Raw genomic sequence first — 57,671 nt, 5'->3', positions numbered from 1 at the left:
TTTTTGCCAAGCAGGCGGTATTCACGCTGCCGGGCGCCGAGGACGGCAGCCGTGAGGAGACGCAGATCACGCTGCTGGACACGCCGGGCCATGTGGATTTTTCGGCCGAGGCGGAGCGCACGCTGCAGGTGCTGGACTATGCGATCCTTGTCATCTCGGGCACCGACGGCGTGCAGAGTCACACCGCCACGCTGTGGCGGCTGCTGGCGCGGTACCATGTTCCGACCTTTCTGTTTGTCAACAAGATGGATCTTCCGGGAGCGGACCCGGCGCTGCGGCTGCGCGAGCTGCGGGGGCGGTTCGGGGACGGCTGTGTGGATTTTTCCCACTTTACCGCACCGTCCGACCGGGCCGAGGCGCTGGCACTGTGCAGCGAACCGCTGATGGAATCGGTGCTGGCGTGCGGCGAGCCCGCCCGGGAGGATCTGGTGACGGCCATTGCCCGGCGTCAGGTCTTTCCCTGCTATTTCGGGGCGGCGCTGCGGCTGGACGGCATTGACGAATTGCTGACCGGACTGCAGCGGGACACCCGGATGCCCCCGGCGGCCCCGGCGTTCGGCGCCCAGGTGTTCAAGATCGGTTCGGATGAACAGGGTGCCCGGCTGACCTATCTGAAGGTGACGGGCGGGGTGCTGAAAGTCAAGGACCCGCTGTGTTCGCGGCCGGATGCCCGGGTCAGTTTTGAAGAAAAGGCGGACCAGTTGCGGCTGTATTCGGGCAGCAAGTTCCGGCTGATCAGCGAGGCGCCGGCCGGGACGGTCTGTGCCGTGACGGGGCTGACCCGGACCTATCCCGGGGAAGGGCTGGGGGCGCAGCCCGACGCGGTGCTGCCCATTCTGGAACCGGTCCTGCATTACCGGGTGGAGCTTCCCGAGGGAGCCGATCCCCACCAGGCACTGCGGGCGCTGCGCACCCTGGAGGACGAGGACCCGCAGCTGCATGTGGTGTGGAACGATGCGCTGGCCGAGATCCATCTGCAGCTGATGGGGGAAGTCCAGCTGGAGATTCTGCAGAGCGTCCTGCACGACCGGTTCGGGCTGGATGTCCGGTTCGGCGAGGGCGGCATCCTCTACAAGGAGACCCTCTCGGGTGCCGTGGAGGGCGTGGGGCACTACGAGCCGCTGCGCCACTATGCCGAGGTGCACCTGCTGCTTGAGCCGGGAGCCCGGGGCAGCGGTCTGCAGTTCGAGAGCATCTGCCGCACCGACGCGCTGGACCTGAACTGGCAGCGGCTGATCCTGACCCATCTGGCCGAGCGGAGTCATCCCGGCGTCCTGGCGGGGGCCCCGCTGACCGATGTGAAAATCACGCTGACGGCGGGCAAGGCCCACCTCAAGCACACCGAGGGCGGAGACTTCCGGCAGGCCACCTACCGCGCCGTGCGGCAGGGGCTGCGGACGGCCGCGGCCCAGGGAAAGATGGTTCTGCTGGAGCCGTGGTATGATTTCCGGCTGGAGGTGCCGCAGGACTGTGTGGGCAAGGCCATGGCCGATTTGCAGCGCCGCTGCGCGACCTTCTCGACCCCCGGCGAGGACAGCGGGATGGCGGTGCTGACCGGAGAGGCGCCGGTGTCCGAGATGCGGGGCTGTGCGCGGGAGGTGACCGCCTACACCCGCGGCGCCGGACGGCTGAGCTGTATTCCCAAGGGATACGCGCCCTGCCACAACACCGAGGCCGTGCTGGCCGCCATCGGGTACGATGCCGACGCCGACGTGGAGAACCCCGCCGACTCGGTGTTCTGCAGCCACGGGGCCGGGTACCTGGTCAGATGGGACGAGGTGCCCGCCCACGCCCACATTTCGGGCGGGCTGGGCCGCCGGGCCCCCGGCGCGCAGGATGAGGCCGACCCCGAGGAGAGCGAAGCGCCGTCCGCCTCGGCCCGCCGCCGGGCGGACGCCTACCGCGGCACGCTGGAGCAGGACAAGGAGCTGCTGGCCATCTTTGAACGCACCTACGGTCCGATCCGCCGCCGCGGCGAACAGGCCGGAAAAGCCGGCGACCTGGCGGTGCGCCGGGCATTCCGGTCCGCGGCCGCCCCGGCGCCGTCCAAACCCGCCGAGCCGGTGCCCTCCGGCCCGGAATACCTGTTGGTGGACGGATACAACGTGATCTTTGCATGGGAGGACCTGCGCCGCATTGCCGCCGACAACCTGGACGCGGCACGGCGGCGGCTGATGGATATTCTGTGCAACTATGCCGGGTACCGCAAATGCGTGCCGATCCTGGTCTTTGACGCCTACCGGGTCAAGGGCGGGGTGCGGGCCGTCGAGACCTGGCACAACCTGCACGTCATCTACACCCGGGAGGCCGAGACCGCCGACATGTTCATCGAGCGTGCCACCCACGAGCTGGCACGCAAGCACCGGGTGCGGGTGGTGAGTTCGGACGGTGCCGAACAGATCATCATTCTGGGCAACGGTGCCCTGCGCGTCTCGGCCCACGCCTTTGAGAAGGAAGTGCAGGCCGTGGATGCCGAGATCCGGGAATTCCTGCAGGAATCCCGGTGATATTCTGAAGGAAAAGGAACGCTTCGTTTATGGATTTTATGTTGAGCCGGTCCACGATCGTCCGTGCCCAGTGGGCAGGGTCCGCCGTACAGCGGGCCGTGGACCGCTTTTGCCGTGATCTGGCCATGACGCTCTCCCCCACCGACATTGCGCCGGTCAACCGCATCATGATCTGTCTGGCTCCGACGCTGCCCGCCGAGAGCTACACCATGGACGTGACCGAGGATCTGCTGACGCTGTGCGCCGCCGATGATCTGGGTGCGGTGTACGCGCTGCTGGATCTGAGCCGGGAATATCTGGGCATTCATCCGTTCTGGTACTGGAATGACCAGCGGTTTGAACCGCGGCCCTTTGCGATGGTGCCGGCCATGCGCACCGCGGGCCAGACCGACGGGGTGGCGCTGCGGGGCTGGGACCTGTCCGACGCACCGCTGCTGTCGGCCTGGGCCAACGAGACCAACCAGGGCTGGGAGATGGCCTTTGAAGCGCTGCTGCGCTGCCACGGAAACGTCGTGCGGACCCGGTGCTGTGCCGAGCTGGCCGCCGCGATGGGTCTGCGGCTGATGCAGGACCCCGAGGCCCCGCTGAACGCCCCCATGCAGCCGGTGGAGACGCAGGACCCCGCGGCACGCCGCGCCCTGTGGGAGCAGGCAGTGCGCGACCAGAAATCGCTGCCCCGTGTCTGGACGCTGGGCTGCGGGCCGGTGACCCGCAGCACCGATCCGCAGGCGCTGAGCGAGGCCATCGGTCAGCAGTATGACGCGATCCGCGCCGCCGTGCCGGGGGCGCCGGTCTGTCTGCCGCTTGAGGGGGAGGCCGCCGCGCTGTACCAGGAGGGCCTGCTGACGCTGCCCGCCGACCTGGTGCCGGTGCTGACCGCCCGGGGCAGCGACAGCGATGCCGGCGGGCCGGGACCAGCCGACCGGCACGGGCTGCGCCTTTCGCTGTGCAGCCGCGATCCGCTGACCGGCAACCCGCTGACCCCGCTGCCCGGCGGTGACCAGCGTCTCTGCCGTGCCCTGCAGAGTGCCTGGCGCGGCGGGGTGCGGGCGCTCTGGATGCTGGGCGTCGGCGATCTGCGGCCCCATCTGCAGGCGCTGGACCTGGCGGGCGCACTGTGGCGCCGCCCCGACACCGACCCCGATGCCCGCCGGGCCGCCTACCTGCGGGCCACCTTCCGGGCGCCGGACGGCTGGGCGCTGACCGACAGTGCCCTGTCCGACATGGCGCTGTGTCTGCGCGTCTGGGCCGAGAGCACCGTCTGCTGCGGCGACCCGCCGCAGCCGGTGGGCGAAAACTATCTGAGCCGGTGCACCCGGATTCTGGCCTGTGCCTGGCTGTGCGGCCAGACCGACCGCGAGGCGCAGGCCGCCGCGCCGGTGCTGGGCAGCTGGCCCTTTGGGGAGCAGCTGGCCGAGTTCCGCGAGACCTGCGAAAAATCGCTGGAAAGCTTTGAAACGCTGCTGTCCGGCTGCTCCTACGCGGGGCGCGGCACCACCGCCGTGTGGGGCGAGCAGGTGCTGTTCGGCGTCCGGCTGACCGTCTATTCCCTGCGGGGTGCGGTGCGGTTCTGCCGTGCCTACGAGCAGTTCTGTGACGGGGATTACCGCGGCTGCTTTGTCACGCTGGGGCGCAGTGCCGATGATTTCGGCGCTGCGGCGGCGCTGACCCAGGGCGGCGACGGACGCTGGGCCGGCTTTTATGCGGGCGGCAGCGTCGGGATTGCCGCCACCGCCCGGCTGCTGGCCACCCTGCTGGCCGTGCCCCGGGCCGCCGGGGATGGTCCCGACTATACCGAATGGCAGAAATCGGTGCCCGGTGCCGGCGAGGCGCCGCTGGCCGACTTTGCCCTGTACCGGATGATGATCCGCACCGGACAGGAATCCTGACTCTGCACGGCGCCGTTGGAAGTTCCGACGGCGCCGCGTTGTGTTATCTGCGGCGCGGCAAAGCGGCCGCACCGGCGTAGACCGCCGCGGCGCCGAGTTCCTGCTCGATGCGCAGCAGCCGGTTGTATTTGGCCACCCGCTCGCTGCGGCAGGGGGCGCCGGTCTTGATCTGGCAGGTGTTGAGCGCCACGGCCAGGTCGGCGATGGTGGTATCCTCGGTCTCGCCGGAACGGTGGGAGACCACCGCCGTGTAGCCGTTGCGCTGGGCCAGCCGGATGGCGTCCAGCGTCTCGGTCACGGTGCCGATCTGGTTGAGTTTGATGAGGATGGAGTTGCCGCAGCCGCGGGCGATGCCCTCGGCCAGGCGCTGGGTGTTGGTCACAAACAGGTCATCCCCCACCAGCTGCACCCGGTCCCCCAGCGTCCGGGTCAGCTGCTGCCAGCCTTCCCAGTCCTCCTCGTCCAGCGGGTCCTCGATGGAGCGGATGGGGTACCGCTCGGCCAGCTGCTGCCAGTGCCCGATGAGTTCCGCCCCCGTGCAGCACCGCCCGCTCTTGGGCAGACGGTACTGGCCGGGGCGCTCACCCTTCCACTCGCTGGCCGCCGCGTCGATGGCCAGCACAAAGTCCCGCCCCGGCGTGTAGCCCGCCGCCCGGATGGCGTCGAGGATGCACTCGACGGCCGCCTCGTCGCCGTCCAGGTCGGGCGCAAAACCGCCCTCATCCCCGACGGCGGTGCTCAGGCCGCGGCTGCGCAGCAATTCGGCCAGCGCGTGGTAGACCTCGGTGCACCAGCGCAGCGCCTCGCGGAAACTGGGCGCCCCGACCGGCATGATCATGAATTCCTGGGTGTCCACCGTGTTGGCCGCATGGACCCCGCCGTTGAGAATGTTCATCATCGGCACCGGCAGGCAGCAGGCGGACGCCCCGCCCAGGAACCGGTAGAGCGGCAGACGCAGCGCCGCACTGGCCGCCCGCGCCGCCGCGATGGAGACCGCCAGCATGGCGTTGGCGCCCAGCACCGATTTGTCGCGGCTGCCGTCGGCGCGCAGCATTGCCCCGTCCACGGCATAGAGGTCGGCGGCATTGCGGCCGGCCAGCGCCTTGTCGATGACGGTATGGACGCCCGCAACGGCCTTGAGGACGCCCTTGCCGCCATACCGCGTCATATCGCCGTCGCGGAGTTCCAGCGCCTCAAATTCCCCCGTCGAGGCGCCCGACGGTGCGGCGCCCCGGCCCACCGTCCCGTCGGCCAGCCGGACGGCGGCCTCGACGGTGGGGTTCCCGCGGGAATCCAGGATCTCCCGCGCAGTCACCTGTTCAATTTCCAAGTACGGCATTGTATTTCCTTCCTTTCGCTCGTCCTGGGCTTAGTCTGCCCCGCCGGGCGCCGTCCTACACCTGCCCTGTTCATTCTGCCGAAACGCCCGGGGCGAAATTGAGCAGCCTGACGAAAATTCTGTCGCTTCTGCGGGAATGATTGACTTTCCCATCCTGTCGTGCTATGATTTTGCCAGATAAAGTTTCGATGCCTCAATGGCATGCGTTGGATTGTTACCGGTGATGCGGGCTAGACCAACTCCGTCGTACTTTCTGCTTGAAGCAGCGTGTCTGATGGGGCTGGCTATTTTTTTTCACGTTGCGCACGATGGAGGCGAACTGGGTGCGAATCAAAAAGGTCATCAACAACAACGTCCTGTGCGTCATTGACGAAAAAGGAAGCGAGATGATCGTAACCGGCCGCGGCCTGGGATTCGGGCGCAAGACCGGGCAGTTCGTGGACCCCGGCGCCGTCGAAAAGGTGTACCGCATGGAGGACAAGGCCGGGCAGCGGCGGCTGCGGGAACTGGTCGAACAGATCCCGCTGGAGCATCTGCGCCTGACCGAGGAGATGATCTCCGAGATCCGGACGGCGGTGCATCAGCCGCTGAATGAGTCGCTGCTCATCACGCTGGCCGACCACATCAGCTTTGCCATCCAGCGCAAACAGCAGGGCATTGAGTTCAAGAACCCTCTTGCGGGCAGCATCCTGTGCTACTACCCGACCGAGTATCAGCTCGGGCAGCGCTGCCTGGCGATGATCCGGCAGCGGTTCGGCGTGGAGCTCAACCCCGACGAGGCCGCCTTTATCGCACTGCACATCGTCAATGCCGAGCTCAACACCGACATGAGCGAAATGTACGACATCACCCGTCTGATTGACGGCGTGATTCAGGTGGTGGAGTATTTTTACCGCGACCGCGGCCGGTTTGACCGGGAATCCCTGGCGTTCAACCGGTTTGTGGTGCATCTGCGCTACTTTGCGCAGCGGCTGTTCCAGGACAAACTGATGACGGACGACGGCGAGGAGAACGACGCTGCCTTCCGCGCCCTGATTGCCCGCAGCTGCCGCGAACATTACAAATGCGCGCAGTGCGTGGCGGAGTACATCCGCAATACCTGGCACAAAACGCTTTCGGAGGAGGAGCTCGTCTATCTGACCATCCACCTCAAACGGGTCTCCGGCGATCTGCGGGAACCCACCTGACAATGCAAACGTATGGATAGTGACTGCATCCTGGCAATGTAGGCTAGACCTGTATCACCCTGTTCCGGGCAACCGGCACGGGGAGGTATGGGTCTGTTTTTATATAGACCGTCAAATCAAAACCAAGGAGGATTCGGAATGAAAGACAAGATTTTCGGCGTTCTGCAGCGTGTTGGCCGTTCCTTCATGCTGCCCATCGCCCTGCTGCCGGTTGCGGGTCTGCTGCTCGGCATCGGCAGTTCCTTCACCAATGAGACGATGCTGGCCACCTACGGCCTGTCCGGCGTCATCCACCAGGGCACCGTGATCTACACGGTGCTGGACATCATGAACCAGTGCGGCAGCGCGGTGTTCAACAACCTGGCCCTGCTGTTCGCGATGGGCGTTGCCATCGGCATGGCCAAGAAGGAGAAGGAGGTCGCCGCCCTGTCCGGCGCCATCGCCTACCTGGTCATGAACACCGCCATCAGCGCGATGATCAACGCCAACGGCGGCGTTGAGGCCATGCCCGCCAACACCACCACCTCGATGCTGGGCATCACCACCCTGCAGATGGGCGTCTTTGGCGGCATCCTGGTCGGCCTTGGCGTCGCGGCGCTGCACAACCGCTTCTACAAGACCCAGCTGCCGCAGGTGCTCTCCTTCTTCGGCGGCACCCGGTTCGTGCCCATCGTCTGCACGGCCGTCTATCTGGTCGTCGGCATCCTGATGTTCTATGTCTGGCCGGTGGTCCAGACCGGCATCAGCATGCTGGGCAACCTCGTCATCAGCTCGGGCTATGTGGGCACCTGGATCTACGGCCTGGTGGAGCGCGCGCTGATCCCCTTCGGCCTGCACCATGTGTTCTATATGCCCTTCTGGCAGACAGCAGTCGGCGGCACCGCCGTCATCGACGGCGTCACCGTCCAGGGCGCCCAGAACATCTTCTTCGCCGAGCTGGCTTCCCGCAGCACGACGGTCTTCTCGGTCGAGGCAACCCGCTTTATGGCCGGTAAGTTCCCGCTGATGATCTTCGGCCTGCCCGGCGCCGCCCTGGCCATGTACCGCGCCGCCCGTCCCCAGAAGCGCAAGGTCGTCGCCGGCCTGCTGCTCTCAGCCGCGCTGACCTCGATGCTGACCGGCATCACCGAGCCCCTCGAATTCACCTTCCTCTTTGTGGCCCCCGCCATGTACGCGGTCCACTGCGTCTATGCGGGCCTGTCCTACATGCTCATGCACATCCTCAACGTGGGTGTCGGCATGACCTTCTCGGGCGGCCTGATCGACCTGACGCTGTTCGGCATCCTGCAGGGCAACGCCAAGACTCACTGGGTCTGGGTCGTCGTGGTCGGCGTGTTCTACTTCGTGCTGTACTACTTCACCTTCTACTTCATGATCACCAAGATGAACCTCAAGACCCCCGGCCGTGAGGATGACGACGAGGAAACCAAGCTGTACACCCGTGCCGACTTCAAGGAAAAGACCGGCGTGGGCCCCGACGCCGCCGGCGCCAAGAGCTCCGACACGACCTCGGCGCTGATTCTGCGCGGTCTGGGCGGCAAGGCCAATCTGTCCGATGTGGACTGCTGCGCCACCCGTCTGCGTGTGACGGTGGTTGACCCCAACCAGGTCAGTGACGCCCTGCTGCGCCAGAGCGGTGCCTCCGGCGTGATCCGCAAGGGCAACGGCATCCAGGTTGTCTACGGTCCGCAGGTTGCCGTCATCAAGTCCAACCTGGTGGATTACATGGAAACCTCCGCTGCCAACGCCCCGGCCGTGATCCCTGCCCCGGCCGCACCCGCAGCCCCCGCCGAGCCCGCCAAGCCCGAGACCCCCGTCCAGCCCGTCGTGCTGGGCGCGCACCTGACCGGCACCGTCGTGCCGATGGCCGAAGTCAAGGATGAGGCGTTCTCCTCCTGCGCCCTGGGCGAGGGCGTGGCCATCGAGCCCACCGAGGGCAAGCTCTTTGCCCCGGCCGACGCCGTCGTGGACAACCTCTTCGACACCTGCCATGCCATCGGTCTGGTGACCGACACCGGTGTGGAAGTGCTGCTGCACATCGGCATTGACACCGTCAAGCTGGGCGGCAAACACTTCACGGCCCACGTCAAGACCGGGCAGAAGGTCCGCAAGGGCGATCTGCTGATCAGCTTTGACCTGGACGCCATCCGCACCGAAGGGTACCTGTGCACCACCCCGATGATCATCTGCAACACCGACGACTATCATGCCGTCAAACCGGTTGCCTCGGGCAGCATCAAGGCCGGTGCGGACCTGCTCCGCGTCGAGTAATCCCCTGCCGGCAAAAGGCCGGGCCTTCCCAAGGAAGGCCCGGCCTTTTTGGTTTCAGAGCTGCGGGTAATGCTGGAGAGCCGCATTGATGGCGGCGCCGAGGAACAGCAGGTTGATGATGACGTAGAGCCACAGGATGATCAGGATGACCGCCGTCAGCGAGCCGTAGATGTAGGAGAGCTTCCAGAAATGCAGGATATAGAACGAGAAGATGCGGGAAAAGACCAGCCACCCCACGGTGGCAAAGATGGCCCCGGCCAGCTGGCTGCGCAGCGTGCGGCGGCCGCCCGGCACGAAGGTGTAGATCAGCAGCACGATGAGCAGGATGACCGGCACGATGACCGGCTGGCTGTAGCTGAGGATGCGGCGCAGCGTTTCGAGCAGGGCCCCGGTGCCGATATACTGGGTCACAAAGCGGCTGAGAGGCGGGAACACCGACCGCAGCCCCTGCAGCAGCACGATGACCAGCAGGACCACCTCGAAGGCGACGGTGTAGACGATGGCGAGCAGCCGGTCATAGAAGCGGCACCGGGCGCCGGGCGTGAGCCGCTGCAGGCCTTTCTGGATGGCGGCCATGCCGCCCGAGGCCGAGAACAGCGTGGTGACCGCCGCAAAGGACGCGACAAAGGTGGTGGACTGGGCACTGAGGTTGTTCAGCAGGTCCAGCACGGTCTGCTGGATTTCCGGCACCTGGGGCAGGAAGCGGCAGAGCAGGTCGGTGAGGTCGGCGATGGAGTAGTCGGGCATATGGTTGACCAGCACCATGATCCAGATCAGCAGCGGGAAGGATGCCGTGATCAGGAACAGCGTGGCACAGCCGGCAAAAACCGGCATGTCCTGGTCGAGAAAGACGCGCAGTGCGCGCAGCGCCACCATTCTGGCGCGGTAGGTCCGGTATTTCATGGATCACTCTCCGTGTGGGGGCAGGTTTCTTTGTATTCATTATAGTATCTGCGGGGGTCGAAATCAACGCTGTGCGGTCATTGGCGTTTTTTTACAAAAAACAGCACACATTTTCGGCAGCTTTCCGAAAATGCCGGGAACCCGTGCCTTTTGGGGTCCGGCGTCGTATACTGGAACCAAACCCAAGAAAAACAGGAGGGATGTACAGATGAAAAAGACTGCGTTGCTGCTCCTGACCCTGGCAGCGGCTTTCAGTGTGGCGGCGGCCCCGCCGGCACTCGGCGAGGAAGCGGTCGGGAGTGCGCAGCAGGCCGCGGTCCAGGCGGAGGAAACCCTGACCTACGCCGTGCCGGACACCAACATTGTGCTGACCTGCTCGGTCATCCTGGACGAGGAGGCCGGGCACGCCCTGGAAGTGACCGGCTGCAACGACGATGCCGCCGGCATCCTGCGGATTCCCGAACAGATCAACGGTCTGCCCGTCAGGGTGCTGGACTGGAGCAGCCTGACCCGCGTGCACGACCTGGTGGGCATCATCGTGCCGGAAGGCGTCGAAACGCTGACCAGCTTTTTCTTCACGACGGGACGGCTGCAGTTCATCTATCTGCCCGCCTCGCTGCGCAGCATTGAGGAGGTGTTCCCGGTCTCCTGGCCCAACGCCCCCACCGAGATCTTCTTCGGCGGCACCGAGGACCAGACCTTCGAGACCTGGCGGCAGGACAGCACGCTGAACGTCGGGCTGTTCACGACCTACACCTCGGTTTCGCCCGCCGAAGGGGTCAAGATCTACTACAATGTGGACCCGTCCCGCCTGTGCACCGTGACCCTTGAGACGAACGGCAGAACCCCCGACTGGTATTCCGAGAAATACTATCTCGGGGACCCGTCGGCGCTGTGCTACGGCTACCTGGGCGGCGTGACGGATGCAGAGTTCCTGGGCTGGTTCACCGCCCCCACCGGCGGCGAGGAGGTCACCAAGGACAGCCCGCTGGCCGTGGCCGGGGACCACACGATCTACGCCCACTACCGTGAGGACGACGAGGCGCACTACACCGGCTGGAAGACCGAGAACGGCAAACAGTTCTGGTATGAAAACGGTGTCAAGCAGGGCACGACGGGCCGCGGCAAGGAGATCTACGACCCCGATTCGGACGCCTGGTACTGGCTGGACGCGATCCAGGGCGGCGCCAAGGCCGTCGACAAAGAGGTCTACATGGACTACGAGGGCATGCAGGGCGACCCCAAGTGGGTGCGCTACGATCCCGACGGCCGGATGGTCAAGGGCTGGTACACCAATGAAAACGGCACCTACTACTATGACCTGATCTCCGGTGCGATGACCAAGGGCGACATCCTGCTGGAGGGCGTCCACTACGGCTTTGACACCGCGACCGGCGTGATGCTCGACAAGGCCTGGCTGACGATTGACGGCGGCGATTACTGGTACGAAGGCGGCATCCGCCAGGGCTGCCGGCTCAATGCCGACGGCACGCCGGACCTGAGCTACCGCGGCAAGGAGATCTATGATCCCGCGTCGGACGCCTGGTACTGGCTGGACAATGTGGACTGCGGCAAGAAGGCGGTGTCCAAGGATGTCTACATGGAATCCGAGGCGGGCGCCTGGGCGGACCGCCCCGACGGCACCGGCAAATGGGTGCGGTACGACGCCGAGGGCCGGATGATCAAGGGCGAGCACTGCCAGAACGGCAGCTGGTACCGGTTTGACCCGATCTACGGGTCGATGATCAAGGGCTGGTACACCGAGGGCAGCAACAGCTGGTACTATGACCGTGTGACCGGCGTGATGCAGCACGGGGCCCTGGTGCTGGACGGCTGGACCTACTATCTGGACAACTGGACCGGCCTTCTGACCGCCAAGACCTACGGCGTCGGGGCGGCATGGCATTCCCGCGGGGAGGTCGAGGGGTATCTGGGGTCGCTGGCGGTCTCCTCGTCGGTGCCGCAGATGGCCCGGGCCGCCAACCTGAACGCCCCCTATGACGCCGGCGCCCTGACCGACGACAGCCAGCAGAAGGCGCTGAACGTCGTCAAGGCGATCCGCTATCTGGCGGGGCTGAGCACCGATGTCGTGATTGACGCCTCGATGGCCGACCAGGCGCAGCATGCCGCGATGGTCAGCGCCGCCAACGGGATGCTGTCCCACTCGCCGATCTGCCCGTCCGGCATGGACAGCGCGACCTGGAATCTGGCCGCGGCGGGGGCTTCGCGCAGCAATCTGTCCTACACCATGCGGCTCAATGAACCGATGTACAACATCATCATGCGCTGGATGGCCGACTCCAGCATCTCCAACATCCAGGACCTGGGGCACCGCCGCTGGATTCTCAACCCCAGCATGGGGCGGACCGGGTTCGGCTGGGTGTCCTCCAGAGAGTACGGCACCTTTGCGGCGATGTATGCGATTGACCACAGCAACCAGGCGGACGCCGACCTGACCGGTGTGGCCTGGCCCGGTATGCAGATGCCGACCGGCTACTTCTCGGACGGCGCGTGGAGTTACTCGGCCGGGCGGACGCTCAACCGCAGCGATGTGACGGTCACGTTGACCCGCACCTCCGGCACGCCGGCCAGCTGGAACTTCTCGGCGTCGGGCAGCGACGGAGCCTTCTATGTGAGCAACGGCGGCTACGGGCTGCGCGGCTGCGTGATCTTTATCCCGTCCGGCCTGACCGCCCGCGCCGGAGACAGCTTCCGCGTCGTGATCCGCAATGGCGGGGAGCTGCTGGCCGATTACCCCGTCGAATTCTTCTGAGACTTTCATCCAAAAACGCCGGCCGGGCAGGGAGTGTTCCCCGCCCGGCCGGCGTTGTGTTTTTTATCAGGTCCGGACCCGACGGCGGCGCCGGGCCGCCAGCAGAACGGCCAGCACCGCGGCGGCTGCGGCGGCCGCCACCCCGGCCCAGGGCACCGGGTGTTCGGTCACGGCCGCGAAGGCATCGTCCCCCGGCTGCACCGCGAACACAAGATAGCTCCCGTCCGCCGTGGCCTCCGCCTGCCGCCAGCTGCCGTCCGAGCCCCGCAAATAGAGGGCGGTATCGGGCGAGGCGGGCAGGTAGCGCAGCCGGGTCTGGTCCGAGGCATCGGCAGGCAGCGTGAACTGCCAGCTCTCGACGGTGCCGGGCACCGGGCTGTCGGTCTGCGGGGTCAGCGTCAGGGTTTCCCCGGCAAAGGACCCCTCGGCCAGCAGGATCGGTCTGCCGTCCCGCTGTTCGTCGCTCTGGATCACCGTCGCGTAGGGCGTGTAGACGGCCTCGATGGTCTCGTCAAAGACAATCCGGTCATGGACAAAATCCTCCCACGCCGCCGTGCATCCCTCGTGGGCGGGGATTTCGGGGGCGTCGGCAAGGTCAAAGGAACTGCCGTACGCCACCGGGATGACCGCCACCGGATTGCCGTCCGCCTGGAAAGTCAGCGTGATGGTGCGGAAGGTCTCGGGCAGGTTTTCCTGTCCGGCCAGCGCGGCAAACGCCTCGAAGGAGACCGGTTCCGCCTGCTGTGCATAGCTGACGCCGTCAATGCCGCCGAGCGTCTCGCTGACAAAGCAGTTGCCCTGCACATCGCTCGGGATGTCCTGCCAGTCGTTGAGGGCGTTGTCCGGCGCATCCCCGGACAGCAGTCCGCCCGCGATGGCGCCGACCTTCTCCTCCCCTTTGGCCTGCACCATGCTGCGGCAGTCCGTCAGCGTGTAGCCGCATCCGGCAATGCCGCCCACATACCGGCTGCCCGACAGGCGTCCCTTGGCCGCACAGCTGCGGATGGCGGATTTGCTCTGCCCGGCAATGCCGCCCACATACGCGGTGCCGTCCAGCAGCAGGTCGGCGGTGCTGTCACTGTGCAGCACACTGCCGAGGTCCATACTGCCCACAATGCCGCCCGCGCACTGTTTTTTGGCCTGGACGCTGCCCTGGTTGGTGCAGTCCCGGACGACGATGCGGGTCTTGTAGGTCATGTTCAGCGAGGTGCTGCCGCTGATCCGGGTGTCGTCCTCGGGGTCGAGGTCGTTCTCCCGCGCCATCGCCCCGGCAATGCCACCGGCGTTGAGGTCGGCGCAGACCGTCCCGGCGTTGCGGCAGTTGAAGACCTTGCCCTCGGTGTCGCCGTCGGTGTCCTCGTCGGAGACATCCTCATAGAGCGTGCCCTGGTTGGCGTTCTCGGCCGCGCCCAGCAGGGTGTTGCCCATCCGGTTGAGCTGGTCGGTGATGGCCTGAATATCGCGGATCAGCGCCTGGGTATGGTCGCCGGTATCGCTGTTGAGTGCCTCGACGCCCTCCGAGATGGCGGTCAGGCTGCCGCTGAGGCTGTTGCGCGCCGCCGTGACGCCGTCGCTGCCGCTCACCGTCAGGTCAGGGAGGGACAGCGTCATCTCGCCGTCCAGCGAGACCGTGCCGTCACTCTGCGCGCTGCCGTCGGCCTGGGCTTCGCCCTCGGCCGAAAGTTCCGGCGCATTGCGGCGGGGCCGCTCATGGACCTCGCCGGTGCGGTCGGCCGGCTCCTCGGTGGGCTGCGGCTCGGGTTCGGCGGTCGGCTCTTCGGTCGGTTCCGGCTCTGCGGTCGGCTCCGGTTCGGGGGTGGGGCCGGCCGGGGTTGCCTCGGGGGTCGGGGCGGGATTCAGCACCGCATCGGCCGACCCGCTGCCCTGCACACTGCCGCCGGCATTCGCCTGGCCGGTCAGGTCGGCCAGTGTGGTCAGCGTCAGGTTGCCGGCGTTGATGTCCACCCCGTCGGCCAGCTGGCCGAGCAGGGTATCCACGGCGCTGCGGGCGCTCTCCACCCGGTTCTGCAGGTCGGTGAACCGCGCATTGAGCTCACTCGAGGAGGCCGACGCATCGGCGGTTGCCCGGTTCATCAGTCCCTGCAGGGTGTCCAGCTCGCCCTGCAGCTGCTGCAGGGTATCCTGGCTGTACTGCAGCACGCCGGCCGGTTCCATCTGGCCGACGATGCCGCCCCCTTCCTTGCGGGCGTTGACGGTGCCGTAGTTGACGCAGCCCTCGATGTAGCCGGTCTGGCTGCCCGCAATGCCGCCCACATTGTAGCCGATATGGGCATAGCCCACGGCGCCCCGGTTGACGCAGCCGCGCACGACGCCGGCGGAGCTGCCCGCAAGGCCGCCGATGTCGGTGATGTCGGCGGCGCGCTCGGTGGTCAGCAGGTCCTCTACCGTCAGGTCGTCGAGGCGGACCTCGTTCTGGCTGATCGTCGTGTTGATGTCGGCGGTGTTGGTGCACTCCGAAATCACGCCGTCATTGCGGCCCGCCGCGCCGCCGACAAAGTGGTTGCCGTAGACGCTGCCGCTGATCGTGCAGCCCGTGATGGTGCCGGTGACGGTGTTGCAGCCCGCCAGGCCGCCCACCTGATCGGTGCCGGTGACGGTGCCGGAAAAGGTGCAGCCTTGCAGCGTGCCGGCGTTTTCGCCGACCAGGCCGCCCACCTCGGTGCGGGTTCCGCCGGGGTGCACGTCGCCGCTGACCGTCAGGTCACGCACAACGGCCCCCTGCTGCAGATAGCGGAACAGCCCCTGAACGCTGCCGTCCCCCGAAAGGTCCAGCCCGCTGATCGTGTGGCCGCCGCCCTCCAGCGTTCCGCCGAAGGTGGGGATGCCGGAAAATCCGCTGTCCGTCAGGTCAATGTCCGCGGCCAGCACCACGGTGAGGCCGCGGCTCCAGCTGTCCAGACGGCAGGACTGTGCGAGGTCCAGCAGGTCCTGCGCCGTGGAGACGGTCACGGTCTGCGGTCCTTCCTCCGCCCGGGCGGGCAGCGCCCCCACCGCCAGGCAGAGACAGAGCAGGGCCGAAAGAAGCCGTTTGACAAAGTTGTTCATACTTCTTCCCCCTCGGTATAGCTTTGGGCCCAGGCCGCGGCGTCCTGCGGCAGTGCGTAGGACGGGCCGGCCGGTTCGATGGTGGTGCCCGATGTGACGGAGGCATGGAGCGTGCCGTCCAGCGTGCCCCGGATCTCGGCGTCAATCACGCCGTTGACATAGCCGCGCACCCGGCCGCTGACCCGCATGTTGCCGCTGGCCGAGCGGTTGATGCGGGACAGGTCGATCGGTGCCTTCATCGCAAAGCTGGTGCGCTCGACGATGGAGTCGCCGATCAGCAGGATCTGCGGCAGAACGGCCAGCACCAGCACGATGGAGATGACGGTGCCCCGGCCCAGGCAGGTGCCGATGGCCGCAATGACGGGGTTGGTGGTCATCTGCCCGATCAGCGCCCCGGCGACTGCCAGGATGGTGCCCGAGGTAAAGATGGTGGGGAACGCCTCGTTGAGGGCCGCGATGAGCGCCTGCCGGGTGGGCAGTTCCTTCTTGAGGTCGGCGTAGTGGCTGGAAATGACGATGGCGTAGTCGATGTTGGCGCCCATCTGGATGGCATTGACGATGAGGTACCCGAGGAAATACAGCGGCTCATCGAGCAGGGTGGGCACCGAGAAGTTGATCCAGATGCTGCCCTGGATCACGACGATGAGCAGGATGGGCAGCCCCACCGACTTGAAGGTGAACAGCAGGATCAGCACCACGAACAGCGCCGACAGGATGCTGATGAGGATGTTGTCCTGCCCGAAGGAACTCGACAGATCCTTGACGTTGGTGGAGTTGCCGACCACATAGCAGTCCCCGGAATAGTACTGCCCGATGATGTTGTGGATGGTGGTCAGGAAGTCCATCGTCTCGTCGCTCTCTTCCGGCAGGTTCAGATAGACGACCATCCGGCTGTACCGGTCGCTCTGCAGCTGGATCTGCGCCCAGTTGAGCTGATCGAACAGGTCGTCCAGCGTGGCCTGCGCGTCCCCTTCCAGCGTGATGTTGCCGTCCTTCATCTCCTTCTGCAGGAACATGAAGATGTCGAACAGCGGGACCTTGTAATCCCCGATGCCGCTGAGCACGCTGCCGTACTGGTTCTGGTCCACGGCATAGGCCGCATACAGCGCCTCGGCGACCTCGTAGTCCACGCCCGCCAGCTCGGAGAACTGCCGCGGCGTCACCGCATCGGCCAGCATGTACCCGTCCTGCGCCTCGATGTTGGCCAGGCCCTGGGTGGACTTGACCTCGGGGCAGGCGTCGAGCTGCTGCAGGATGCTGCGCTCGGCGTCATAGTTGCCTTTGGGCACGATGATGGCCACCATGTTCTCGTTGCCGAAGGTGTTCTTGATCTTCTGGTGTGCGATCTGGCTGGTGCTCTGTTTGGCGGTGACCAGGTCGGTAAAGCTGTAGCAGTAGGGGCAGCGGTTGGCCAGAACGGCCGCCACAACCACGATGACCGCAAAGATCGGCGGGACGATCCAGCGCGTCGCAACGTCGAATTTTCCCAGGAAGGTGATCTGCGGGATCAGCTTGCGGTGGCGGGTGGCGTCGATTCTGCGGCTGAACACCATCAGCAGGCCGGGCATCAGCGTAAAGACCGACAGCAGGCTGAACAGAATCGCCTTGATGAGGACCGCCGCCATATCGCGCCCGATGCCGAAGTGCATGAACGCCAGCGCCCCGAGGCCCGAGATGGTGGTCAGCGAGGAGGAACTGATTTCGGGGATGGCCTTGGCCAGGGCGGCGATGCAGGCTTCGCGGGTCTCCTTGGTCTCGTGCTCATCGGAAAAGCGGTGGCACAGGATGATGGCGTAGTCGATGGCGAGCGCCAGCTGTAGAATCACCGTCACCGAGTTGGAGATGAAGGAGATCGTACCGCACAGAAAGTTGGTGCCCATGTTGAGCAGCGCCGCCGCGCCGAAGGTGAGCAGCAGCACCGGGACCTCGGCGTAGGAGCGCGAGGTCAGCGTCAGGACCACCACGATGATGACCGCCGCAATGACCAGGATGACGCCCATCTCGTCGGCCAGTTCGGCCGACATGTCCTGCCCGACCTCGGTGTCGATGAAGGTATCGTAGCCGCTGAGTCTGTTCCGGATGGCGTCCAGCGCCGACAGACTGACCTCGTCCTGCGCCGTGCCGTCAAAGGTCACCGAGTACAAAGCCGACGCCTCCCGGTAATGGTTGGCGGTCTCGTCAAATTCCACGCTGTACACGCCGTCGATGGCCTCAAGCTCCTTGTGCAGCGCCTGCGCGGTGCCCGCCGTGATGTTGGACACCATGACCCGCGCCGTGCCGAAGGTGGTGAAGTTTTCGTCCATGACCGTCAGACCCTGCCGTGTCTCGGTGTCGGCGGGCAGATAGGTCGTGATGTCGTTCTCGACCTTGACCCACCCCGATGCCACGACGCTGAAAATCAGCGCCAGGGCGTACAAAAGAAAGAACAGGTTGCGCTTGTCCACAATGAACGCCGCAACCTTTTCCATGCCGCTGGTTTTCGGTTTGTTGTCCTGCAATGCCAAGACCTCCCGTTCTGCCCCGTGTGGGGGGAAGCTGTTGTCTTATCTTAGTACGGGCGCGGCAAAAGTACCATGGACAGTTTTGAACATTTGTCTAATTTTCCGTGTTTCGGCGGTGCCCCGCGGGGGAAAGGGTGCAAAAAAGAAGGCAGGCTCTCTGAGCCTGCCTTCCGTTCATCGGGAGGATTCGGGTCTGCCGGCAAGGGACAGACAGAAGGACGCCCCGCCCCCGGGGGTATCGCCGACCGTCAGGGTTCCCTGATGCAGCCGGGCCAGCTCGGACGCCACCGAGAGCCCGAGCCCGTAATGCCGCGAAGCATCCCCGGCCGGGGCGCTGCGGCGATAGAAGAAGCGGAAGATTTCAGGTTTTTCCGCGTCGGGGATGCCGGGGCCGTGGTCCCGGACCCAGAACCGCACCGTATCGCCGAGCCGGTCCACCTGCAGGGTGACGGGGCCGGGCGCGTAGGCATGGGCATTGTCCAGCAGGATGGAGAGGATCTGTTCCAGCCGCTGCGCATCGGCCAGGACCGGGGGCAGTGCCGTGTCGGGCAGGTCCAGCGTCAGGTCCCGGTTGTCCCGGGCGAACACCGGCGCAAACCGTTCATAGACCGCCATCGCGGCATCTTCGGGGGACAGGCTGCGGGTCTGCAGCGTCCAACGGCCGGTGCCGCTGTTTGTCAGGACCAGCATATCGTCGATGAGCCGGGCCATCTGCCGGGTTTCCCTCTCGATGGTGCGGCAGGGTTCCTCGGGAGAGGCGGTGCCCCGGCGCAGCAGTTCTGCCGAGGTGGAGATCACGGCCAGCGGGGTCTTGAGTTCATGGCTGGCGCCGGCCAGAAAGCGGAGCTGCTCGGTCTGGGCCTGTTCGACCGGCCGGACCGCCTGCCGGGCCAGCCAGGCGGACGCCGCGATCAGCGCCGCCCAGCCCGCGCAGAACACCAGCCCGTACAGCACGGCCAGCCGCAGCGTGGCCGCCGTGTCCCCCCGCAGGGGCTGGAGGACGAGGATATTGTACCACCGGGTTGTCGAGGCGGACTGATGCTGCAGCGAGGCATGCCAGCGCTGCCCCGCCGCCGTCAGCGAGAAGCTGCCGCTCTGCGCCGTTGATGCATAGAGCTGCTGTCCGACATCGGTTTTCTGTGCCTCTGTCAGCAGTGTCTGCCAGGTTTCGGCGGACAGGCCGGGGGCAAAGTCCAGCAGGGTGCCGCCGTCCACGACGGCAATGGCCAGGTCATACTGTTCGGCAAACCGCAGCAGCGTCTGGGTGTCCACCGAGCCGGGCGCGGCCAGGTAGGCGCTGACGGTCTGGCACTGCGACAGAAAGAGCGACTGGGCGGCGCTGCGCATTTCGCGGCGGGCCGCCTGGAAGGAGATCCCGCACGCCGCCAGCAGCACCAGGCCGGTCAGCAGCGCGCAGAAGGCGGTGATCCGATGCCGCAGATGCCGGTACGGCGCGGCGCGGCGTGTTTCAGTGTTGTGGTTCATAGTGCAGCTGATACCCGGTTCCGCGGCTGCTCACGATCCGGACGCCGGACCGCAGATGCGCCAGCCGCTGACGCATCAGGTGGATGTAGGTGTCGATGACCGAATCGGTCACCTCGGCGTCGGGGCCCCAGATCCGGTTGAAGATGCTCCGCCGGGTGATCGGGGTTCCCGCACTGCGGACGAGCAGCTCGATGAGCTGGGCCAGCCGCTTGGGCAGGACCTCCTCACCGGCAGGGCCGCGCAGCAGCCGGACCCCCGGCTGGTAGCACAGGTCCCCGTATTCCAGCTGACGGGGATCTTCCAGCGGGACGGTGCGCCGCGACCAGATGCGCAGCCGGGCCAGCAGTTCCTCCATCGCAAAGGGCTTGACGATATAGTCATCGGCGCCGGCATCCAGCCCGGTGACCTTGTCGCCCAGGCTGTCCAGGGCGGTGAGCATCAGGATGGGCGTCGTGATGCCCTTTGCGCGGGCCTTGCGGGTCAGCGTCAGACCGTCCTGGCCGGGCAGCATCCGGTCCAGCAGAACCAGGTCGCTGCTGTTGCTCAGGATCTGAAATTCCGCGTCATCGCCGTCCGCACAGGGCACAACGGTGTATCCCTCGCTCTGCAGAACCGCCGCAATATTGCGGCGCAGCGCGGTATTGTCTTCTACGAGCAGAATCTTCATGCAGGCCTCCCGCTTCGGGAAATTCAGGATAAATTCAGTCAGGATTTGCTACAATCAGTGTAAATCAAATCGGGAAGGGAGTCAACCACCATGAAACGAACCGTCCGGAAGCTGTTTTCCGTTCTTGCCCTGTCGCTTACCGCCCTCTGCTGGACGGGGTGCGGCGCGGCGGATTTCGTCGCCGGGACGGCGGGCAGCGGGTCCGCACCGGCGCAGGAAACCGGGACAGCCGCCTCCCCTGCGCCGGCCGGGGCCTACGTTGAGGAAGCGATGTTCGGCACACTGCCCGCGACCTGCCGGTGTTTCACCGATCTGCGCGCCGGGGCGGACTGCGGCGTCGAACTCGTGGGGCTGAGCACCGACGGCCGGGTCCTGCTGATGAAGTGGAACGGTTCGGCCTGGTCCACGGCGGCCGAGGCCGGCAGTCCGGACGGCGCGACGGAGTATCTGACCATGACGGATTCCGGCGCCCTGTGGGCGGTGACGCGCGATGCGTCGGGACGCTACACGCTGTGCACCGGGACCGATCCCGCCGCGATGGAGACCGTTCCGGTTTCCGCGCTGGACGGGTCGGACGCCCTGCCGGTGGGGCTGCGGCTGAGTGATGACGGAAGGGTGTTTCTGACCGTTCAGGTCGGGGAAACCACCGTCTTTGTCCTGGTGGATGCCGAAACCCGGCAGACGGTGACCGTTACGCCGGGCTTTTACGGCAGCCCCGCCTTCTGTGCGGACGGAAAGGTCTATGCGTTCACGGCGGGCAGCACCGGTCTGACAACCTTCGATGCGGACACCGGCAGCGCGCTGGAGCAGCAGACGCTCCCGCTTTCCGACCCCCTGCCCCGGGCCGGGGCCGCCGCCATCACGCAGAACACCCTGATCTGGGCGGACAAGAACGGCATCCATCGGATCGCGCTGGGCGGAACGCTGCAGCAGACCCTGGCGGACAACCGCAGCTTTACCCTGGCGGGCAGCGATTTCATTCCGCAGCAGATTGCGCTGGACAGTCAGGGTTGTTTCTGGGTCAGCGGCATCCAGCCGGACGGACAGCCACGGTTGTACCGCTACCGCTACGATGCGCAGGCGCAGGTCCCGGCCGGCGGAGAGCTGGTCGTCTGGGCCATGGAGGGCAGTTTTCTGCTGCGGGAGGCGGTCAGCGCCTATGCGTCCATCCACCCCGAGCTGACCGTCACGGTGGAGTACGGTTCGGACAGCATGGACAGCGGCCTGACCGCCGAGGATGTGATCCGCACCCTGAACGTTGAGATCTATGCCGGGGAGGGCCCGGATGTTCTGGTGCTGGACGGGCTGCCGGTAGAGTCCTACCTGGACCGGGGCGTTCTGGCGGATCTGGACGGCGTGGACACCGACGGCTGCTATGAGAACATCGTGAACTGTTACCAGGATGCGTCCGGCTGCCGGGCGATACCGATGCTGTTCCGGCCCTGCCTGATGTACTGCCAGTCCGAGCAGAACGCCGCGCGGCTGGCCGAAGCGCAGAGCCTGACCGATCTGCAGGACCTGCTGTGCCTCCGGGACGATTTTCACTATGACGGGTACTACAACCTGTTCAGCGAGCTGTACCCGGCAGCCAGCGCCGCGATCTTTGCCGGGGATGCGCAGCAGATCAACGAAGCCGCCCTGCGGGAATTCCTGACGGTGACGCAGGCGGTGGTGAACGCACAGAACATCACGCAGGAATTTGACCCGCTGTTCGGGGACGGGGAGGACACCGTCAGCGGCGACGACGGCCAGCATCTGGCCGTGGACATTCCGGTGAGCATGAACTGGTACGGACGGGCGCAGCAGCCGGCGGACTGCGCCGCGGGCAGCCCCAGCGACTACCTGCTGACCTATCTGTATATGGTCAGCGAGACCCGGACCGTTCCGGCCCTGATCCGTCCGCTGCCCGGGAATGTCTTTATCCCGGTCATGACGATGGGGGTTCTGGACGCCTCCGATCAGAAGGAGGCCGGCATCGCCTTCTTGCAGACCATGCTCAGCTGCGAGACCGAAGAGGTGGCGGGGCGCGGCAGTTTCAACGGGTATTTTGTGCGCCGGGGCGTCCAGCTTGCCAAAGCCAGCCAGCGCAACGACGGCAGCGACGGTTCCCCGACGCCGGCACAGCTGGACCTGGACAGCGTGATGGAACAGCTGACCACCCCCGCCAACACGAGCAGCAGTCTGCGGGATCTGGTGTACGAGGAAGCCTGCGGGCTGTACACCGGGCAGCAGGATCTGGAAACGACGGTGACCGACATTGTGCAGCGGGCCGATCTGTACTATGCGGAGCAGCAGTAACGCGCGGCAGGAACGGACCGCCCTGCTGTTCCTGCTGCCCAGTCTGACCGGCGTCACGCTGTTTGTCCTTCTCCCCTTTGCCGAGACGGTCCGGCGCAGTTTCTGCGACGCGATGGGCCGCCGCTGGGCGGGGCTGTCCAACTACCGGTCGGTGGTGAGCAATCCTGCCTTCCGGCTGGCGGTACGCAACACGGCGCGGTTCCTGGGCACCGGGATTCCGCTGGTTCTGCTGCTGGGTCTCGGCCTGGCGCTGCTCCTGCACAGCCGTCCCCTGCGCGGCACCCGGCTTGCCCGGCTTTTCCGTACCACCTTTCTTTTGCCGGTCGCGATCCCGGTGGCCAGCATCGTGCTGCTGTGGCAGTCCCTCTTCGCCGGGCAGGGGCTGTGCAACCATCTTCTGGTCCTTCTCGGCGCCGCACCGGTGGATTTCATGGGCACCGGCGCCGCCTTCTGGGTGCTGACCGCCACCTATCTGTGGAAGAATTTCGGCTTTGTGCAGCTGCTCTGGCTGACCGGGCTGGACGCCATCCCCGCCGACCAGTACGAGGCCGCCCGCGTGGACGGGGCCGGGCCCTGGCGGCAGTTCTGCTGCATTACCTGGCCGGGGCTGCGGCCCCCCCTGGTGCTGACCGTACTGCTGAGCTTCCTCAACGCTTCCAAGGTGTTCCGGGAAGCCTGGCTTGTCGCCGGGCGGTACCCTCATCAAAGCCTGTATCTGCTCCAGCATCTGTTCAACAACTGGTTTCTTGCCCTGGACCTGCCGCGCCTGACCGCCGCGGCCGTGCTGGTGGCGCTGGTGCTGCTGGTCCTGATTCTCTGTCTGCTGAAGTGGTGGGATCATTGTGAAAAAGACTGACCGCCGGCTCCGTATTGTCTGGGGGACGGCACTGCTGGTGATTGCCCTGCTTGTGTGGTGGCCGCTGTGGTTCCTTGCCGCCGGCGCCGTGACGGCGGAGGATGAGCTGCGCCTGACCCTCGGTCCCGCGCTGGGGCTCGGGCAGGGGTATGCGGTCTGGCATTGGCTGCCGTCCTGGCCCACGGCGTCGCCGCTGCTGACCCTGCTGCTCGATACCCCGCAATTTTTTGTGATGTTCTGGAACAGCATCCGGCAATCCGGCGCCCAGGTGGCGGGCCAGCTGCTGGCCGGGGCGCCGGCCGCCTGGGCCCTCAGCCGGCTGCGGTTCCGCGGCCGCGGCCCGGTCCGCACGCTGTATCTGGTGCTGATGCTGCTCCCCTTTCAGGTCACCATGGTGCCGGGCTATCTGGTCCTCAAAGCCCTCGGGCTGCTGGATACCGCCTGGGCCGTCATTCTGCCGGGGGCGTTCTCCACCTTTCCGGTGTTCGTGATGATCCGCGGCTTTGACGCCATTCCCGGGGAGGTGCTGGAATCCGCCGCGATGGACGGCGCCGGGCCATGGCAGCAGTTCCGGAGAATCGGCATTCCGCTGGGTCTGCCCGCCATTGTCTCCGCCCTGACGCTGGCGTTCCTGGATGCCTGGAATGCCATCGAACAGCCGATGACCTATCTGAAATCCCAGCAGAACTGGCCGCTGTCGCTCTATCTGACCGACCTGAATCCCGAGGCGCTGGGCCTTGCCATGGCCGCCAGCCTGCTGATGCTGGTGCCCTCGGTGCTGGTGTTTCGTCTGGGACAGCCGTATTGGGAAGCCGGGATCGGAACCGGCGCCGTGAAGGGGTGATGTTGTTGTACAAGCTGACAGAAATCAGAGAGTCCGCGCGGGCCGGGACGGATCTTCTGCGGTTTCTGGCCATCCTGCTGGTGCTGACGCTGCTGGTGCGCGGGACCTCGGCGGTCACGATGCCGGTGGTCACGGTGACCGCCGCGTATCAGGGCACCGTGAGCCATACCTTTACGGTTTCGGGGCAGATTGCACCCGGGACCGGCATTCCGCTGGAACTTCCCGAAGGGCTGCTCGTGGAGCAGGTGCTGGTCCGGCCCGACGAAACCGTGACGCAGGGGCAGGCGCTGGCGGTTGTCTCCTGCGACGATGTGCAGGAGCTTCTGACCCAGACCCGGGCGACGCTGGAGCAGCTCCGGGTCCAGGCAGGCCAGCTGCAGGACGGCGAAACGGCGGACAGCTTTGCCTGGCAGCAGGCGCAGCAGCAGCTGGACCGTGCCTATGCCGCCTGCCGGGAAACCGAGGAGCAGAGCGGGCAGGCCGTGGCCGATGCCGGCGCGGCGCTGGATGCTGCCCGGCAGCAGCTGGCCGAGGTGGAAAGCCGGCAGCCCTGCGACCCCGAGGACCCGTCCGTCCAGGCGATGGCCACGCCGGAACAGGCCCGGGCCGCCGAGGCATACACGGCCTGGCAGACCGAACACGAGCAGGCCCAGTCCGCCGTGGAGCAGGCCGAAGCCGGGCTGGCCGCCGCGCAGCAAGCCGCGTCGGATGCCCGGAGCGCGGCGCTCTCGGCCGCCCAGAGCGCCGAGGACACCCGCGACAGTGCCCGCCACAGCTACGAGAAAGAGGCCGAGCAGATCGCCGACGCCAACGAGACGGACCGTGCCGAAGCCGGGGTGGTGCTGGCGCAGATTGCGCAGCAGCAGACCCTGCTTGACCGGCTGGAAGCGCTGCAGGCCGCCGGGGGGCAGGTTTTGGCCCCCGGCGACGGCGTGCTGACCGAGCTGGACCTGACCGTCGGGCAGCCCAGTCCGGCTGTGGCGGGGCTGCTGGCCGCGCAGGATGCCGGGTACACCCTGTCAGCCGAGCTGACCGACGACCAACTGGCCCTTGTGACGGCGGGCGGAACCTGTTCGGCCACGCAGGGACAGCTGACCGCCGCGGCAGAGCCGGAGTCCATCGGGCAGGACGGGACGGTGCAGTTCCGTCTGGCACAGGCATCCTGGCAGACCGGAACCGCCTCGCTGACCTTCTCCGGTACCGGCAGGACGGCGGGTCTCTGTCTGCCCGCCACCGCCGTGAACAGCGACAATGCCGGGGATTTTGTCTATCTGGTGGAGACCAGGAACACCGTGATGGGGGTACAGAACGTCCTGGTGCGTCTGGCCGTCACGGTGGAAGAGCGCGGTGACAGCGTGGTGCGCGTTTCGGGCGCGCTGAGCGGAGAGGAGCGGATCGTCAGTGGAAGCAGCAAACCGCTTTCGGCAGGAGCGCAGGTGCGGGTGGAGGAGTAACCGCAGCAGGGCCGGCTGGGTGCTGCTCATTTTGCTGCTGGCTGCCTGCGGCCTGTGCCAGTCCGCCGCGCTCAGATGCAGCCGGCAGATCGGGCAGTTTTCGCCGGGTGTGTCGCTGCGGTACAAGGAGGCTCTGACCCCCGGGGCGGCTGATGCGGCGCTCCGGTATGCCCGAAGCGAGCAGAACGCGGGGGCGGTGGTCCCGACCTTCTGGCGGGAGGACGAGCTCACGATGCAGGCCCCGGCCAGCGGCCGGGTGCGGCAGGCGCTCTGTCTGGGCTTTGACGGGCAGGCCAATGCGGTGTATGGCGCCGACTATCTGGCCGGCACCGCGCCGGGCAGCGGCAGCACCGCGGCCTGTGCCGTCAGTGCCCCGCTGGCCTGGAGCCTGTGGGGCAGCCAGGACGTCTGCGGCCAGACGCTGACCCTGCAGACCGCAGACGGCAAGGAGAGCCGTTACCTCGTCTGCGGCATCTTTTGCTGCGGGGAGGAACTGCTGCTCTACACGGCCGGCAGCGGCCAGGCGTTTTCCTGTCTGGAGCTGACCAACGTTTCCCGGGATCATCCGACCCAGAGCGTGCGGCAGTTCCTTGCCGGTGCCGGGCTGGGAGAGCCGGAGCGGATCTGTTACGATGAGGCGATGGCCTGGTGCGCCGATGGCCTGGCCCGTCTGCCCCAGACGCTGCTGGCAGCAGCCTGTCTGGCCGGGCTGCTCTTCGGACTGCCATGGTCCCGGACGCTGCGCAGGCTGCTCTGGTTTGCGGCGGCGCTGGCCGCGGCCCTGCTGCTGCCCGGGTGGCTGGCCGGTCTGCCCGGCTGGCTGGTGCCCGACCGATGGGGCAGCATAGCGGCCTGGTCCGCGCTGCTCGAAGCGGGCCGCGAGCGGCTTTCTGACTGGATGACCCTTGTTCCCACTGCCCGGGACGTCCTGGTGCGCCTGCGCTTGATCGAGACTTGCCTCGGCGTGACCGGCAGCCTGCTGTGCGGTCTCGCCGCCTGCCTGGTCTGGGTCCTGTCCAGGAAATGAAAAAGGCCCGGGCTCCCGCAGATGCGCGGGGCCCGGGGAACCTTCTGAAGAGCCGGACTATTCCTGTTTCCATCGTGCGGCGGCAACGGCAAAAACCAGCAGCAGCGGAAAGGCCGAGAGCAGTGCCTGCAGTGCCGTCAGGGCGGGGGCCGTCTGTGGCTGGTGCAGGAAATAGGTAGACAGCAGATCCTGGCTGCCCGCCTGCAGGAAAGTCATGGGCTGTTCGAGCATATTCCAGCTTTCGGCTGCGGACAGCAGTCCGCCCGCCAGCAGGAACGGCGCCAGCAGCGGCAGATAAATGCGGAAGAAGCACTGCGCCGTTGTGGCTCCTTCGCAGACAGCTGCCTCGAGCAGGCTTGTCTCGATCTGTTCGGTGCCAAACCAGTAAAACAGCACGAGGAACGGCTGGAACGCCGACATCAGGACAAGACCGCCCAGCCGATTCAGAAGATGCAGCCGATCCAGCAGCAGGTACTGCGGCAGGATCAGCGCCTGCTGCGGCAGCAGCATGAGCAGCACACAGAGCCATAGAATCCGCCGGGCCACGCGGCGCGGCAGCAATTTGGACAGTGCCAGTCCGGCGGGAACCGCAACCACCCACTGCACGGCCAGATTGCCTGCGGCGACCAGGGCGGTGTTGCGAAAGGCCTGCCAGAAGCCGGGGGCATCGCCGGCCATTGCGGCCCGCAGCTGTGCCGGATCCGCCGCGACCAAAGGCAGCAGCAGGGCAACGCAGGGCAGAAGATCCGCCAATGCCAGCAGGACCGGGACAGCCTTCTTCCAACGGCAAGGTCTCATCGGGTTCTCCCTCCCTTCCAAAGACCGGAGAGGGCAACGATGACCGCGGCGGGAACTGTGACCAGAAGAACCGAAGCGGCTTCCAGCCGGGCAAAGTTCAGATTGGAAAAATTGTTCTGCAGGAAATGCTGGAGGCTGTACAACGACTGTGCCGGGTGGGAACCGCCCAGCAGAAGGGCTTCCCGGAAGCAGCGGAAGGAATTGTAAACCGCCAGAACCGCACAGAGCAAAAATGCCGGGCGGAGCAATGGCAGCAGAACCGACCGGACAATCTGCCCCGCGGACGCGCCTTCCAGCCGGGCTGCTTCCCGATATTCCGCAGGGATGGCATCCAGCGCCGCCGCAAGAATCAGGATCGAGTAGCCCAGTCCCTTCCACAGGACAAGACCGGCAAAGACCGGGCCAGCCTGCGGTCCTGTGCGCCAATCCGCCGGAAGCAGGGACACCAGCCCCGTCATCTGCGGGGACCCAAACAGCTGCGACAGGATTTCCACCCCGCAGGCAGCGGGAAGAATGGCCGGCAGGAAATACAGTACCCTGGTTTTCCGGCTGCGGGCACTGTGGCAGGCCAGTGCAAGCACAAACCCGATGCCAAGATTGAGCGGCAGCACAACGGCCCACAGTCCCAACAGATTCCCGACCGCCAGCCGGAAGGTCGGATTGCGCAGCAGTTCGCTATAATTTTCCAGTCCCACAAAGGTAGTCCCCATACCGCGGTAGACGCTGCGGATCAGCGCCATGCCAAACGGCACAACGGCCTGGACGGCCAGTGCCAGCAGCATGGGAAGCAGCAGGAGCCATCCCAGAATCTGCCTGCGGCGGGAGAGCGATGCTTTTGGAAATACCGACTTCATGATACGCCTTTCATTCATCCAGATACATCTGCAATCTGGGGGTCAGTGCCCGGATCAGATCGTCCAGCGAGGTATCCCCGTACAGGTAGGAATTCATCGCACCGGTCAGGACGTCATCGCCGTTCTCATCCTGCCCCAGCTGCAATGCATTGTACCAGATCGTGTGGAAGTGCGCCGCCGTCACCCCGTCGCAGACTGCCCGGAGTTTGTCGATGGTGGAATCCTGCAGGTTCCCGCCATAGGCTTTCTGCCGGAGTGCCCGGTTCTCATCGGTGAGGGTTTCTCTGGAGGCGTCGTCAATCAGAAAGGAGTGCTCCTTCTCCAGCGAGGATTGCATGCTGTCCCGCCGGACGGGCAGCTCCTCCGTGGTGCAGGGGTAAGCCGCAGCATCCTGGCACTCCGCACTCAGGAGGTAATACAGCAGTTCCGCACACTGTTCGGGATGTTCGGTATTGGCGCCGGCCATCGCGTAGGAGGTGATCTCGGCGGTGATGCCGCCCGATTCGTTCGGAATTCCCTGCAGGAAAACCGGAACACCCTTGCCTTCCAGCGAATGCAGTGTTCCGAGCGCGAGGTCGGACATTTCCACCACGCCGGCCGGGGTTCCCTCGGCCAGTGCATCCACCTGGTCGGGCGAATAGTTGTCGAAAAAGTGCAGCTGATTCGCAATATATTCTTTTTCGATGGTCAGGGCCTGCCGGACGGGTTCGGTGTCCAGCTGCACGGTGCCCTGCGTGTAATCCATCAGCGGCTGTTCCAGCAGGTTGGTCAGACTCAGGGAATAGGCGACCTGGCTGCCGTTTTCCTGCAGAACGCGGGAAAGTTCCCCGAAGAAAGCCGGCTGATCGGCGGCTGCGGCATCCGCCTGAAAGCCCAGCCGCTCCACAACGGGTTCCGCCGCCGCAAACAGCGGAACCGAGAAACTCAGCGGCAGGATATACTGATGTCCCTCCCTCTGACCGGCTTCCAGGATGGCCGGATAGCAGCTTCCACCGTCAAAGCCGTTGGTCCCGGCATATTCCGACAGGTCCAGGAACGAGTCATTCTGCATCGCTTTCTGTATATCCGGGAAAAGATTGCTGTCGGTGAAGCGCAGTGTCGCCATCAGGAACACATCCGGGCCGCCGCCCGTGATGATCTCGGTGTTGAGCTGCTGGATCTGGGTTTCCCGGGCCGCCGGATCGGTGGCCCCGCCCACCGGGGAGACGTACTCCAGCCGGATTCCGGGATGAGCGTCGTCGAAAGCCCGGAGTTTCTCATAGATCGGGTAGTGTGTTCCCTCCTCGGTGTAAACGGATTCCAGATACACCGTCAGGGTTACAGGTTCCTCGCTCTGCGATGAGGCAGGCACCGGTGTTTCCGCCGCCGGGCTGCTCTGCCGAGGGGAGGCGCAGGCGGTCAGTCCCGCCGCCATCAGTGCCATGGCACAGAGCCGTGCCGTATGCTCTTTCATAAGGGTTCCTTTCATTGACAGGGAAGGTCTTGCTTATGTTTTATTATAGAAGTTCTGCGCTGTGCCTGCAACCCTTGCCAGCGCCGGCGCACGATGTCACAAAAGAAAGGGCGGTGCACCTGCCCCGCAATATCAAAAGGCCGCAGCAGATGCTGCGGCCTTTTGATGGGCGGATCGGTCAGGCTTTCTGGGGGCTGGCCGAGGCGGAGGGAAAGATTTTTTTGTTGACGAAGAAAAAGACGATCATCGAGATGCCGCCGTTGAGCACCGTGGTCCCGATGTTGTAGATGAAGTCCGGCACCAGCAGGCCGGCCACCGCCACCCAGATACAGTTGATGGAGTTGACGATGCAGGTGATGAGGCAGAACGCCACGAGGTACCAGGCGATCTGCTGTGCGAGCCGGCCGTGGGAGCGGAACACGAAGTTGCGCTGAATCGGGAAATTGATGCACTCGCCGATGACCATGGCCACCATGTAGGCGCAGAAGTAGGCAAGGCCGCCGTGGGCCTGGTCATAGCCGAGGATGTTCCAGGCAAAGGTCTCGCCGAACAGCGTGACCGGGATGCCCGGCCAGCCGAAGCTGGCATCCCCGAGGCCGGAAAACGCCGCGGGCAGGAACTGCAGCAGCAGGTATTTGAGCACGGTGATCAGGTTGCTGACGATGACGAACAGACCGCCTTCCCGGATCCACCGGGCGGCCGCCGGGTGGGTGCGGGCAAAGGAATTCCACAGATTCACGGGTTGCGGCCTCCTTCCGAAAGGCGTTTTTCCATCGCCTGGTTGGCGAGTTTATTCCTGATGAATTCGACGAGCAGACGCACCATGCCGATGATCCAGAAGCCTTTGAGCTCGAGGACCAGGCCGTCCACCATGCCCATGCTGACAATGCCGCCGGTCATCTTGGCGATGGCGCGCAGAGGCATATTGTAGTTGAACAGCAGGTTCAGGTCCGGTGTGCCGCTCCGCAGACTTTTTTCCAGCAGATGCCGGTGGACCAGGTGCACCAGCCAGCCCAGCGGGCTGCGGGCATGGCCGATCTCGCCCAGCGTCATATTGCGGTCGATGGCGACCCTGTCGGACGGAATCGGATGGCCGAGCAGCGCGGTGAACTCCTCATCGGGCACATCCTGGACCTGGCCGTCCGCATAGTGGGGCAGCGCGATGCCGGCATAGGGGTCGGGGTCGCCGCTGTCCGGGACCGTGACGACGGCCGTCAGGCGGATATCCTCGCTGGAGGCGCCCACCCGGACTTCATAGTCGCCGCCCTCGACGGCCCAGTGTCCGGCGGGGTCATTCCAGTAGCGGAACGCCTTGTCGTCCAGCGGGATCGTGACGGTGCGGCTCTCCCCCGCTGCGAGGCGGACCCGGGCAAAGCCTTTGAGTTCCTGGGCGGGGCGGAAAATGGCGGCGTGCGGCTTGGCGATGTAGACCTGCACCACCTCGTCGCCGGCGCGGTCGCCGGTGTTTTCCACCGTGAGGGTCACCCCGGTCGGGGTGGCTTTGAGGCCGCGGTAGGAAAACCGGGTGTAGGACAGGCCGAAGCCGAACGGATAGGCCACCGGTACGCCGGCGGTCTGGTAGTAGCGGTAGCCGACATAGAGGCCTTCCCGGTACTCGACGTTGCGGCCCGGACCGCCGAAATGCCGGTAGGAAGGGTTGTCCTCACAGCGCAGGGGCCAGGTTTCGGCCAGACGGCCGGCGGGGTTGACCTTGCCGGTCAGCACATCGAGCACCGCACCGGCGCCCGCCTGTCCGCTGAGGCCCGCCCAGAGCAGCGCCTCGCAGTGGCTCTGCCAGCCGGTCTCGACGGCGCTGCCGCAGCTGAGGATGACCACCAGATGCGGATTGGTGCGGTGGACGGCCAGCAGCAGGTCGATCTGGTTGCGGGCCAGCTGCATCCCGCTGCGGTCCAGGCCCTCGCTCTCCTTGACCTCATCAAGGCCGAGGAAGAGCAGCACGACATCGGCCCGGGCCGCCAGTTCCACCGCCTGGGCCTGCAGCCTTCCGTCCGGCTTGCCCTGGCGGTCAAAGCCCTGGGCATAGCCGACGGTCTGCAGGCCGCTTGTCTGCAGCACCTCAAGGAAGCTGTCCACCTGCGGGGCATTGACCAGGCTGGAGCCGGCGCCCTGGTAGCGCGGAGTCTGCGCAAAGTCGCCGATGACTGCGATCCTGGCGGTAGGGTCCAGCGGCAGCAGGCCGCTCTGGTTCTTCAGCAGGACGATGCTTTCGGCCGCGGCGCGGCGGGCCAGCGCATGATGGGCGTCCCAGTCGATGGTCTTGGGTGCCTTCTGCAGGGCGCCGGTGGTCTGGTCGATGAGGGTCAGCAGTTCCTCCAGCCGGGCGTTGAGGTCGGTCTCGGAGACTCTGCCGTCCTGCACGGCCCGGCAGAGTTCCCGGGCCGAATCGAGGCCGGGTGCCGGCATTTCCAGCGTGGAGCCGTTCTTGACGCCGAGGGCATGGTCATTGGAGCCGCCCCAGTCGGTCACGACGGCGCCGTCGAACCCCCAGGTATTGCGCAGGATCTCGCGCAGGAGGTGGACGTTCTCGTTGGCGTAGACGCCGTTGACCATGTTGTAGCTGGTCATGATGCTGCGGGGCTTGCCCTCGGTGACGGCGATCTCGAAGTTTGTCAGATAGATCTCGCGCAGGGTGCGCTCATCCAGGACGGAGTCGCTCGCCATCCGGCGCAGCTCCTGGTTGTTGGCGGCAAAATGCTTGGGGCAGGCGGCAATGCCGTTTGCCTGGATGCCGCGGATATAGGCGGCGGCCATCTTGCCGGCCAGGTAGGGGTCCTCGGAGAAATATTCAAAATTGCGGCCGCACAGCGGGCTGCGCTTGACGTTGAGGCCCGGACCCAGCACCACCGCGACATCCTGGGCGGCGGCTTCCCGGCCGAGGGCTTCGCCGATCTGCTCGCCCAGAGCGGGGTCCCAGCTCGAGGCCACGGCGGACGCTGTGGGGAAGCAGGTGGCGGGCTCGCTGGGATGGATGCCCAGATGATCCGCCGGGCCCATCTGTTTGCGCACGCCGTGGGGACCGTCGGACAGCCAGATCGAGGGGATGCCGTACTGCGGCAGCGCCCGCGTCTGGAAGGTGTCCGCGCCGGAGAGCAGCGCGCATTTTTGTTCGAGGGTCAGTTGGGAAATCTGTTCCTGATGTTTCATGTTATCCTCTTGCCTTCGCTAGGTGATAAAGATTTTTTGCAGAAAATTGTATAGGGCCAGATGCCAGGACCCCATCGAGTGGTAGCGCATGGGGAACACATCGAAGGAGGTATTGACGTTTTGGATCAGGCGGGGTTCCTCCGCCAGCAGGGTGCGGTAGTCCTTCAGCTGGCCGGGCAGACAGAAGTCAAAGCTGCCGCTGGTCATATACAGGTAGGAAATCGGATATTCGGCCAATGCCGCCGACTGAGCGCCGCTGCGCCATTCCTCCCAGTCGAGGAAACTGCCGCTGAACGCCCCGTACCAGGCAAACAGGTCGAGATTTTTTTCAAGTGCCGAGCGGAACAGCGTGGCCGCCCCGCGGGAAAGGCCCGCAAAGGCCCGGTGCTGCCGGCTGGCCTGCAGGTCCGCCGGATCGGTGGAGGCGGCAAAGCCGGTGTACTGCGATTCGACGGCCGGAATCAGGTCCTGCCGCAGTTCCTCGGCAAAGGCGTAGGTCAGCCGGTCGGGGTCGTCCGGACAGTCCTGCCCGGTGTACCAGGTCGGGGTGACCACGATCAGCGGGTCGATCTGCCCCGCCGCGATCATCGCATCCAACAGCGCCTTGTTTTCGGGATGGCCGACGAGCCAGTTGTTCTGGTCCTCACCGGTCCCGTGCAGCAGGTACAGGATGTTGTACGCCCCGTCCGCCTCGTATCCGTACGGCAGATAGACGCAGGCCTGCTTGGTGACGGTGCGGCCGTCGGTGGCGTAGGCGCGGGTGGTGTAGGAGAAGGTCTCCACCCTGCCCTGCCGGTCCCCGGGCTGCTCATAGCAGCGGGGCACCGCCCAGAGCGTGGGCACCGCGCCGGCGGCGCCGGGGACAAGACCGCGGTCCCGCAGGGCCGCAGCGCCCCAGCCGCCCAGGGCAAGGGCAAGGCAGAGCGCCAGCACCCCGGCCGGGACGCGCTGCCCGGCCCAGGCCTGCCGCGGCGGCCACGGCCGGTACACAGTGAGCAGCAGGCCGGCGGCGATGTCCGCCGCAGCCGCGAGCCAGTAGGCCAGTTTCCAGGGGGTCAGTTCCCCGTAGCTTGCACAGCCGCCCAGCACGATCAGACCGATGCCGGCTGCCGCCAGCAGCGCCCCGAAGCGCAGCCGCCATGCAAGCCGGACGGTCAGCGCCAGCAGCGCATGGACGGCCAGCGCCGCTGCCAGGGCCGTCAGGCTGCCCAGCAGCGCATACCGCAGGCAGGCCGCCGCACAGACGGCCAGCGTCAGCACACAGGCGGCACCGGCCGCCCGGCTGGCTTTGGACATAAGGGGTCACCTCCCGCAACCGGGGACAGGCGGCGCAAAGAGGATTGCGCCGCCTGCCGGAGGAGTCCGCGGACGGCGTCCGGAGGGACGCTGTGCGCTTACTCGATGTTCTTTTTGTACATCACCGTCAGGGCACCGCAGCCGATCGCGACCAGCAGGCTGATGACCGCCAGGATGGAGATTTTGACACCGCCGTAAGCGGCAAAGAACTGCAGGGCGAAATCATAGTGGGTATCGTATTCCCAGAAGAAGTTCCACAGATAGCCGATCGAGAAGCTGCCCAGGATGCCCGCGCAGAACAGGTAGAGCACGCCGCAGACCGGCACGCCGACGGTGCGCAGCTTGTCAATGGGGTTGCCCTCATAGAAGCGGCTGAGGATCAGCACCACATAGAGGTAGACCGGCAGGATGTACAGCAGCGCCATGGACAGCGCCCCGAGCACCCCGTAGAAGGTGGCGCCGGCACCGATCGAGCTGGTGATCCACTGGGCGCCCACCTTGAACAGTTCGACAGGCAGGAACGCATCGGCACTGTTTTTGATCAGATACCACACACTGAAGAAGAAGGCGGTCTGGGAGTCGCCGCTGCCGGCCGTGATGGGGATGCCGGTCTCGGCCGAGAAGTTGGGCGCGACGCTGCCCAGCGCGTCACAGATGATGATGGGCAGAAGAACGACAAACAGGAACCCGACCACGCACAGGATGCGAACCGCCTGCTCGCCGATCACCCGGGGGGTGATCCGCTCTTCCTCCAAGATCAGTTCACTTTTATTTTTTGCCATGATGTCACCTCATTTGTGTTATTGCGCTTCGGTCTCGACGCCGGCCGTGTAGTAGGCCATCGGCATGGCGGTGCCCAGGTTCAGGCTCAGGCTGCTGAGCGTATCGCCCAGACCCGCGGCATTGTACGCCTCGATGAAGTCGCTGGCCGTGAAGGTATGGATATACTGGCTGCTGATATGACCGTTCTGGCCCCAGTAGTAATAGGTCTGGTCATCGACGGTCAGCACAAAGTCGCCGTTGTCCTTCACATCAAAGGCATAGGTGCTGTAATAGTCGGTAAAGGTACCGTCGCTGTTGTCGTAATGGTTCATGCCCCATTCGGCCCAGGTTTCGGGATCGTCGTAGACCGTGCCTTCGCCGTTGCCCACGAGTTCGCCCGCCGAGTTGTACATCGAGAGCACGCCGTTTTCGACGGTCCAGGTACCGGCGTCAATCGTATAGGTGTTCACATGCTGCATGAAGTTCAGGCCCGTGCAGTGGCCCAGCGCGTAGGTGCCGTCCACATAGAAGGTCAGCGCGCAGATATTGTCAACCAGATAGCCCTTGTAGCTGTCCTCGCAGTAGGTCTGGTAGAGGATCTCGGCATCGGTCACGCTGGCGGTGGCGTCCTCGGGCTTGATCCGGCATCCGGTCATGCTCATCGAAACGCCGGCCGCAAGGGTGCCGCACAGCAGCAGGCTGGTAATTTTCGTCAGCTTCATTCTCGTTCACCTCAATCGTTTGTCACAGGGTCAGGATCTGCCCGCCAGCAGCTTTTTCTTGCGGTTGTAGGAGCGCGCCGCCATGGCGATGCAGGCCACGGTCAGCACGGCGGTGACCGCCATCACGGCGTACAGGGCCGTCTGCCACCACGGGGTCAGGGTGACGATCTCGGTTTCGGGGCCAAAGCCGTCCATGGCATGGCTGTTGACCACGTTCCACAGGTTGTGATGGACCGCTTCCACCAGGGCGTTCATGAAGACGGTATCGCCGGCATCGATGCGCTCCTGGATGGGGTCAATGACGTTGGGGTTCACGCTCGTGCACAGCCAGCGGGTGTTGCCGCCGATCAGGCCGTCCACGGCGTCCTCGTAGTCGGTTTCATACATGTCGGTGATGACCATGCCCTGCATTCCCAGTTCGCCGCGCAGGACGTTCTGCAGCAGGTTGGCATCCTGGCCGGTCCAGGTCATGCCGCCGCGGTTGAAGGAGGTCATGACGGAATCCAGGCCGCCGTACTCGGCTGCCAGCTGGAAGGCGGGCAGGTAGACTTCGCGGATGGTCTGCTCGTTGGCCCAGGTCGCAATGCCGTGGCGGTTGGTCTCGCCGTCGTTGAGCAGGTAATGCTTGGCGATGACGCGGCCGCCGACCGACTGGCAGCCCTTGGTCTCGTAGGCGGCAGCCATGCCGGTGACGTAGCCGTCCTCGGAGTAGTAGGAGTAGTTCCGGCCGCCGTAGGGAGTGCGATGGATGTTGACGCCGGGGCCCCACCAGCCGATCATGTCGTCGCCGGCGGAGTGGACCATGTTCTCACCGAAGAGCTGGCGTCCGATCTGCTCAAGCAGTTCGGCGTTGAAGGTCGCGGCACGCAGGTCCTCCGACACGGCGTTGACCGGCTCGATGCCGTTGGCGGTGGTGCCGCCGACACCGGTCGGGCCGTCGCGGTCGAGGGTGGCGGGCACGACAAATTCATCGATGGCGGTGCCGGTCTGGATGGAGACATTCTCCACGAGCTGCTCCACCGACAGCTGCGACAGGAAGGAGGTCCAGGTCGGGTCGTCGTAGTCCAGGCCGACCAGTTCGGGCAGGGTGATCTTGTCCTCGCCGTAATCCTGGTCGAGGGCGGGCATCTCGGTGGAAGCAATCAGCGCGTCGTCGGGTTCATAGGTCTGGGGCAGTGCCTGCAGGACCATCGCGTCGTTGTACTGGACGCTGACGGCCTTGGGGAAGGTGTCGACCCAGTCCTGACGGGACAGGTACACCACGCTGTTGCCGGCGGACTGTGCGGTTTCGTCCTTGTTCAGATCCCAGCTGTCAAACTGGTTGGTGATCTCGAAATCGGTGATCTCGGAGGCCGAGAAGACATCGGCATCAAAGGCGTAGTCCTGTTTCCAGACCAGGGCGCTGTTGCCGGTCTCGCCGAGGGCGGCCATCCGGGCCGCGGCCTCCTCGTTGCCGGCCACCTTGACCGACAGGATGTTGTTCATGGCGTCATGGACGCTGTCGCCGACGGTCAGGTAGTAGCTGCCGCCATCGCGGATGTAGGTCTTGGCTTCGTACTCGTCGTAGGTGGCCATCTCGGTCTGATCCACCGAGATGCTGGCCACGGCGGTGCTGTGTGCGGGCACCGTCACCTTGGTGTAGCCGACCAGCTTGATGGAGCCTTCCTCAATGCCGAGGCTCTGGTCACGGTCGGAGTAGGGGGTCTGCATGTACGCCAGCACCGAGTGCTGCACGTCGGTGGCGCCGTCGTTCCTGACGGTCACGGACAGATCGAAGGTGCCCTGTGCATCGTTGGGCGTCACGGAGAAGTTTTCGTAGGAGATGGCGTTGTTGTAGTGCAGGCCGGTGCCGAACGGCGCGGCCACATAGCCGTCGTAGCTCCAGTTGGTGTAGGCGTTGTGCGCATCGCCGTTGAGGATGTAGTCCTCGTAGCGGGTCTCATAGTAGCGGTAGGAATGGTAGATGCCCTCGGCATAGGTGACGCTGGTGCGCCAGTAGTTGCCCTGGGCGCCGGCCCACTCGCCCTGCTTGGCCATGACTTCCTGCAACACGTCGGTGCTGACCTGTGCGGTGTTGACGTTCATGGCGCCGATGTTGGCCATCTCGGGCATGGCCTGGTTATCGACATACATCGTATCGACCAGCCGGCCGGAGAAGTCCAGCCCGTCCTTGGCGCAGAGCAGATCGGCCAGGCGCTGGATGACCTCGGGGGTGTAGCCGCTGGACTGTGCCACCCAGACCACCGAGTCAACGTCGATGCCCAGGGCGTTGCCGTCCTGCAGGTAGGCGGAGTCAATGCTGTTGGAGGTCGCAATGACGACGATCAGCTTGCGGAAGGTGCCGTTCTGCTTGAGGGCGGTCAGCTGCTGGAGCAGCGTCTGCTCGTCGGCGGACAGGGCCAGGTAGTCGCCGTCCTTGGTGTAGACGCAGTCGGCGCCTTCGCCGGCGGTACGGCCCAGCACGACGATCGCCGCATCCCCGCTACCCGCAGCGGCGGAAACCTGATCCCAGGCGATCTCGTTCGCGCTGGTGCCCTTGACGGGCTGTTTTTCCTCGCTGAGGGTGACGTAGGTGTCGTACAGGTCACGGTTGACGGTCAGGCCGTCCGCCTCCAGGGCGTCGGCCAGGTCGAGGTAGGCGATCTGGGCAATGCCGAAGATGCTCACGCTGTTGCCGCCGGACAGCGGCAGGGCATTGTTGTTGTTCTTGACCAGGGTAGCGCCCTCCTGCATGATCTGCTGGGTCAGGGCCACATTGTCGTCATGCAGTTTCTGTTCGCCTTCCTGGGTGAATTCGTAGCTGCTCTGGGTGACGCTGTCGTCCTTGCCGCGGATCTCGGTGGTGGTGACGTTGAGCGTCGTGTTGATGATGGGTGCGTAGACCGAGGCAATGGAGTTGCCGATGGTGAACACGATGAACATCACGGCAAACAGCAGGGCCCACAGTGACCAGAATTTGGTCATGTTCCTCTTGAATCTTTTTTTCTTAACCATGTTTTCCTCCTGTTCGGGACGGTATTGCGGTCAATACTCGGTTCCTCTTTGGGGCGCGCACCCTTTGTAGTGTCTGTATTGTAACACACCGGGATTTTTTTACACGAAATTTGCACAATTTGCGGTTTTTCCGGCAAATTCTGCATTTTTGGAGAATTTCCCCGCTTTTTTATTGTCCAAACCGCACAAATAAGCCGCGGCTTTCCTTGTGCAGAATTCCAAAAAAGGCCCGCGGCCGTCCGGAAAGGTTCCGGGCTGCCGCGGGCCGTATGATCGGTCAGGCGGGCAGATGCGGCAACAGGACACGCAGGATGAACCAGTTGTCCTCGCTGTGCACCGTGACGGTACCGCCGTATTTTTCCGCCGCCGCTCTGACGGTGCGCACGCCGTAGCCGTGGGGCGGCATGCCGTCGGCATCCAGATGCACCGGCGTCTCGCAGTAGTTTTCAAACCGCAGCATCACAAAACCGTGCTGCGCATAGATCGCAATGCGGATGAGCCGCTTCTCGGCATCGGACAGCGTCTGGACGCTCTCGGTCGCGTTGTCCAGCGCCGTGCCGACGATCGTGCAGATATCCCCGGTCGGCATGAAATCCAGCAGATGCCCGTCCGCCACACAGGTGAAGTTGATGTCGTGCTGCTGGCAGTACAGGCTTTTTGCCGTGAGCAGCGTGTCCAGCACCGGGTTGCCGGTCTTGTTCTGGGCCTCATACATCCGGATGCCGCTCTCCATCTCGTCCAGGGCCGCCGCCCGCTTGCCGGGATCATGCTCGGCGCGGATCGCGGCAATCTGCAGTTTCAGGTCGTGGCAGTGCCGGTTGATCAGGCGGATGCTCTCGCGGCTCTGCTGGTACTGTTCATACTGGCGATGCAGGACGTTGTCCATCGCCTCGAGTTCGCGGTGCAGCCGTGCCTCGAGAAGCTGTTCCTGCTGGATGGAAAGCACCAGCACGCCGGCCAGGTCCACCAGCGTCCGGATGTAAAAGACGTTCATCGTCGCCTGGCCGTCCTGCGCAAAGGCGAGATTGCTCACCGCAAAGGCCGTCAGGGCCAGCACCACGGCGCTGACCAGCGCCCGCTGCGTGATGCCGAGGTCCCGCATCTGCTGCAGACGGCGGAACTCGTACCAGTACATGAAGCCGTACACCGCCGTGTAGACAACGGCCAGCAGGACGATCGCCCGCGGGTCGGCTCCGCCGCGCTGCGGCCACAGCAGACAGTGAATCTGCCATTCGAGGCTGGCCGCGAACTCCGCCAGGATGAACGCCCGGGCACAGCAGTACCCGGCCGCGAACGCCGTGACCGAACAGCAGAGGAAGAGATACAGGTACATCACGGCGACGGCCGCCGCCATGCAGGGAATCCACCAGGCCAGCGGCACGCCGCCGGTGAGCTGCAGAAAGACCCCCAGCCCCGCCAGCACGCCAGTGCTGAGAACCGCGGTGACCGCCCTGCCGAAGCGGCGGTGCAGCGCCAGGACATAGAGCAGGCAGGCCAGCCATTCGGCCAGTGCCGTGTAGAGGCGCGGAATATCGGGCAAGGTGTTCATCTGACGCTGCCCCCTATGTAATCGGTCAGCGATTCCAGGAAGGCTTTTTTCTTGGGGCGGCTGATCTGCAAGGTGTACGGCCCGACCTGGACGGTGTTCTGCTGCACGGCCCGCACCTGCGCGAGATTGACAAGATACCCGCTGTTGCAGCGCACAAAGGGCTTGTCGGCGAGTTTTTCCTCATAGCTCTTGAGGCTTCCCGGCGCGACCAGGTCCCCGTCCTCGGCGTAGAAGTGGACATAATGTCCCTCGCTCTCGAGGTAATACAGCGACCCCACATCCAGACGGCGCAGCCCGCCCTCGACGGGGACCGTCAGGAAGGTTTTCTGCCGTTTGTGCAGCCGTTCGACGGCCTTCTGCAGCTGCTGCGAAAACGCAAAGTAGGGCACCGGCTTGAGCACATAGTCCAGCGCGTCCACCGCATAGCCGCGGATCGCAAACTGCGCCATGTTCGTGATGAAGATCAGGATCACATCCTTGTCCACCTTGCGGATGGCCTCGGCCGCCGCCATGCCGTCCATGCGGCGCATCTGGATGTCCAGCAGGATGATGTCATAGATGGCCCGGTAATCCGATACGATCTCGTCCCCGTCGGAAAAGCTCGTCAGATCGAACATCCGCCCGAACTGCCGCTCATACCGCCGCACATACCCCACCAGCTGCTCCCGCACCTCGGGATCATCCTCCACGATTGCAATACGAATCATTGCCCTGTCCCCTTTTCGCCGCAGGTTTCACACAATTCCGTCATATTGCACGAAACCCCTCTGTTTGTCCCTATTATACCGGAAACGGTTCCGCCACGCAACCGGCAGCCCGTTGCCCGGGCCGGAACAAAAACAGCCCTGCGCACCGCGCAGGGCTGTCGATTACCCGTTATCGTCCGCCCAATGGGGGTTGCGGAAGATGGCCCGTCCCACGCCGATCAGATCGGCGCAGCCCTGTTCCAGCAGTTCTTCCGCCTGGGCCAGGGTGGTCACACCGCCGGTGAGCAGCACCGGAACGGCTGCCTGTGCCTTCACGGCCAGGGACATCTCCCGGAAATAGCCCGGCTCCCGGTGTCCCGGGCGCACAAAGCCGTTCATGCCGCCGGTCAGGTGCAGCAGGTCGGCGCCGTTCTGTTCCAGAATCCGGCAGGCTTCGACGCAATCCTCCAGCGTGCTGCCGCCCTCCTGATCATCACAGCCGCCCAGCCGGACCGACACCGGGTAATCTTCCCCTGCTTCCCGGCGCACGGCCTGCAGCACCTCCCGGTGAAACCGGGTACGGTTCTCCACCGACTGCGGACCATACTCGTCCTCGCGCCGGTTTGCCAGCGGCGAATAGAACTGATTGAGCAGATACCCGTGGGCGGAATGGATCTCCACCCCGTCGAAACCGGCTTCCCTGGCCCGCCGGGCGGCTTCTCCGAAAGCCTGTGCCACGGCGTGAATCTGCTCCACGGTCATTGCCTCCGGCCGTTCCCGGGTCTGTTTGGGGTGGAAAACCGCGCTGGGGCCCACCGGAACCTGTCCGATCACCGCGGAGGTCGCCGCGCTGCCGGCATGGCTGAGCTGGGCGAACAGTCTGACGCCCTCCCCGTGGACGAGGTCTGTCAGGCGGTGCCAGGCGGCAAGGTCGGCGTCCTCCGCCATCGAGGTCTGCCCGGGATGGGCCTTGCCCTGCCGGCAGACAAAACTGTGTTCGGTGATGATCAGCCCGATCTTGCTGTACCGGGCCCGCTCCTGATAATAGTCGCAGATTTCGGGGGTCACACGGCCCGCCTCATCCGCTTTGCCCGTGGCCATGGGCGGCATGACCAGACGGTTTTTCAGGGTCAGATGACCCAGGGTAACAGGGGTAAACAGACAGGACATACAATCTCTCCTTTGCAATATCTCAGACGTTCCGGTTGCGCAGTTCCAGACCGCCCAGGGTCAGGGCCAGCACAAAGGTGCAGGCATCGCCCACCGGACCGGCCCACAGCGCCCCTTCCACGCCCAGGAAGTGCGGAAGGATCAGCAGGGCCGGCAGCAGGAACAGGACCTGTCGCGACAGCGAGACCACCGTAGCCTGAACCGGTTTGCCGATGGCCTGGAAGAAAACCCCGGTGCAGAGCTGGAACCCGTTGAGGGTGATGAGCAGCAGGAAAATCGTCAGGCTCTTCACCGCAAATTCCTGATAGAGCGCCGATTCGGAGCCAAAGATCCCGATGATGGCCTCGGGGAAGGTCTGAAACACCGCGGTTCCCGCCGCCATGACGACGGTGGACCAGCCCACCGCCAGGAAATAGGTCTTGCGGGCACGGTTCCATTTTCCGGCGCCGGTGTTGTACCCGATGATGGGCTGCGCGCCCACCGAAATGCCGATCACAATGCCGGTGATGATCTGGTTGATCTTCATCGTAATGCCCAGGGTGGTCATGGGGATTTCCGAACCGTACGGCGAAGCCGCGCCGTACCGGACCAGCACATTGTTCATCACCGCGATGACGATGGTGGCCGCCAGCTGCAAGAAGAAGCTGGAAATTCCCAGGCTGCACAGTTTCAGGCACAGTTTCGGCTGCGGAACGAAACACTCCCGGGTGAGCCGGACCGCTTTGCAGCGGCGCAGATAGAGCAGCGTCAGCACGCTGGAGACGATCTGCCCCAGCACCGTTGCGATGGCCGCACCGGTCACCCCCATCCCGAAGCCAAAGATGAACATCGGGTCCAGAATCGTGTTCAGGATCGCGCCGCTCAGGGTCGTGAGCATGGCGTATACCGGACTGCCGTCTGCCCGCAGCACCGAGTTGAACCCCATGCTGAACAGATAGAAAGGAAAGCCCAGCACGATGATTGCTCCGTATTCCAGCGCATAGGGCAGGATGGTTTCGGTGGCGCCGAACAGCCGGCACAAGGGCCGCAGAAAGACAAACGAGCCCAGCGTGAGCAGAACACTCACTGCCACGGTGAGCAGCAGCGCATTGCCCACCCCCTGTGCGGCCTTTTTGGTTTCGCCCTGGCCCAGACAGAGGCTGAAGTAGGCCGTGGCACCGTCGCCGATCATCAGCCCCAGCGCCAGGGCGATCACGGTAATGGGCAGGATCACATTGGTGGCTCCGTTGCCCAGATAGCCGACCCCGCGGCCGATAAAAATCTGATCGACAAGATTGTACAGGGTGCTGACCACCATCGAGATGATGCTGGGCACCGCGAACTTGCCCAGCAGCCTGCCGATGGGCGCTGTGCCCAAGGGATTCTGTTCCATCGTTTCCATACCTTTCTCCTTACGATTGCAAAGCCGCCGGAACCTTTCCGGGGCGGCACCGTATTCTACTATAAACTTTACTATAATGGGAAAGTCAAGGGAAACGCTGCAAAAAAATGCCCCGCAGCCGGATGGCCGTGGGGTGTCGTTCAGATTTCTATCGGCTGCTGCAGTTCCAGAACGGTATTCTGGGGGTCAAAGCTGGCCGAACTCAGATTGGTGATGACCAGCTGCCCGGCCTCGGGATGCTCGGCAAAATAGCTTCCGATCAGCTGGCCGGGATTTTCCAGCGCCCGCCCGGGCTGCTGCCGGCAAAGATACGCCCCGCCGGGCAGCGTTTCCAGGTCAGGAAGCGGCTCCTTCTGGGGCAGCACTTCGAGGAAAATATCGGCTGTGAAGGTCTTTCCCCTGCGCGTTGCCACCAGCCCGATGGGAAAGGTAAAGACCGGCAGGACTCCCAGCGCCTGCCCTTTCTGAAAAATGCGGGCCGACGCCTGTTTGAAGCTCAGTTTCCCGTCGGAAACCGAAAAGGAATCCCGCAGAATCCGCCGCCCGGGCAACATCCGCCGATAGGCATCTGTCCGGTCCCGGACCTGCTCGCCTTCTTCCACGCGGAGCAGCGCATCCTCCATCTGGCGGAGGCTGTTCTGGAGATGGCTGAGCTTGTCCTGTATTTTTTGCTGTCCCTCCTGCAGCAGCCGGCGAATGTCCAGCGTGCCGTCCACCTTCCGGAACCGGGCGGACTCCCGCAGCGGAATGTCCAGTTCCAGGCACATCAGGATCATATCCATCTCGATCACCTGTTCCGGGGCATAGTACCGGTAACCGGTGTCGGGGTCGGTGTACGCGGGGACCAGCGCCCCGATCCGCTCATAATACCGCAGGGATTTCTCGTTGACATGGCGCAGCCTGGCAAACTCCCCGATGGACAGATACCCTTTCATGATGGTTTTTCTCTCCTCCTGTTGACTCTCCCATTATGGGAGGGTGTATCTCTTATAGTATAAAAGAAAACACGGCGTTTTGCCAGAGAAAAATGGAAAGGAAGGATTTCATATGTTCGTATACAAAACAACCGGCACCTGCTCCAAAGAAATTCACCTGGAGGTGCAGGACGGTGTGATCCGATCGGTGGAATTTGTGCTGGGATGCCCCGGATTCACCCAGGCGCTCGGCCGGGTGTTGACCGGCATGCCGGTGGAGGAGGCCATCGCGCGGCTGGAAGGCATCCAGTGCCTCGACAAAGGCACCTCCTGCCCGGACCAGCTGGCCAAAGCTCTGCAGGCCTGGCGCACCCAGCCCGAGTGCCGCCCTGACCGCTGAACGCTCCTGTGGCCGCCCCCTAAAGGAAGTCCGGCAGCCACACTTTTGCCCCGGGCCGCCCCCTGCCCGGGGGCTTTTTTCTGTCTTCTTTGGGGCTGAACCGATCATTTTCGATATCATTTTGCAGCTGATTTCGGATATCGTCCCTTATCGGCCTTTCAGACTTACCGTACCTATGTAATTTCTCTTGCACCGGAAGCGCCGGTCCCGTGTTGATGCTTCCGGTTCACATGTTTATCGGAGAACATCAGACGACTTTCTCTTTACCGTTTTCGTTTCCGGCACCACGCCATCACAGCAAACGGCAGGCAAACGAGTCCTATCAGGAATGGGATCACCAGCAAAGGTCCGGGCGACCAGATCCGGAAACCGAACCAGTGATACAGGTTCTGCCGGAAGATATCCTCCGCCCCGCCCACAAAGGGCAGCAGCCGCAGATATTGCTGCACCGACCAGGGCAGATACTGGTTGAGGATCTGTGGTCCCCAGGTGATCAGCAATGCGGCGATCAATGCTGCCGTGGTTCCCGGCAGAAGCGCCGACATCAGCAAGGCAATCCCGGCAAAGCCCATCACAGAGCAGAACAGATACGCCAGCTCATAGCATTCCGCCTGGAGCATATTCATCGGTGCAGTGGTCAGCATCTTGATCAGCTGGATAGGCAGATTCCAGCCCTCAAATCCCAGCCAGATAACCTGAACCGCCACCATAACCGCTGCAAACATCGCAAAGATTTCCGCCGCAAATGCCAAGCCCGACAGGAGTTTGGCCCCAGCCAGTCCTGCTTTTCCATGCAGGGATGTCACCTGCAGCGTATCCATGCCCCGCCGTCTTTCCCCTGCAAACACAGACGTCAGGGCCAGGGCCAGCACCACGGGCAAGACCATCTGACCAAAGCCCCCGATTCCGTTGCCCAAAATGGCAGACCAGCCTGCAGCCCAGCCGTATGCCATGGGCTTGTCCACCTGGCTGTCCATATCCAGAAAGAACTGTCGATCCGCCGGGTCTGAAAACTGGTTTTCCAGGTAATATTCGAGTTTTTCCTCCCGACGCTCATACAGACCGGTCAAGCGAGCAGGGTCCACATAGTAGATGGTCAGTGTGGGATAGGGCTGGGACTGATCCTCCACCTCCGGCCACAGAAACGATACTAGTGTTCCCTGCAGAAAGCTGAAATCTGCCAAAGCACCGTCAAACTCCGGGTTCTCCGCCAGGATTTGTTGATAAGTACGCACCATATCCTGTGCTGCTTCATCGGTGAGCGTTTGCCACCGGGCGGCATATTGCTGACTCTTGCGAATGTTCGCATACCCATCGATCTGGTGACTTCCATCTGCCCGCATGGTGCCGAAATTGATGCACTGCATGGCCCATACCTGCAGCCCCAGCGTCAGCAGCAGCATTCCAAAGACTGCCAGTCTGGTCAGCCCGGAACGCCACAGTTTCTTATGTTCCTGCCAGAACAGGCTCATGGATGGTCGCCCCCTTCCTCCTCCGGAAAGTACAACAGATACAGATCTTCAAGCGTGGGGATACAGGGTCTTGCCGCCGGGGCAGGCTTTGCATCCGCCAGAATCCGCAGCGCCACGCTGTTCCCGTCATAGCGCAGATTGGCCACGGTCATCCGTGCCTGCCAGGCCTCAGCCTCCCGGGACGGCACAGTCAGCTCCCACACACGACCGTTTGCCTGCTGCAGCAGTTCCGAAACGGTTCCCTGGGTTTGAAAGCGTCCGTCTTTCATCAGGAACACCTTGTGTGCAATCGCTTCCAGATCAGAAACAATGTGGGTGGAAAGCAGCACAATTTTTTGCTGCGCATACCCTTCCAGAATGTTGCGGAAGTGGACACGCTCCTTGGGGTCCAACCCTGCAGTCGGCTCGTCCAGAATCAGAATATCCGGGTCATTGAGCAATGCCTGGGCGATGCCCAATCGGCGGCGCATCCCGCCGGAAAAGGTCCGAATCTTTTTATTGCCGGCCTCCTGCAGACGGACCATCTGCAGCAATTCCTGAATCTTCGGCATGGCCCGGGAGCGGGTCATCCCTTTCAGCACAGCCATATACAGAAGGAAATCTCGGGCACTGTACTGCGGATACCCGACAAAATCCTGGGGCAGATAGCCCAGTTTGTCCCGGTATGCCGCGCCCAGTGCGTCAATAGGAATCCCATCCAGACGTACCTGTCCGGCAGTGGGCTTCAAGACTCCGCAAATCATCCGCAAAAGAGTTGTTTTTCCCGCACCGTTGGCTCCCAACAGACCATAAATACCGGGTTCCAACACAGCCGTGACCCCTGCCACCGCCGTGTTTCCTCCGAACTCCTTGCACAGATTTTCAAGCAGCAATTCCACCGATGATGCCCTCCTTTCGTTGTTGGAACAGAGAAATCAGTTCTCTGACAAAAAATCCGCCGAATACCAGGAATGCAAGAATCCAGCCGCCCAACGCAGACGTTTCATACAGCTGGGGCGCCGCAAGATGAATCATCAGCAGTCCCGCCGCTGTGACGGAACATACCGCGATACAGATCGTCCCATTGCTCCGCGGACAGCGTCGAAGTACGGTCAAAGCCGTCAGCGCACAGAACAAAAAAGGAACCAGCAGATAGAAAAATAACGGCAGCAAGGCTTTTCCCGTCTGTGACCTTCCCAACACCAGTGCCGACGTTAGAATCACAAGGTCTGCGGCCGCGGCCAGAATCAGCTTGGCAAGTGCCAGTTCTGCACGGGACACACAGGTGGATGCTTCCAGTTCATCCATGTCGTAACGCTGACCGGCAAACAGGACCGGCAGACATACCGCTACCAGAATCGGCCCCAACAGCGGCAGCCAGGACACAAGGTCTTTTTGTCCGGCCGCCGCCAGGAAAAACAGCACAGACGCAGCCCCCTGAGCCGCCCACATGGGCACCCCGGTAAAGCGCCATACCTGTGAGAGGAAGGTCCAGAATCCGGTACGCGGCCGCACCGGATTTTCTTGTAAGAGTGCGGCACACTTTTGTTTGGTTTCTGCCATGCGAGAGGGCTGCGGCCCCTGGCACAGCAGGCGATGCAACTCAGAAGAATTCACAGGTTTCCCTCCCTTAAAGATTTCAGTGCTTTCCGTACACGGCTCTGCACAGTGCGCAGTGGCTGGCCCGTCACGGCTGCAATCTCGCGGTATTTCAATCCTTCCCCATACCGGAGCAATACGGCTTCCCGCTGTTCCGGGGGCAGACTTGCCAACAGTCGCTCTGCCATATCACGGTTTTCGACAGTTTCGGAAAACACCGATGTGTCTGCCATGTCCTCCGGCATCGGTTCTGTTTTTCTTTGTCTGGCGGCATCCACACACAGACAATAAGCGATGCGATACAGATAGGCGCGGAACTGCCCTTGTTCCCGGTAGCTTCCTATGGTGCGGAACAGGTGCAAAAAGACTTCCTGGGTCAGGTCCTCCGCCGTCTGTGTACAAGGGGTATGGCGGGCGCAATATCGCAGAATTGCCGTATAATATCGCTCAATCAAGGTGTCTGCCGCCGTGCGGTCTCCGGCCTGAATGCGACGTATCAACTGCGCGTCCCGCATACGCATCCCCCTTGTAAAATGTGCTTCACTTATGATAACGAAAGTTCTCCCCGAAATGATTAGGCCATAAGCACTCTCAGAAAATTTTTATGATCCCTGGCACTTTCTCATTTTTCTTCCGCGTTTTTCCTGTTTTTCCACTCCTCAAACAGCCGTTGTCCCGCTTCCGACTGATAAAATGCCTGGATTTTGGGCAGCAGGAACCGGGCGAACCGTTCCAGCTCCTGCTGGGGTACGCCGTCCTCCCGGTATTTGGCGGACGCCGCTGCCTGTGCTGTTGTCTTCTCCTGCCGATCTTCCGTAGCGGCTCCTTTCTGCAGGGCTGCCCCCTGCTGCCTTATGATGTGTTCTGTCATCGATCCTGACCCTTGGCCCGCTGGCGGCGTTGCTGACGGTTCAGCCGCTTTTCTTCCTGTTGGCGGCGGCAGATGCCCAGCACAAACACCTGCACCTGCTCCGGTGCCACCCGCATGGCTTCCCGGTAGGGCCGGGTTTCGGTCAGTACTGCATCCAGCTGTTCCTCACAGCGATGGATGCACTGGCGCAGCTCCTGTTCCCTCACTGTGCATGCTGCAACTGCATCCGCAGACTGCGGTTTTCTGCCTGCAGCTTGCCGCTGGCCTTTGCCATCTCACACAGGGTCTGGAAGTCCTGCGGCATCAGTTCCACCCGCTTTTCCAGCACGCCTTTGGTTTTGGCCCGCTGCTCAATGTCCGCCACATCGCGGATTGAGCCGGAAATGTTCTTCACCTGGGAGATAAGCTCCTTCCGCTGGCCCTGCATCTGTTTGGTCTGGTCAGACAGTTCTGCCACTGTCTGGCGGTCCTTCTGGACCTTATACTCCAGAACCTCCAAATGTTCGGCATCGCTGCCCTGCACACCGCGCTCAAAGTCGGTGAATCCCGCCTGCCGCATGTGCTCGAAGAATTGCGTTTACAGCAGGCTGTAGGAACTCACCAGTCGGGGCTTGCCGTTCTTTTTCAGCACAGGCTGTTCCAGTTCGTCGGTCATGGGGACCATCGGCCACTTTTTGCTGTGACTCACCTGCATGATCATCTCCCGCACGGTGCCCCGCAGCGCCGGGTCCTTGCACCGTTTGGACCAGCGGATCTGCTTTTCCACCACCGGCAGGTAGACAACGTGGAGATGATAGTGAAACACATCCCGTCCCAACCGGTCACTGGCTTCCCGGTTGCGCTCGTCGGCGTGCATGACCGCGGAGATAATGTATTGTTCCCCACCTGCAATCTCCTTGGCCAGCTCATACACCTCGGCGTAGAATTGCTTGGCGTACTCATAGCCGCCGTGAGCCTCGAAATAGTCGGTGTTCACATCAAACACCAGCTCGTCAAAGACGTAGGCGTCCGGTTTCAGTCCTCGGGTGGAAACGACGCCTTCTTCCACCATCCGGTCAAATTGCTGGGCGTAAGTAGCTGCCTCGCAGGCTTTGAAGGTCACATTGTTGTGGCTGTATTCCAGCAGCACATCCGGGTTGGAGTACACTTCGTTCTTGCGTTCATGATGCCGCTCCCGCACCGAGATGGCATTTCTACGGTAGCGCTCATTGCGCACCACGGTCCGATGGATTTTGCTGATAGGCGCTCCTTTCTTGGGCACGGTTCTGCTTCGGATGGGGTACGCAGACGCTTTGCAAAGCATCTGACCCACTATGACACTTTCCGGCGCTGCCGGCAAAGTGCCAGTGGGCCCGCTGCGGCGGGAGGGATTGGGATACGGCTGTCAACCATAACCTCTTCCCGGTTGGGCTGCCGTCGTATCGGTTGCAAGTCTGTGGTTGCCTCTGGAAACCAGACACCACAGCCTTCATCCACCTTTTGCAAAACGCGGGGTGTGGAATTCTTTCTCTATTTCTCTTTTAGTTAGATATTTCATTCTATCTTTATCGTGTCGGCTTTTCCAACGGGTCAGTGTCGGCAAATCCGTCAACTGCCTGTCCGTTTTTCCTACAGGTCGGGACGGAACTTCCGACGGGTGGTTACAGCTCGTTGGGTTCCTTGGGCCGGGGCAGGTTGAGGTAATACCGCCGAGCCTTTCCGTTTGGCTGTCCCGGCACCGGCTTCAGCAAACCGCAGCGTTCCAAAGCGGTAAACAATCCGGCGGCTTTTTCTCGCTGGCAGTGCAGCAGCCGCCCCTCACTGGCCCGTGAGAGGCTCACACAGGGCCTGCCGTTGGCTTTCCAGTGCCCGGTGGTATCCTGGGCCGACAGCCGCAACAGCCCCAGCAAGTGGCCGTACAACAGTTTACTTTCGCCGGGAAGGTCCCGGTAGGGTTGCTCCGACAGAAGATTGGACGGGATCATCAGGAACCCGTCGATGCGATTCAGGTTTTCCTCTGCAGGAACGAGTTCATGGTTCAGATGGCACCTCCTTGGGTTATGGGTTGGGGGCGGACTTCGGCTTCTGGCATCCCTCTTTTCCGGTTGGTTTTGTCCTCGAAAGATGTCCGATGATTTCATCATATATTATTCCGACACATACAGCATACAGCGTCTTGCAGTCCGTTTCAAGATGTGTTAGACTGTTTTCATGTTGGATGATTCACACACTTTTCTCGGCTGTTTCTGAAACACAGAAAAACACAGAGCCATTTTACGCCCACTATGCTCCAACACAGGACGGTGACGAATTTTGAACTACCAGACGTATCTTTTCTTTGAAGGCCGTACTGAATATATCCAGGGCTACGACACGCCCCAGCATACGTATCCGCTGGGGTCTTTGGTGTTCGGTGTCCTGGACCTGGATGCCGCCCCCTACCTGGAACGGGGCCGCGCATTGCTGGAAAGATTCCGGGGCGTAAAATTTCCGGAAGAGCAGACCATGCAGCAGAGCCTGGCCTCCCCTGACACCTGTGTGTATTACCAGGTGGCTTCCTTTTACCATGACTTTGCCGCCGCTGTGCAGCAGGTTTCCCCTGCACTGTTTGATCTTGTGGAGGATTACATGTTGTCCATCTTCCGCCGCAATGAGCGGGAGCTGAAAGCTACCCAACATAGCGTGTTGCAATTTATACATACTGGAGAAAATAGCAGTTCGTATACATTTGATGAATTGCGCTCCAGAATGTCCCACCTTGGCGAATTGGCCTTAACCAGTGACATCATGGAAGGGTTCTGCCGGAACTTCCCGGAGTACACAGACCAGATGAAGGTCTTTATACAGCGTGATACCGGGGATGCCTCTCTGTGCCGGACGGCGTTGTCGGTATTGGAATCCTTCGTGACCCTGCTGCAACAGTTGGTGGACGGAAAAACGGATCTGCGCCATCTGATCGAGGTTACACTGGTGGACGAGGATGGCCGCCCCAGAACAGAGCATGGCCAGCGCCCTTCGGAGCTGCTGGTAGAACTGGCCGAAAATGGCGATCCGACCTACCAGAAATACCACAAGCTGGAGGACGACATCCATATACAGACCCGCTACAAACGGCCTGCAGACAACAAAAAAGGCGGCATTTCTGCCGCCACGTTCTATGCGAGCGATACGCTGCCCGCGTTACTCTTTTTGGAATTTGTACAGATGTGTGCCCAGGACCTGCCGGTTGCCGTCTGTGAAAGCTGCCACCAGCTGTTTGTCCCCTTCTCCAGCCGCGCCAAGTATTGCGAGCGGATACTGGATCCAGAAACCGGCGCCACTTGCAAGGATATTGCCGCCAAGCTGGCCTATGCTGAGGAGCTGAAGGCCAACAAAGCCAAGGAACTCTACAACAAGATGCGCAACCGCTACCAGATGCGCTGCTCCCGTGCCCCCGGCAATCAAAAAATGAGGGATGACTACAACGCCTGGCGAAAACAGGCACAAATGGCGCTGAGTAAGTACCAGATGGGGGAGATCGGCTGGGCGGAATTTGAAGGGATTATTCTGAGAAACCAGTAAATATTCATTTTACATAATCGAAATTACTGTTCCTGCTTGTCTTCTTATTGTACGGAGATCTGCCAATATGAATAATAAACATTCTGGATATTGCGCCCTTTGCCTTGAGTATAAAGATAAACTTACCTTTGAGCATATTCCGCCACGCTCATCTGGTAACAATAGCCGTGCCAAAATTTATAAGGGGCAGGAGTTAATAGGATGCAACAAACTTCCATGGGACTTCTCCGAAATGCACTATGAAAATGCTCAGCAGGGAGCGGGGAAGTACTCATTATGTAAAAAATGTAATAATAAAACCGGTCGCTGGTATGGAGCTGCTTACTCACAATTCGCGCAACAGATAAAAGAAACATTTGAAACCAGTTTTTTACATCTCATACAGACTGGTGAAATAAATATACAAAATATTTATCCTCTACAAGTCATAAAGCAAATTTTCTCTATGTTTTGCTCTGCCAATCCTCCTACAAACGATCATATCAATTACAAACCTGTCGTATACCCATTCAGTACACAAATTCTAACATCGCCTATTCAAAAATTGATTTTAGCTCAATACAATCTTGTTAATGCAGAATATTGGATTGATGATTTACGAAAGGCTGTCTTAGATAAAGAGCGAACCGGATTAAATTATGGTAGATTCAAGATTTGTATGTACTTTACATTAAGCCCCTTATTAAAAATTAACGGGATTAGCGAATCACTCAATCTTAACCATCATGAACCTGTATCTGTAAGCGAAATTGTAACATATCCTGTAGGTTTTTTACTTATACTAAACCCTAATAACGCTATCTCATATCCAGGGATCGATATAACCCATTGGGCGGATTATGCTTATACCGACTGCACTAGCATCTCCTTGCCCCTATGTGTGTATCCCGTCAATTCCTGGATTCCAATGGATTTTCGAAGGAAAGATGAAATCCAAAAATGCTTAAATACTAACGCTCCCGATTCAAAGAAATTTTAATTAGAAATCCTATCTATTGAGATAGCCAACGGCCGGGAATTTTATGGATTGTCCAAAACTTCCCGGCCGTTCTTTACAAGTACTTCATATTTTTGAGGTAATTAGTCCTAAAATTTTTGTGTTATATCCTTAGTGCCATTTTTGAATTTTCAAATTCTACTTTTTGAATTTTGAGTTCACCCATTGTACAAGCATTGTCATAAGAGGGGTAACCAAAGCCAGCAAGACCTTCTCTGTCATTGAATAATCGTTCTTTCCCCAGAAAAGCATAGAAACGATGACCAAAAAGGCCACGAAAGCTGTAAGGTTGGGAAGTATCCACTTCTTAAAAAATCTTGTTCGCCCACTACCTTCCCAATATTGATCGATCAGCTTACGAATATATTTATCATGCTGCTCAATCTCATCACACATCATCAGATAACGACACTCGCGTATTACTCCACTTTCTATGTCGCCAATCTTTTCTTCTGTCAAATCATCTAATTTCTGTGCATCTTTTATCTTTTTATTCCAACACAAAAACTTATTTTTTAATTCTTGGTCTCCTTCTTTTTGGCGCAATGCTTCTTCAAGACCAATTGTCAATGATTGAACGTAGCAAAGCTGATCTTTGCGCGTAATGCTTTTACGTACCTCATTAACACTATCTATCAATTTCTGCAAATCGTTATGGCGTTCCTTTTTTTCCGGCAGGAATTCAATTACTTTCTGAATTATATCTTGAAATTTTTCATATTCTTTTGCTCTAATACCCGCTGGTCTTTCGCTTAAGTCTTTCCATATATCGGTCCGCATGGGAGGATTATCTAAATGTAATGATGAATCACCACTCTTACTGTTTTCCTTCCCTGTCCAGGACAAAACCATTGTAACCAAGCCTATGCTTTTTGTTTTTCCCTCACTTTTCTCTTCTATCCGTAACTTAATTCTCCTTTTCGTAGGATTATTAATGGCAAACAGTAATTTTCCCTTCCAATTTGGGTCCAATGTAGTTGATACATTTCCCAAACCATCCGCACTCATTCGAACTCTTGAATGGAATGTCCCGACTATATTTTCTTCGGTTATGACATATTCTTTAGAGATTGTAAGAACCGTATCATTCGGATCAATCCAAACAAAAATTTCCTTTTCGTTTTGATGGACTTTCACAAGTCTTTTTTTATTTACAGAATAAATAAGCGTCGACGGAGACAAATTATAACCCGTTCCCTTTGCTTTCTTTTCATCGAAGGGGACAATTATAACATCTTTCAAGTCTCTACGTGCTTCCAAATAATCAGCTGCAATTAATGGACCGACCTTTTTCTTTTCTTTTTCGTATTCATTGCTCACATCGGTCTACCTCCTTTTTTCTTCACTTTTTTGTTTTTCCTCATTTTTCTGGGGCACCCATATTTTATGTCCCAGCCAAAGTTCTCTCTCATCCTTTATGGGCAAAAGCGGTGTGAAAAGTCTCGTATAAGCCGTTCCTATAGCACCAGTAAAAAGAATAAATTCTGGCCTACTTTTTACTGGTCCTGCCATCAAGACGTGACTATAAGAAATGTCAGGGTAAGGATCGACATAGTAAATCTTTGAAATTCCAAGATATCTTGACTTTTTGGCGCATAGCACACATGGACTAGACGTGGTGAATAAGAATCCCCCTTTTGCGCGTTGTTTGCTATCACCTGTTAAGTTTAGAAATGCAGTTTCCTCTGCGTGCAACGCTCGTGTGTGCACTTGATTTTTTTCTCCTGTAATTCCATTATAAACATCTTTGAAACAAAAACAAACATTCCTGCCATGTGTCTTTAGCGGACAGCCCTGCTTATTATATTCCTCTGTGACGAGAGTCTGGATATTTTTTTGAAAAGACGTTTCTCCCCCTTCACTAGAATTTTCATAGTCACTATATCCGTCCGGATCATGATGAGCATACAACTCACACAAATCTCTATAAAGACACGGAAGTTGTTCACGAGGCTGTTGGTTCCAACCAACTGATAAAAGTTGATAGTCACAGTCTGTAACCACAGCACCAACTTGTCTTGATATGCAACCGGAATTTGCCTTGGATGCATACGCAATTTGCATGCATCTCTCCAGATTGGTGGGCAATACAATTCCCGGACACATCATCAAACTAATATAACGAACCATTGTTCGTTTAATCGTAACGTAAGAACTGTTGTCAATTGGATTGTTAATAAATATGTCAGCAGATTCCAAACAGCTTGAAACATTTTGAAGAATAAAAGGAAGAACATCTTCAAGCCTTTGTTCTTTGATCCTATTAAGAAATATCTCCAAAACTGGATCTTGCTCCTTCTCAGATAGCTTTTTATCACACCAATCCCTATAATATTTTTTGAATATTCTAAGCTGTTCTACTCGATCAATAGTATTAATATCATCCATAGAAAATTTATTACTATTAATCAGTCTCTTCTGCCTTTGCGCTTCATCGGTATAAATGCCCATCAAATAGTAGTTACTGTATCTTTGTTTTAAATACATCGACTCAAATGGGTTTTTAATAGAATCAACAACCACCAGAGCATGCTTATGAATGGTTTCATTGTCCTGAGTGGAATCCTTACTCTTTAGTTCAGCTTTTTTCGATAAATAGGCTCGCAGTATTTTTATGGAGTGGTTGATGTCTTTTGCAATTGTAACATATCCCTTTTCTTGAAAGGCGTAATAGGCAGTCGCCCCATTATCATCTTCATATTTTGCGTATGGCCGGTCACTTATCCTAAGATTATTTCCCAAAAGCTGCATTGCTAGAGTTTCGATCTTTTCAAACTTTTTAATTTTTTTGAGAGCATCCCAAAATTTTGTCACCGTCTCTGACAAGAAGGCAAATATATATTTTTGCAAAATCCAATAATATATGGGGTTCAAATTTCCTTTTTTTGTTTCCCTACATTTTTGGAAATCGCGAAACAGCTTATATAAATCAACATTGCTAATGGTAAACGCTTTTTGTTTTGTGTCATAGCTGATTGTGATGTTCTTCCCATTTACCAACTTTATTGTTTGGGGGACATTAGGAATTTCAACAATATTAGTACCTTGCGATATACCTCTTATATTAAGTCTCAAATCCTTTGATTCTAACGGATCTCTATCGCAATCAAAAAATTCGTGAAATTGAAATTTCGGTGTTGATGTGGAATGTTTCTCTGCCAGCATAAACTCTTTATCAATTTCAAAAGTCATCCTTGCATCAAAAAAACTTTTAACAACACCTGTAGCATCCGTTCTTTCATCTTTGGTTAATCCAGCCACTTCATATAAAAACTCACAAAATTCTTCTTGTTTATAAGACAAAACACTTGCTACAATTAAAGCCCTCGTTTTTACCAGGTAAAACTTATTCCAGTTTTTTTGGGCATAGTCATAAAGAATATGATACTCATGCCTTTCATAATCCGAAAACTCCTGGGGAGCCTCCAAACTCAAATTCAACTCATTAAATTCTTTCTGCAAAATATCTGCAATCGTAGAAACGCCTGATCCAGTTTTTCCGCAAAGTCCAACAACAATAAAATCCTGCTGCCTTTCGAAAAGTTCACTGACTATCTTGTATCCATTGTCTTTCTTTGACATTTCTATTTCTCCTTGCCATATCTTATCAATTAAGCACAAGGCGACAAAGTCTACAAGTATAAATTCGCCTTCATATAAATATTATCAGGATTATCGACATTTTTCGATAATGTTTTTTAGACAAATTTATTTTCAGCTATATGTACAAAGTTTTTGTATATAAATTGTATAAATTGATTGTAAAAGGGTAGTGATAAATCAAAAATGCTAAAAGCTTAATCTCTTATGAAATAAAATCCAAAAAAGAAATCCGAACGCACCTTCGAAAAGAAGTACGTTCGGATTTGCTTGGTATGGTGCACCTCCAGGGACTCGAACCCTGGGCCCACTGATTAAGAGTCAGTTGCTCTACCAACTGAGCTAGAGGTGCATAACACAAACCTCCGGTCCGGGCTATTGCGCTCGGCCCGGAGGCTGTTT

44 protein-coding genes and 1 tRNA gene (1 of these 45 running past the window's edge) are annotated in these 57,671 nt (G+C 61.2%); 13 read left to right on the top strand and 32 right to left on the bottom strand.

Annotation, left to right across the window (positions count from 1 at the left end; translation table 11 throughout):
* Nucleotides 1-2,507, top strand: partial view of a translation factor GTPase family protein gene (locus U0L91_RS03635; protein WP_330044873.1) — the 3' portion only. The gene continues 166 nt to the left of window position 1, outside the view; only the last 2,507 of its 2,673 coding nucleotides appear in the window; the start codon falls outside the window, past its left edge; its stop codon occupies nt 2,505-2,507.
* Nucleotides 2,508-2,536: 29 nt separating this feature from the next.
* Nucleotides 2,537-4,396 (top strand): hypothetical protein, encoded by a 1,860-nt coding sequence (locus U0L91_RS03630; protein ID WP_330044872.1) that lies wholly within the window; start codon nt 2,537-2,539, stop codon nt 4,394-4,396.
* 43 nt (nt 4,397-4,439) lie between these two features.
* Here U0L91_RS03630 and eno read toward each other — a convergent pair whose 3' ends face one another.
* Nucleotides 4,440-5,735 (bottom strand): phosphopyruvate hydratase, encoded by a 1,296-nt coding sequence (gene eno / locus U0L91_RS03625; RefSeq protein WP_330044871.1) that lies wholly within the window; start codon nt 5,733-5,735, stop codon nt 4,440-4,442.
* A gap of 323 nt (nt 5,736-6,058) precedes the next feature.
* Here eno and licT point away from each other — a divergent pair, with 323 nt between their 5' ends.
* Both licT and U0L91_RS03615 read left to right on the top strand, forming a co-directional pair.
* Nucleotides 6,059-6,922 (top strand): BglG family transcription antiterminator LicT, encoded by an 864-nt coding sequence (gene licT / locus U0L91_RS03620; RefSeq protein WP_330044870.1) that lies wholly within the window; start codon nt 6,059-6,061, stop codon nt 6,920-6,922.
* A gap of 138 nt (nt 6,923-7,060) precedes the next feature.
* A complete protein-coding gene (locus U0L91_RS03615; protein WP_330044869.1) occupies nt 7,061-9,193 on the top strand; it encodes a PTS sugar transporter subunit IIABC in 2,133 nt (710 codons plus the stop codon).
* Nucleotides 9,194-9,247: 54 nt separating this feature from the next.
* Here U0L91_RS03615 and U0L91_RS03610 read toward each other — a convergent pair whose 3' ends face one another.
* The gene (locus tag U0L91_RS03610; RefSeq protein WP_330044868.1) at nt 9,248-10,096 is read right to left on the bottom strand and encodes a YihY/virulence factor BrkB family protein; all 849 of its coding nucleotides are present in this window, start codon (nt 10,094-10,096) and stop codon (nt 9,248-9,250) included.
* 208 nt (nt 10,097-10,304) lie between these two features.
* Between U0L91_RS03610 and U0L91_RS03605 the strand changes: the two genes are divergently transcribed.
* Nucleotides 10,305-12,869, top strand: a complete 2,565-nt coding sequence (locus tag U0L91_RS03605; protein ID WP_330044867.1) for an InlB B-repeat-containing protein — start codon at nt 10,305-10,307, stop codon at nt 12,867-12,869.
* Between the two features lie 66 nt (nt 12,870-12,935).
* Here the strand turns inward: U0L91_RS03605 and U0L91_RS03600 are convergent, their stop codons facing one another.
* From U0L91_RS03600 to U0L91_RS03585, 4 genes are all read right to left on the bottom strand, one after another.
* Nucleotides 12,936-15,935, bottom strand: a complete 3,000-nt coding sequence (locus tag U0L91_RS03600) for a GLUG motif-containing protein (protein ID WP_330044866.1) — start codon at nt 15,933-15,935, stop codon at nt 12,936-12,938.
* Nucleotides 15,932-18,433, bottom strand: coding sequence for an MMPL family transporter (locus U0L91_RS03595; protein ID WP_330044865.1), 2,502 nt, complete (start codon nt 18,431-18,433; stop codon nt 15,932-15,934). The genes U0L91_RS03600 and U0L91_RS03595 overlap by 4 nt, the downstream gene beginning before the upstream one ends.
* Before the next feature lie 177 nt (nt 18,434-18,610).
* The gene (locus tag U0L91_RS03590) at nt 18,611-19,921 is read right to left on the bottom strand and encodes a sensor histidine kinase (RefSeq protein ID WP_330044864.1); all 1,311 of its coding nucleotides are present in this window, start codon (nt 19,919-19,921) and stop codon (nt 18,611-18,613) included.
* Nucleotides 19,905-20,588, bottom strand: a complete 684-nt coding sequence (locus tag U0L91_RS03585) for a response regulator transcription factor (RefSeq protein WP_330044863.1) — start codon at nt 20,586-20,588, stop codon at nt 19,905-19,907. The genes U0L91_RS03590 and U0L91_RS03585 overlap by 17 nt, the downstream gene beginning before the upstream one ends.
* Before the next feature lie 90 nt (nt 20,589-20,678).
* On the opposite strand from U0L91_RS03585, the gene U0L91_RS03580 reads away from it, so the two are divergent.
* Genes U0L91_RS03580 through U0L91_RS03560 form a run of 5 tightly spaced genes read left to right on the top strand, consistent with a single transcriptional unit; the run spans nt 20,679 to nt 27,067 of the window.
* Nucleotides 20,679-22,886: a hypothetical protein gene (locus U0L91_RS03580; RefSeq protein ID WP_330044862.1), complete on the top strand. Its 2,208-nt coding sequence runs from the start codon at nt 20,679-20,681 to the stop codon at nt 22,884-22,886.
* Entirely contained in the window at nt 22,870-23,742 is an 873-nt protein-coding gene (locus U0L91_RS03575) for a carbohydrate ABC transporter permease (RefSeq protein WP_330044861.1), read from the top strand. Before U0L91_RS03580 ends, U0L91_RS03575 begins: the two co-directional genes overlap by 17 nt.
* Entirely contained in the window at nt 23,729-24,586 is an 858-nt protein-coding gene (locus U0L91_RS03570) for a carbohydrate ABC transporter permease (protein ID WP_330044860.1), read from the top strand. The genes U0L91_RS03575 and U0L91_RS03570 overlap by 14 nt, the downstream gene beginning before the upstream one ends.
* 5 nt (nt 24,587-24,591) lie before the next feature.
* Entirely contained in the window at nt 24,592-26,040 is a 1,449-nt protein-coding gene (locus U0L91_RS03565; protein ID WP_330044859.1) for a hypothetical protein, read from the top strand.
* 19 nt (nt 26,041-26,059) lie between these two features.
* Nucleotides 26,060-27,067 (top strand): hypothetical protein, encoded by a 1,008-nt coding sequence (locus U0L91_RS03560; RefSeq protein ID WP_330044858.1) that lies wholly within the window; start codon nt 26,060-26,062, stop codon nt 27,065-27,067.
* A gap of 57 nt (nt 27,068-27,124) precedes the next feature.
* On the opposite strand, the gene U0L91_RS03555 is transcribed toward U0L91_RS03560, so the two are convergent.
* From U0L91_RS03555 to U0L91_RS03490, 14 genes are all read right to left on the bottom strand, one after another.
* Nucleotides 27,125-27,865: an ABC transporter permease subunit gene (locus U0L91_RS03555; protein ID WP_330044857.1), complete on the bottom strand. Its 741-nt coding sequence runs from the start codon at nt 27,863-27,865 to the stop codon at nt 27,125-27,127.
* A complete protein-coding gene (locus tag U0L91_RS03550; protein ID WP_330044856.1) occupies nt 27,862-28,719 on the bottom strand; it encodes a carbohydrate ABC transporter permease in 858 nt (285 codons plus the stop codon). Before U0L91_RS03550 ends, U0L91_RS03555 begins: the two co-directional genes overlap by 4 nt.
* Before the next feature lie 10 nt (nt 28,720-28,729).
* A complete protein-coding gene (locus U0L91_RS03545; protein ID WP_330044855.1) occupies nt 28,730-30,172 on the bottom strand; it encodes an ABC transporter substrate-binding protein in 1,443 nt (480 codons plus the stop codon).
* A gap of 178 nt (nt 30,173-30,350) precedes the next feature.
* Complete coding sequence (locus tag U0L91_RS03540) at nt 30,351-30,911, bottom strand: GtrA family protein (RefSeq protein ID WP_330044854.1); 561 nt, start codon at nt 30,909-30,911, stop codon at nt 30,351-30,353.
* Nucleotides 30,908-33,337 (bottom strand): glycoside hydrolase family 3 C-terminal domain-containing protein, encoded by a 2,430-nt coding sequence (locus U0L91_RS03535; RefSeq protein WP_330044853.1) that lies wholly within the window; start codon nt 33,335-33,337, stop codon nt 30,908-30,910. The genes U0L91_RS03540 and U0L91_RS03535 overlap by 4 nt, the downstream gene beginning before the upstream one ends.
* An 18-nt stretch (nt 33,338-33,355) precedes the next feature.
* Complete coding sequence (locus U0L91_RS03530; protein ID WP_330044852.1) at nt 33,356-34,633, bottom strand: alpha/beta hydrolase; 1,278 nt, start codon at nt 34,631-34,633, stop codon at nt 33,356-33,358.
* A 98-nt stretch (nt 34,634-34,731) separates the two neighbouring features.
* Nucleotides 34,732-35,415, bottom strand: coding sequence for a hypothetical protein (locus U0L91_RS03525; RefSeq protein WP_330044851.1), 684 nt, complete (start codon nt 35,413-35,415; stop codon nt 34,732-34,734).
* 18 nt (nt 35,416-35,433) lie between these two features.
* On the bottom strand, nt 35,434-36,117 hold the full coding sequence (locus tag U0L91_RS03520; protein ID WP_330044850.1) for a hypothetical protein: 684 nt from the start codon (nt 36,115-36,117) through the stop codon (nt 35,434-35,436).
* A 30-nt stretch (nt 36,118-36,147) separates the two neighbouring features.
* Complete coding sequence (locus tag U0L91_RS03515; RefSeq protein ID WP_330044849.1) at nt 36,148-39,111, bottom strand: glycoside hydrolase family 3 N-terminal domain-containing protein; 2,964 nt, start codon at nt 39,109-39,111, stop codon at nt 36,148-36,150.
* A 277-nt stretch (nt 39,112-39,388) separates the two neighbouring features.
* On the bottom strand, nt 39,389-40,660 hold the full coding sequence (locus U0L91_RS03510; protein WP_330044848.1) for an ATP-binding protein: 1,272 nt from the start codon (nt 40,658-40,660) through the stop codon (nt 39,389-39,391).
* The gene (locus tag U0L91_RS03505) at nt 40,657-41,367 is read right to left on the bottom strand and encodes a LytR/AlgR family response regulator transcription factor (protein WP_330044847.1); all 711 of its coding nucleotides are present in this window, start codon (nt 41,365-41,367) and stop codon (nt 40,657-40,659) included. Before U0L91_RS03505 ends, U0L91_RS03510 begins: the two co-directional genes overlap by 4 nt.
* A 162-nt stretch (nt 41,368-41,529) precedes the next feature.
* Entirely contained in the window at nt 41,530-42,516 is a 987-nt protein-coding gene (locus U0L91_RS03500) for an NADH:flavin oxidoreductase (protein ID WP_330044846.1), read from the bottom strand.
* Nucleotides 42,517-42,538: 22 nt separating this feature from the next.
* Nucleotides 42,539-43,897, bottom strand: a complete 1,359-nt coding sequence (locus tag U0L91_RS03495; RefSeq protein WP_330044845.1) for an MATE family efflux transporter — start codon at nt 43,895-43,897, stop codon at nt 42,539-42,541.
* A gap of 140 nt (nt 43,898-44,037) precedes the next feature.
* Complete coding sequence (locus U0L91_RS03490; RefSeq protein ID WP_330044844.1) at nt 44,038-44,832, bottom strand: MerR family transcriptional regulator; 795 nt, start codon at nt 44,830-44,832, stop codon at nt 44,038-44,040.
* Between the two features lie 112 nt (nt 44,833-44,944).
* On the opposite strand from U0L91_RS03490, the gene U0L91_RS03485 reads away from it, so the two are divergent.
* Nucleotides 44,945-45,211 (top strand): TIGR03905 family TSCPD domain-containing protein, encoded by a 267-nt coding sequence (locus U0L91_RS03485; protein ID WP_330044843.1) that lies wholly within the window; start codon nt 44,945-44,947, stop codon nt 45,209-45,211.
* 263 nt (nt 45,212-45,474) lie between these two features.
* Here U0L91_RS03485 and U0L91_RS03480 read toward each other — a convergent pair whose 3' ends face one another.
* The 9 genes from U0L91_RS03480 to U0L91_RS03440 all read right to left on the bottom strand — a co-directional run bounded on the left by U0L91_RS03480 (nt 45,475) and on the right by U0L91_RS03440 (nt 51,255).
* On the bottom strand, nt 45,475-46,683 hold the full coding sequence (locus U0L91_RS03480; protein ID WP_330044842.1) for an ABC transporter permease: 1,209 nt from the start codon (nt 46,681-46,683) through the stop codon (nt 45,475-45,477).
* Nucleotides 46,680-47,510, bottom strand: a complete 831-nt coding sequence (locus U0L91_RS03475) for an ATP-binding cassette domain-containing protein (RefSeq protein WP_330044973.1) — start codon at nt 47,508-47,510, stop codon at nt 46,680-46,682. Before U0L91_RS03475 ends, U0L91_RS03480 begins: the two co-directional genes overlap by 4 nt.
* 34 nt (nt 47,511-47,544) lie before the next feature.
* On the bottom strand, nt 47,545-48,279 hold the full coding sequence (locus U0L91_RS03470) for a hypothetical protein (RefSeq protein ID WP_330044841.1): 735 nt from the start codon (nt 48,277-48,279) through the stop codon (nt 47,545-47,547).
* A complete protein-coding gene (locus U0L91_RS03465) occupies nt 48,276-48,776 on the bottom strand; it encodes an RNA polymerase sigma factor (RefSeq protein ID WP_330044840.1) in 501 nt (166 codons plus the stop codon). Before U0L91_RS03465 ends, U0L91_RS03470 begins: the two co-directional genes overlap by 4 nt.
* A gap of 107 nt (nt 48,777-48,883) precedes the next feature.
* Complete coding sequence (locus U0L91_RS03460) at nt 48,884-49,132, bottom strand: hypothetical protein (RefSeq protein ID WP_330044839.1); 249 nt, start codon at nt 49,130-49,132, stop codon at nt 48,884-48,886.
* Complete coding sequence (locus U0L91_RS03455; RefSeq protein WP_330044838.1) at nt 49,129-49,338, bottom strand: hypothetical protein; 210 nt, start codon at nt 49,336-49,338, stop codon at nt 49,129-49,131. The genes U0L91_RS03460 and U0L91_RS03455 overlap by 4 nt, the downstream gene beginning before the upstream one ends.
* Nucleotides 49,335-49,691 (bottom strand): hypothetical protein, encoded by a 357-nt coding sequence (locus U0L91_RS03450; protein ID WP_330044837.1) that lies wholly within the window; start codon nt 49,689-49,691, stop codon nt 49,335-49,337. The genes U0L91_RS03455 and U0L91_RS03450 overlap by 4 nt, the downstream gene beginning before the upstream one ends.
* A gap of 18 nt (nt 49,692-49,709) precedes the next feature.
* Nucleotides 49,710-50,393: a plasmid recombination protein gene (locus U0L91_RS03445; RefSeq protein WP_330044836.1), complete on the bottom strand. Its 684-nt coding sequence runs from the start codon at nt 50,391-50,393 to the stop codon at nt 49,710-49,712.
* Between the two features lie 379 nt (nt 50,394-50,772).
* A complete protein-coding gene (locus U0L91_RS03440) occupies nt 50,773-51,255 on the bottom strand; it encodes a hypothetical protein (RefSeq protein WP_330044835.1) in 483 nt (160 codons plus the stop codon).
* 169 nt (nt 51,256-51,424) lie between these two features.
* Here U0L91_RS03440 and U0L91_RS03435 point away from each other — a divergent pair, with 169 nt between their 5' ends.
* Both U0L91_RS03435 and U0L91_RS03430 read left to right on the top strand, forming a co-directional pair.
* On the top strand, nt 51,425-52,672 hold the full coding sequence (locus tag U0L91_RS03435; protein WP_330044834.1) for a DUF6076 domain-containing protein: 1,248 nt from the start codon (nt 51,425-51,427) through the stop codon (nt 52,670-52,672).
* Nucleotides 52,673-52,739: 67 nt separating this feature from the next.
* The gene (locus U0L91_RS03430; protein ID WP_330044833.1) at nt 52,740-53,651 is read left to right on the top strand and encodes a hypothetical protein; all 912 of its coding nucleotides are present in this window, start codon (nt 52,740-52,742) and stop codon (nt 53,649-53,651) included.
* Between the two features lie 156 nt (nt 53,652-53,807).
* Here the strand turns inward: U0L91_RS03430 and U0L91_RS03425 are convergent, their stop codons facing one another.
* From U0L91_RS03425 to U0L91_RS03415, 3 genes are all read right to left on the bottom strand, one after another.
* Nucleotides 53,808-54,989 carry a dCTP deaminase/dUTPase family protein gene (locus U0L91_RS03425; RefSeq protein WP_330044832.1) on the bottom strand — a complete coding sequence of 394 codons (1,182 nt, stop codon included), beginning with the start codon at nt 54,987-54,989 and terminating at the stop codon, nt 53,808-53,810.
* Nucleotides 54,990-54,995: 6 nt separating this feature from the next.
* Nucleotides 54,996-57,251, bottom strand: coding sequence for a hypothetical protein (locus U0L91_RS03420; RefSeq protein ID WP_330044831.1), 2,256 nt, complete (start codon nt 57,249-57,251; stop codon nt 54,996-54,998).
* A 294-nt stretch (nt 57,252-57,545) separates the two neighbouring features.
* Nucleotides 57,546-57,621: transfer RNA gene (locus U0L91_RS03415), tRNA-Lys, on the bottom strand.
* Nucleotides 57,622-57,671: the final 50 nt, after the last annotated feature.

This window comes from Gemmiger sp. (assembly GCF_036306485.1).
Lineage (GTDB): Bacteria > Bacillota > Clostridia > Oscillospirales > Ruminococcaceae > Gemmiger.
The sequence above is the reverse complement of the archived record's forward strand: the minus strand, read 5'-3'. Positions and strand labels throughout refer to the sequence as shown.

Coding starts and splice junctions, on each gene's coding strand:
- U0L91_RS03555 (WP_330044857.1), bottom strand. CDS start 27,865: ATGAGACCTTGCCGTTGGAAGAAGGCTGTCCCGGTCCTGCTGGCATTG.
- eno (WP_330044871.1), bottom strand. CDS start 5,735: ATGCCGTACTTGGAAATTGAACAGGTGACTGCGCGGGAGATCCTGGAT.
- U0L91_RS03450 (WP_330044837.1), bottom strand. CDS start 49,691: ATGCGGCAGGCGGGATTCACCGACTTTGAGCGCGGTGTGCAGGGCAGC.
- U0L91_RS03605 (WP_330044867.1), top strand. CDS start 10,305: ATGAAAAAGACTGCGTTGCTGCTCCTGACCCTGGCAGCGGCTTTCAGT.
- U0L91_RS03585 (WP_330044863.1), bottom strand. CDS start 20,588: ATGAAGATTCTGCTCGTAGAAGACAATACCGCGCTGCGCCGCAATATT.
- U0L91_RS03550 (WP_330044856.1), bottom strand. CDS start 28,719: ATGAAGTCGGTATTTCCAAAAGCATCGCTCTCCCGCCGCAGGCAGATT.
- U0L91_RS03430 (WP_330044833.1), top strand. CDS start 52,740: ATGAATAATAAACATTCTGGATATTGCGCCCTTTGCCTTGAGTATAAA.
- U0L91_RS03600 (WP_330044866.1), bottom strand. CDS start 15,935: ATGAACAACTTTGTCAAACGGCTTCTTTCGGCCCTGCTCTGTCTCTGC.
- U0L91_RS03590 (WP_330044864.1), bottom strand. CDS start 19,921: ATGAACCACAACACTGAAACACGCCGCGCCGCGCCGTACCGGCATCTG.
- U0L91_RS03495 (WP_330044845.1), bottom strand. CDS start 43,897: ATGGAAACGATGGAACAGAATCCCTTGGGCACAGCGCCCATCGGCAGG.
- U0L91_RS03580 (WP_330044862.1), top strand. CDS start 20,679: ATGAAACGAACCGTCCGGAAGCTGTTTTCCGTTCTTGCCCTGTCGCTT.
- U0L91_RS03530 (WP_330044852.1), bottom strand. CDS start 34,633: ATGTCCAAAGCCAGCCGGGCGGCCGGTGCCGCCTGTGTGCTGACGCTG.
- U0L91_RS03465 (WP_330044840.1), bottom strand. CDS start 48,776: ATGCGGGACGCGCAGTTGATACGTCGCATTCAGGCCGGAGACCGCACG.
- U0L91_RS03480 (WP_330044842.1), bottom strand. CDS start 46,683: ATGAGCCTGTTCTGGCAGGAACATAAGAAACTGTGGCGTTCCGGGCTG.
- U0L91_RS03460 (WP_330044839.1), bottom strand. CDS start 49,132: ATGACAGAACACATCATAAGGCAGCAGGGGGCAGCCCTGCAGAAAGGA.
- U0L91_RS03505 (WP_330044847.1), bottom strand. CDS start 41,367: ATGATTCGTATTGCAATCGTGGAGGATGATCCCGAGGTGCGGGAGCAG.
- U0L91_RS03630 (WP_330044872.1), top strand. CDS start 2,537: ATGGATTTTATGTTGAGCCGGTCCACGATCGTCCGTGCCCAGTGGGCA.
- U0L91_RS03490 (WP_330044844.1), bottom strand. CDS start 44,832: ATGAAAGGGTATCTGTCCATCGGGGAGTTTGCCAGGCTGCGCCATGTC.
- U0L91_RS03420 (WP_330044831.1), bottom strand. CDS start 57,251: ATGTCAAAGAAAGACAATGGATACAAGATAGTCAGTGAACTTTTCGAA.
- U0L91_RS03520 (WP_330044850.1), bottom strand. CDS start 36,117: ATGAAGCTGACGAAAATTACCAGCCTGCTGCTGTGCGGCACCCTTGCG.
- U0L91_RS03440 (WP_330044835.1), bottom strand. CDS start 51,255: ATGATGAAATCATCGGACATCTTTCGAGGACAAAACCAACCGGAAAAG.
- U0L91_RS03500 (WP_330044846.1), bottom strand. CDS start 42,516: ATGTCCTGTCTGTTTACCCCTGTTACCCTGGGTCATCTGACCCTGAAA.
- U0L91_RS03610 (WP_330044868.1), bottom strand. CDS start 10,096: ATGAAATACCGGACCTACCGCGCCAGAATGGTGGCGCTGCGCGCACTG.
- U0L91_RS03510 (WP_330044848.1), bottom strand. CDS start 40,660: ATGAACACCTTGCCCGATATTCCGCGCCTCTACACGGCACTGGCCGAA.
- U0L91_RS03615 (WP_330044869.1), top strand. CDS start 7,061: ATGAAAGACAAGATTTTCGGCGTTCTGCAGCGTGTTGGCCGTTCCTTC.
- U0L91_RS03545 (WP_330044855.1), bottom strand. CDS start 30,172: ATGAAAGAGCATACGGCACGGCTCTGTGCCATGGCACTGATGGCGGCG.
- U0L91_RS03515 (WP_330044849.1), bottom strand. CDS start 39,111: ATGGTTAAGAAAAAAAGATTCAAGAGGAACATGACCAAATTCTGGTCA.
- U0L91_RS03575 (WP_330044861.1), top strand. CDS start 22,870: ATGCGGAGCAGCAGTAACGCGCGGCAGGAACGGACCGCCCTGCTGTTC.
- U0L91_RS03485 (WP_330044843.1), top strand. CDS start 44,945: ATGTTCGTATACAAAACAACCGGCACCTGCTCCAAAGAAATTCACCTG.
- U0L91_RS03535 (WP_330044853.1), bottom strand. CDS start 33,337: ATGAAACATCAGGAACAGATTTCCCAACTGACCCTCGAACAAAAATGC.
- U0L91_RS03525 (WP_330044851.1), bottom strand. CDS start 35,415: ATGGCAAAAAATAAAAGTGAACTGATCTTGGAGGAAGAGCGGATCACC.